This is a genomic window from Flavobacterium sp., assembly GCF_013822155.1.
In the GTDB taxonomy this organism is placed as follows: domain Bacteria; phylum Bacteroidota; class Bacteroidia; order Flavobacteriales; family Flavobacteriaceae; genus Flavobacterium.
Map to the genome: position 1 here is coordinate 1 of NZ_PNJW01000015.1, position 50,820 is coordinate 50,820.

At 35.0% G+C, this 50,820-nt stretch carries 44 protein-coding genes and 1 tRNA gene; 24 read left to right on the plus strand and 21 right to left on the minus strand.

Annotation, left to right across the window (positions count from 1 at the left end; translation table 11 throughout):
• Both C0512_RS05735 and C0512_RS05740 read left to right on the plus strand, forming a co-directional pair.
• On the plus strand, positions 1–1,265 hold a 1,265-nt coding region (locus C0512_RS05735; protein ID WP_290859639.1), incomplete at its 5' end, for a mechanosensitive ion channel domain-containing protein.
• 12 nt (positions 1,266–1,277) lie between these two features.
• Complete coding sequence (locus tag C0512_RS05740; RefSeq protein WP_290859641.1) at positions 1,278–1,904, plus strand: hypothetical protein; 627 nt, start codon at positions 1,278–1,280, stop codon at positions 1,902–1,904.
• A 45-nt stretch (positions 1,905–1,949) separates the two neighbouring features.
• Here the strand turns inward: C0512_RS05740 and C0512_RS05745 are convergent, their stop codons facing one another.
• The 3 genes from C0512_RS05745 to C0512_RS05755 form a co-directional block, all read right to left on the minus strand.
• Positions 1,950–2,579 carry a Crp/Fnr family transcriptional regulator gene (locus C0512_RS05745; RefSeq protein WP_290859643.1) on the minus strand — a complete coding sequence of 210 codons (630 nt, stop codon included), beginning with the start codon at positions 2,577–2,579 and terminating at the stop codon, positions 1,950–1,952.
• A gap of 108 nt (positions 2,580–2,687) precedes the next feature.
• A complete protein-coding gene (locus tag C0512_RS05750; RefSeq protein WP_290859644.1) occupies positions 2,688–3,950 on the minus strand; it encodes an FAD/NAD(P)-binding oxidoreductase in 1,263 nt (420 codons plus the stop codon).
• A gap of 144 nt (positions 3,951–4,094) precedes the next feature.
• The gene (locus C0512_RS05755; RefSeq protein WP_290859646.1) at positions 4,095–4,550 is read right to left on the minus strand and encodes a DUF1801 domain-containing protein; all 456 of its coding nucleotides are present in this window, start codon (positions 4,548–4,550) and stop codon (positions 4,095–4,097) included.
• Positions 4,551–4,644: 94 nt separating this feature from the next.
• Between C0512_RS05755 and C0512_RS05760 the strand changes: the two genes are divergently transcribed.
• The 3 genes from C0512_RS05760 (at position 4,645) to C0512_RS05770 (ending at position 9,169) form a co-directional block, all read left to right on the plus strand.
• Positions 4,645–5,403, plus strand: a complete 759-nt coding sequence (locus C0512_RS05760) for a dienelactone hydrolase family protein (RefSeq protein ID WP_290859647.1) — start codon at positions 4,645–4,647, stop codon at positions 5,401–5,403.
• A 38-nt stretch (positions 5,404–5,441) separates the two neighbouring features.
• Complete coding sequence (locus C0512_RS05765; protein ID WP_290859649.1) at positions 5,442–6,464, plus strand: M28 family metallopeptidase; 1,023 nt, start codon at positions 5,442–5,444, stop codon at positions 6,462–6,464.
• Positions 6,465–6,649: 185 nt separating this feature from the next.
• A complete protein-coding gene (locus C0512_RS05770; RefSeq protein ID WP_290859650.1) occupies positions 6,650–9,169 on the plus strand; it encodes a cation-translocating P-type ATPase in 2,520 nt (839 codons plus the stop codon).
• 17 nt (positions 9,170–9,186) lie between these two features.
• Here the strand turns inward: C0512_RS05770 and C0512_RS05775 are convergent, their stop codons facing one another.
• The 5 genes from C0512_RS05775 to C0512_RS05795 form a co-directional block, all read right to left on the minus strand.
• Positions 9,187–9,519: a YegP family protein gene (locus C0512_RS05775; RefSeq protein ID WP_290859652.1), complete on the minus strand. Its 333-nt coding sequence runs from the start codon at positions 9,517–9,519 to the stop codon at positions 9,187–9,189.
• Between the two features lie 133 nt (positions 9,520–9,652).
• Positions 9,653–9,728: transfer RNA gene (locus C0512_RS05780), tRNA-His, on the minus strand.
• Between the two features lie 95 nt (positions 9,729–9,823).
• A complete protein-coding gene (gene bshB1, locus C0512_RS05785) occupies positions 9,824–10,540 on the minus strand; it encodes a bacillithiol biosynthesis deacetylase BshB1 (RefSeq protein WP_290859703.1) in 717 nt (238 codons plus the stop codon).
• Between the two features lie 14 nt (positions 10,541–10,554).
• The gene (locus C0512_RS05790) at positions 10,555–11,580 is read right to left on the minus strand and encodes a chorismate-binding protein (protein ID WP_290859654.1); all 1,026 of its coding nucleotides are present in this window, start codon (positions 11,578–11,580) and stop codon (positions 10,555–10,557) included.
• A gap of 4 nt (positions 11,581–11,584) precedes the next feature.
• On the minus strand, positions 11,585–12,010 hold the full coding sequence (locus tag C0512_RS05795) for a PaaI family thioesterase (protein WP_290859656.1): 426 nt from the start codon (positions 12,008–12,010) through the stop codon (positions 11,585–11,587).
• A 136-nt stretch (positions 12,011–12,146) separates the two neighbouring features.
• Between C0512_RS05795 and C0512_RS05800 the strand changes: the two genes are divergently transcribed.
• The 6 genes from C0512_RS05800 to C0512_RS05825 all read left to right on the plus strand — a co-directional run bounded on the left by C0512_RS05800 (position 12,147) and on the right by C0512_RS05825 (position 22,484).
• A complete protein-coding gene (locus tag C0512_RS05800; protein ID WP_290859658.1) occupies positions 12,147–13,712 on the plus strand; it encodes a hypothetical protein in 1,566 nt (521 codons plus the stop codon).
• Between the two features lie 46 nt (positions 13,713–13,758).
• A complete protein-coding gene (locus tag C0512_RS05805; RefSeq protein WP_290859659.1) occupies positions 13,759–14,400 on the plus strand; it encodes a DUF1579 domain-containing protein in 642 nt (213 codons plus the stop codon).
• 135 nt (positions 14,401–14,535) lie between these two features.
• Entirely contained in the window at positions 14,536–18,189 is a 3,654-nt protein-coding gene (gene purL / locus C0512_RS05810; protein ID WP_290859660.1) for a phosphoribosylformylglycinamidine synthase, read from the plus strand.
• 340 nt (positions 18,190–18,529) lie between these two features.
• Entirely contained in the window at positions 18,530–20,197 is a 1,668-nt protein-coding gene (locus tag C0512_RS05815) for an LTA synthase family protein (protein WP_290859661.1), read from the plus strand.
• Positions 20,198–20,251: 54 nt separating this feature from the next.
• Positions 20,252–22,027: a long-chain fatty acid--CoA ligase gene (locus C0512_RS05820; protein WP_290859662.1), complete on the plus strand. Its 1,776-nt coding sequence runs from the start codon at positions 20,252–20,254 to the stop codon at positions 22,025–22,027.
• 73 nt (positions 22,028–22,100) lie between these two features.
• Positions 22,101–22,484 carry a hypothetical protein gene (locus C0512_RS05825; protein ID WP_290859664.1) on the plus strand — a complete coding sequence of 128 codons (384 nt, stop codon included), beginning with the start codon at positions 22,101–22,103 and terminating at the stop codon, positions 22,482–22,484.
• 128 nt (positions 22,485–22,612) lie between these two features.
• Here the strand turns inward: C0512_RS05825 and C0512_RS05830 are convergent, their stop codons facing one another.
• From C0512_RS05830 to C0512_RS05870, 9 genes are all read right to left on the minus strand, one after another.
• A complete protein-coding gene (locus tag C0512_RS05830; RefSeq protein WP_290859665.1) occupies positions 22,613–23,710 on the minus strand; it encodes an OmpA family protein in 1,098 nt (365 codons plus the stop codon).
• Positions 23,711–24,008: 298 nt separating this feature from the next.
• Positions 24,009–24,833: a hypothetical protein gene (locus C0512_RS05835; protein ID WP_290859666.1), complete on the minus strand. Its 825-nt coding sequence runs from the start codon at positions 24,831–24,833 to the stop codon at positions 24,009–24,011.
• An 18-nt stretch (positions 24,834–24,851) separates the two neighbouring features.
• On the minus strand, positions 24,852–25,313 hold the full coding sequence (locus C0512_RS05840; RefSeq protein ID WP_290859667.1) for a GNAT family N-acetyltransferase: 462 nt from the start codon (positions 25,311–25,313) through the stop codon (positions 24,852–24,854).
• A gap of 534 nt (positions 25,314–25,847) precedes the next feature.
• Positions 25,848–26,246, minus strand: a complete 399-nt coding sequence (locus tag C0512_RS05845; RefSeq protein ID WP_290859668.1) for a hypothetical protein — start codon at positions 26,244–26,246, stop codon at positions 25,848–25,850.
• Positions 26,247–26,403: 157 nt separating this feature from the next.
• Complete coding sequence (locus tag C0512_RS05850) at positions 26,404–27,351, minus strand: translocation protein TolB (protein ID WP_290859670.1); 948 nt, start codon at positions 27,349–27,351, stop codon at positions 26,404–26,406.
• 406 nt (positions 27,352–27,757) lie between these two features.
• Positions 27,758–29,242 (minus strand): T9SS type A sorting domain-containing protein, encoded by a 1,485-nt coding sequence (locus tag C0512_RS05855; RefSeq protein WP_290859671.1) that lies wholly within the window; start codon positions 29,240–29,242, stop codon positions 27,758–27,760.
• A gap of 80 nt (positions 29,243–29,322) precedes the next feature.
• The gene (locus tag C0512_RS05860; RefSeq protein ID WP_290859673.1) at positions 29,323–29,760 is read right to left on the minus strand and encodes a VOC family protein; all 438 of its coding nucleotides are present in this window, start codon (positions 29,758–29,760) and stop codon (positions 29,323–29,325) included.
• A 13-nt stretch (positions 29,761–29,773) separates the two neighbouring features.
• Positions 29,774–30,223 (minus strand): SRPBCC family protein, encoded by a 450-nt coding sequence (locus C0512_RS05865; RefSeq protein ID WP_290859675.1) that lies wholly within the window; start codon positions 30,221–30,223, stop codon positions 29,774–29,776.
• A gap of 162 nt (positions 30,224–30,385) precedes the next feature.
• Positions 30,386–31,417 (minus strand): serine hydrolase, encoded by a 1,032-nt coding sequence (locus tag C0512_RS05870; RefSeq protein ID WP_290859676.1) that lies wholly within the window; start codon positions 31,415–31,417, stop codon positions 30,386–30,388.
• A gap of 1,267 nt (positions 31,418–32,684) precedes the next feature.
• Between C0512_RS05870 and C0512_RS05875 the strand changes: the two genes are divergently transcribed.
• From C0512_RS05875 to C0512_RS05895, 5 genes are all read left to right on the plus strand, one after another.
• Complete coding sequence (locus tag C0512_RS05875; protein ID WP_290859678.1) at positions 32,685–33,956, plus strand: DUF2157 domain-containing protein; 1,272 nt, start codon at positions 32,685–32,687, stop codon at positions 33,954–33,956.
• Complete coding sequence (locus tag C0512_RS05880; RefSeq protein ID WP_290859680.1) at positions 33,946–34,521, plus strand: GDYXXLXY domain-containing protein; 576 nt, start codon at positions 33,946–33,948, stop codon at positions 34,519–34,521. The genes C0512_RS05875 and C0512_RS05880 overlap by 11 nt, the downstream gene beginning before the upstream one ends.
• A gap of 12 nt (positions 34,522–34,533) precedes the next feature.
• Positions 34,534–35,106, plus strand: a complete 573-nt coding sequence (locus tag C0512_RS05885; protein ID WP_290859682.1) for a non-canonical purine NTP diphosphatase — start codon at positions 34,534–34,536, stop codon at positions 35,104–35,106.
• A 163-nt stretch (positions 35,107–35,269) separates the two neighbouring features.
• Positions 35,270–37,162 (plus strand): DEAD/DEAH box helicase, encoded by a 1,893-nt coding sequence (locus C0512_RS05890; protein WP_290859684.1) that lies wholly within the window; start codon positions 35,270–35,272, stop codon positions 37,160–37,162.
• Between the two features lie 87 nt (positions 37,163–37,249).
• Complete coding sequence (locus C0512_RS05895) at positions 37,250–38,017, plus strand: carboxypeptidase-like regulatory domain-containing protein (RefSeq protein WP_290859686.1); 768 nt, start codon at positions 37,250–37,252, stop codon at positions 38,015–38,017.
• Between the two features lie 38 nt (positions 38,018–38,055).
• Here the strand turns inward: C0512_RS05895 and C0512_RS05900 are convergent, their stop codons facing one another.
• Positions 38,056–38,733 (minus strand): RNA methyltransferase, encoded by a 678-nt coding sequence (locus C0512_RS05900; RefSeq protein WP_290859687.1) that lies wholly within the window; start codon positions 38,731–38,733, stop codon positions 38,056–38,058.
• Between the two features lie 55 nt (positions 38,734–38,788).
• Here C0512_RS05900 and C0512_RS05905 point away from each other — a divergent pair, with 55 nt between their 5' ends.
• From C0512_RS05905 to C0512_RS05930, 6 genes are all read left to right on the plus strand, one after another.
• The gene (locus C0512_RS05905) at positions 38,789–39,322 is read left to right on the plus strand and encodes a sigma-70 family RNA polymerase sigma factor (protein WP_290859689.1); all 534 of its coding nucleotides are present in this window, start codon (positions 38,789–38,791) and stop codon (positions 39,320–39,322) included.
• Positions 39,319–40,113, plus strand: coding sequence for an anti-sigma factor (locus C0512_RS05910; protein ID WP_290859691.1), 795 nt, complete (start codon positions 39,319–39,321; stop codon positions 40,111–40,113). The genes C0512_RS05905 and C0512_RS05910 overlap by 4 nt, the downstream gene beginning before the upstream one ends.
• A gap of 11 nt (positions 40,114–40,124) precedes the next feature.
• Complete coding sequence (locus C0512_RS05915; RefSeq protein WP_290859693.1) at positions 40,125–40,814, plus strand: NAD-dependent deacylase; 690 nt, start codon at positions 40,125–40,127, stop codon at positions 40,812–40,814.
• A gap of 87 nt (positions 40,815–40,901) precedes the next feature.
• On the plus strand, positions 40,902–42,248 hold the full coding sequence (gene purB / locus C0512_RS05920) for an adenylosuccinate lyase (RefSeq protein WP_290859695.1): 1,347 nt from the start codon (positions 40,902–40,904) through the stop codon (positions 42,246–42,248).
• Positions 42,249–42,304: 56 nt separating this feature from the next.
• Positions 42,305–42,919 (plus strand): NAD(P)H-dependent oxidoreductase, encoded by a 615-nt coding sequence (locus C0512_RS05925; protein WP_290859697.1) that lies wholly within the window; start codon positions 42,305–42,307, stop codon positions 42,917–42,919.
• Positions 42,912–44,783, plus strand: a complete 1,872-nt coding sequence (locus C0512_RS05930; protein ID WP_290859699.1) for a monovalent cation:proton antiporter-2 (CPA2) family protein — start codon at positions 42,912–42,914, stop codon at positions 44,781–44,783. The genes C0512_RS05925 and C0512_RS05930 overlap by 8 nt, the downstream gene beginning before the upstream one ends.
• 51 nt (positions 44,784–44,834) lie before the next feature.
• On the opposite strand, the gene C0512_RS05935 is transcribed toward C0512_RS05930, so the two are convergent.
• Complete coding sequence (locus C0512_RS05935) at positions 44,835–45,524, minus strand: SIMPL domain-containing protein (RefSeq protein WP_290859700.1); 690 nt, start codon at positions 45,522–45,524, stop codon at positions 44,835–44,837.
• Between the two features lie 52 nt (positions 45,525–45,576).
• Positions 45,577–46,218 carry a rhomboid family intramembrane serine protease gene (locus C0512_RS05940; protein WP_290859704.1) on the minus strand — a complete coding sequence of 214 codons (642 nt, stop codon included), beginning with the start codon at positions 46,216–46,218 and terminating at the stop codon, positions 45,577–45,579.
• A gap of 104 nt (positions 46,219–46,322) precedes the next feature.
• Here C0512_RS05940 and C0512_RS05945 point away from each other — a divergent pair, with 104 nt between their 5' ends.
• Positions 46,323–47,213: a lysophospholipid acyltransferase family protein gene (locus C0512_RS05945; protein WP_290859701.1), complete on the plus strand. Its 891-nt coding sequence runs from the start codon at positions 46,323–46,325 to the stop codon at positions 47,211–47,213.
• 18 nt (positions 47,214–47,231) lie between these two features.
• Here C0512_RS05945 and C0512_RS05950 read toward each other — a convergent pair whose 3' ends face one another.
• Entirely contained in the window at positions 47,232–48,716 is a 1,485-nt protein-coding gene (locus C0512_RS05950; RefSeq protein WP_290859702.1) for an aminotransferase class V-fold PLP-dependent enzyme, read from the minus strand.
• A 1,383-nt stretch (positions 48,717–50,099) separates the two neighbouring features.
• Here C0512_RS05950 and cas9 point away from each other — a divergent pair.
• The coding region (gene cas9, locus C0512_RS05955; protein WP_367160597.1) for a type II CRISPR RNA-guided endonuclease Cas9 at positions 50,100–50,820 on the plus strand (721 nt) is incomplete at its 3' end.

The following is a 50,820-nucleotide window of genomic DNA, read 5'->3' on the forward strand; positions in this document are numbered from 1 at the left end:
CATGGTTTTTAGTATTTATCGCTTCAACTTCCATATTATTTGGACTATATACTCTTAAAAATCGTAAAAAATGGGATAGCGAACTAATGAATTGGATTGTTGTCCTGATGATAATTTTAGAAGTAATTGGAATTGTGTTTATGATTTTAGGCAATTATAATTTTGCAAAAGTCTTAATAACCATAGGACTTTACAATATCTTTATTGCCATTATGCTATTGAGCACTTTTCATTTAACAAAAGATATTGGTTTATACTCAGAATACCTGAAGGATTCCGATGAGGAAAAAAAATTAAATTTAAAAACAATTGAATACCACAAAATAAGCAAAAAATATGTCTTTTTATTTGTATTAGGATGGTTTATACTTGTTGCACGAAATACATATTGGTATCAAAAAATAATATCTCCTTTTGAATTAGAATTCTCTAAACCCAGAAACATAGGCGATTTTAATTACACCTACAACAGTGTCTTTATTTTCTTTATGGTACTTGTTATTTCGACATTCATTTCAAAAATTGTTTCTTTTTTAGCTTCAGATAAAAGACAAAGTTTAACGAACGGAAAAACAAATAAAATAGGAAGTTGGCTATTACTTATTAGAATTTTAATTATTTGTATTGGTATCATTATTGCCTTTTCTTCGGCTGGAATTCCAATGAATCAATTTACAATTATCATTAGTGCGTTGAGTGTTGGTATTGGTTTCGGTTTACAAACCTTGGTAAACAACCTTGTGAGTGGAATTATAATTGCTTTTGAAAAACCCGTAAATCTGGATGATATAATCGAAATTGGAGGGCAAACCGGTCAAATGAAATCGATTGGTCTACGAAGCAGTGTTGTGACCACTTATGACGGTGCAGATGTTATTATTCCAAATGGAGATTTACTCAATCAACACATGACGAATTGGACCATGGGAAGTGCCAAAAGACGTTATGAAATAAATATTGGGGTTGCTTATGGAACCGATTTAAAATTAACAAAATCACTTATTGAAAATGTGTTAAGCGAACATGCTTTAGTACTCAAAAATCCGGCTCCCATGGTATGGTTTACTATTTTTAATGATAGTTCAATCGATTTTACTATCAAATATTGGGTTCCTCATTTTAATTATGGTAATGATGTGAAAAGTGATTTAATTATTGCAATTGACGAAATCTTTAAAGCAAATAATATCGTAATTCCTTTTCCTCAACAAGATATACATATCCAAAATATGAAATTTAACGAATCCAATGAACCTGAAATTTAAATTACTATAAACATGAAAAAAACAGCATTTCTATTTTCATTTCTAATTTTAATTAGCTTGAATGCTTGTAAAAATAATTCGGAATCAACTAAAATCATCAACTCTTCAACAACAGAAAAGAAAATTGAAGTTATCGACCCTAATCCTTCTGATAGCATTCCTGCAGAACTTTATGGCATAAATTCTTCCAATGGTGAAACCGCACAATTAGTTCGCTTGACTTTACAAGAAATCTACAAAGAGGATTTGTCAAAAAATAGCATTGATGAAATTAGTAAAAAGTTTATTTTTTTTGAATTTGATTTGAATGAAGATGAAAAAAAAGAAATATTTGTTGGACTGATAGGTTCCTATTTTTGCGGCACTGGAGGATGCACACAATACATTTTAGACTATAATGGTATTGTTATTTCCAAATTTACAGTTTCAGATTATCCAATTGTGATTGACACTAATAAGTCAAATGGATGGAGAAATTTATTTATTCCAAGTGGAGGTAAAAACAGAATTTTAAAATTTAACGGTAAATCTTATCCTTCAAATCCATCTCTCGAACCGGAACTTAAAGAAATTCCGGGTGATGGATTACCAAGAGCTTTATTTTTTATGAATGAACCCTACCCTTGGTTTAATTTTTAATAATGGTTAAAAAAGATGTATACAGTAATTAAATTATTTTAATAGTTATTTCAATAGTTCTATAGAAGCTCGGTGTAATTTAATTTTATTGTCATTTTCCAACGCTTTCAATAATCGGGAAACAACGACCCTAGAAGTATGTAAATCATAAGCAATTTCTTGATGGGTTGCATGAATTTCTTTGGAATGATTAATTTTAGATTTGTCAAACAAATAATTCAATAATCTTTCATCCATTTTCATAAAAGCAAGATTATCAATTGCTGAAAGCATTTCTTTTAAACGGTTATTATAACTGTTAAAAACATAGTTTCTCCAGCTTTTATATTTACCCAGCCACTCTTCCATTTTGTGAACCGGAATCATAATTACTATTCCTTTTGTTTCAGCTACGGCACGTATTTCACTTTTGGTTTCCCCCATACAACAGGCCATAGTCATCGCACAAGTATCCCCTTTTTCTATAAAATAGAGTAACAATTCTCCTTCATCAAAATCTTCCCGCAATATTTTAATGGCTCCTTCGATTAGTAAAGGCATTTTTTTGATATAATCACCAAAGTCAATTAATATATCACCTTCACTAAAATCTCGCAATAAAGAAACTTCAGCAATTTCTTCAATTAACGCCTCCTCAAAAATAAAACCATAAGTTTGTTTCAGTAAGTCCTTCATTTGAATACAAAATTTTGTAACTGTAAAATTGAGAAAAATAAATCATATAAACATAAAAAAGACAAAACTGTGGTGGTTTTGTCTTTAGGATTTAGGATTAATTTAGTTTTAAACATTTTCACCTTTCATCATTTTATTCCAATACAAATAAGGTAACATATACTTTTTAAGCATCCATAATCGCCAATGCGGTTTGTTGCTAGAAAAAACTAACATTTGTTTCAACTTTGGGTCCGGTGTAAATTCGCTTTTATAATTAAACTCTGCTAAAATCATTTTTCCATATCCGACTACTAAAGGACAAGAAGAATATCCTAAATAATCTTTATTATCAGCTGTTTTATTTTTTAACACCTTCAAAATATTGTCTACTACCACCGGAACTTGTTTTCGAACTGCTGCTCCGGTTTTTGCAGTTGGTAATCCGGCCACATCACCTAATCCGAAAATAGTAGCATATTTTTTATGTTGCAAACTATTTAAATCGACATCTAACCAACCTGCATCGTTTACTAATACCGATTCTTTAACAAATTTAGGAGGAGATTGTGGTGGAGCTAAATGTAAAAAGTCAAATGGAATTTCCATTATTTCATTTCCGGTGTGTTTCTCTTTCAGAATATTGTTTTCATTGACAACACATTTATTTTCACCTGCACTAACCTCCTTAAAATAGACAACTTTATTTGCAACATCAATTTTAATTGGAGCGTAAAACGTTTTAAGATGAATATTATAATTACCTATAACCTGCATTAAAGCATCTGCGATAATTTTCACTCCAAAAATAACAGAACCCGGTGTGGCAAAAACAATATTTGTTTTATCTGAAAGTCCTTTTTTTCTAAAATAATCTGCGGCCATATAAGCGGCTTTTTGTGGAGCACCGCCACATTTAATTGGAGTTGTGGGTTGAGTAAACACGGCATTTCCACCTTTAAATGCTTTCAAAAGTTCCCATGTTTTTCTGGAATCAACATAATTACTACAAACAACACCTTTTTCTAATCCTTCTCTTAAACCTTCTATTCCATCCAAATCATTAACGAGTCCGGTAGCAACTACTAAAATATCATACGAAATCGTTCCGTTTTCTTTCGTTGAAACTGTTTTTGATTCCGGATTAAATTCTGTTGCAAAATCTTGAATCCAAGTTGCTTTTTTAGGAATTAAATCTTTTGTAAAACGAATTGTTTTTTCAAAATCATACGTACCCGCTCCTACCAAAGTGAAAGCCGGTTGATAATAATGTTTATCCGAAGGTTCTATAATTGCTATATCTAATGAAGAATCCTTTTTTAAAAGTTGAGCCGCTGTCATAATACCCGCAGTACCTCCTCCAATTATTAAAACTGTGTGATGTGAAGCCATTTTTATTTTTTTAGAACAGTAAAAATAATGGAGTGCATTTTATTTAAATGTAACAAAAGTTACAAAAATCAGATTTTACAAATAAATACAGTAAAAAAATAGAAATAGTATAATAAAAAGACAGAATAAATGAAAAATAAATAATTATGATCTAAATTTACTTTCATATATCGAAATCCACTCTAAGACGGAAATTTTGGTCAATAATTCACCTATTAGTTCAAAAGGAATATGTTCAGGTTTTTTAAACCGAATACAACTTTTTCCCATGTCTAATCTAGCCTTGCTGTGTTTAGGATACTCCGACACAAACCAATCATACAAGTCATTGTCCGCATATATTCCCATATGATAAATATTGATAGAATTTTTTTGAGACGCCATTCCAAAAAATGGCAATGGCTGTTTTGGGTCACAATGATAACCTTTTGGATAAATGGAATGTGGAACAGCATAGCCTAACATACCATAACCCATCATTTCCTCAAATCCTTCGGGTAAATTCATTTTTATAATTTGACGAAGTTTTAACATGGCTTCTTTTCGCTCTTCCGGAAGCTCTTGAAAATATTGGTCGGGGGTTTTTGCAGCTGATTGCATCGATTTAATTTTTTATAAAATTAGAAAAATCTATCGAAAAATAGAATAGTAATTCTTTTTATCTCGAAATTTGAATAAAATTAAAAATAAAATTATGAAAAAGCTATTCGTGTTTGCTATGTTGTTTCCAATAATTTCTTTTGCTCAATTGACTTCAAAAACCTATAAAGATGGTGAGCAAATTTTAAAAGGTTTTGCTGGTGTTCCTAAAAAATCCTCAAGTAACAAACCCGGCATTTTAATTTTACCCGCTTGGATGGGTATTGATGAACATTCTAAAGAAGTGGCTCAAAACCTAAACAACCTTGGATACTATTCATTTGTTGCCGATATTTATGGTGAAGGAAATTATCCTTCTACTACCAAAGAAGCCGGTCAACAGGCCGGTTATTACAAAAACAATGTTGCCGATTATCAACGACGTATTCAATTGGCATTAGACCAACTAATTGACGCGGGAGCCAACAAAGATAAAATTGTAGTGATTGGTTACTGTTTTGGTGGAACAGGTGCATTAGAGGCTGCTCGCGGAAAATTAAATGTAGTTGGAGTTGTATCTTTTCATGGAGGTTTAGGCAAAGCTGAAAATCGTATAACTGATGAAATTAAACCCAAAGTTTTGGTTTTACATGGAGCTGATGACCCTTTTGTTCCTGAAAAAGAAGTACTTGGTTTTCAAAAAGAAATGCAAGAAGCAAAGGCAGATTGGCAAATGATTTTCTATTCCGGTGCGGTACATTCCTTTTCACATAAAAATGCAGGAAATGATAATTCAAAAGGATCGGCTTATAATGAATTGGCTGATAAACGTTCTTTTACTCATTTTTTAACTTTCCTAAAAGAAATTTTATAAATACACATTTGTTATATTTGTCGCTCAAATAATTGAAAATGAAAAAAATACTGTTTAGCATTTTTATATTAGCCTTACTAATTTTAAGTTGCTCATCTAATAAAAATACAGCTAATGACTATAATCCGACCGATTATATGAATACCATCAAAGCTAAAAATTTAAGTAAACACCTCTATATTATTGCTTCTGATGAAATGGAAGGTAGAAATACCGGTGAACCGGGACAGAAAAAAGCCGGCGAATACCTTATCAATCATTACAAATCAATTGGAGTTAACTTTCCAAAAGGTGCTACAGAATATTATCAACGTATTCCTTCTGAATTTTTCAAAAAACAATTCAGTCCTAAATTAGGAGATTCTGAAAACATTTGGGCATTCATCGAAGGTTCTGAAAAACCAGAGGAAATTTTAGTTATCTCGGCTCATTATGACCATGTTGGCATGAAAAATGGTGAAGTGTATAATGGTGCAGATGATGATGGCTCCGGAACAGTCACTTTATTGGAATTAGCTGCCGCTTTTCAAAAAGCAAAAAAGGATGGAAAAGGTCCGAAACGTTCCATCTTATTTTTACATGTTACCGGTGAAGAACATGGTTTACATGGTTCTCGTTTTTATACTGAAAATCCGTTATTTCCGTTAGCCAATACCATTGCTGATATTAATATTGACATGGTTGGTCGACGTGGTTATGGTAAAGAAGCAAACGATAATTATATTTATGTAATTGGTTCTGATCGTTTAAGTTCCGACTTACACAATTTGTCGGAAGCGGCTAATTCCAAATATATTGGGATGCAATTAGATTATACTTATAATGATTTAAAAGACCCAAACCGATTCTATTATCGCTCTGATCATTACAATTTTGCTAAAAATGGAATTCCTTCTATTTTCTATTTTAACGGTGTGCATGATGATTACCACAAACCAACAGATACACCTGATAAAATTGATTATACCTTATTAGCCAAAAGAGCTCAATTAGCTTTTGTCGTAGCTTGGGAATTAGCCAATAATCCGGAAAGACCTAAAGTGGATAAAGACGGAAAATAAAATCGTAACAAATAAAATAAGTTTAAGTGTCTGATTAATTTCAGACACTTTTTTTATACAACTATATTAATAGTTTGCATTAATTCAATTGTACTTTAAAAGATAAATCAACATTCTAATCACTTAAAAAGTTGTAAATTTATAGAATCTTTTTTTCCTTATAAAAAGGTATTAATAGTATTATCATGCCTGAAAATAAGTTTATAACAACAGGATTAAATGACAACGAAGTCAAACAATCCAGATTAAGTCATGGCGAAAACAACCTAACTTATAAAAAAGAAAACACTTTTTTAGATGCAATAAAAAGTCTGGTAGGTGAACCAATGGTTTTGTTGTTATTGGCTACTTCACTCATTTACTTTTTAAGCGGTCAGGTTGGCGACGCTATTTTTTTAGCTGTTGCGATTGTTTTAGTTGCGACCATATCGTTGTACCAAAACTCCAGAAGCAAAAATGCCCTGGCAAAACTCAAAGAAATTACGCAACCTAAATGCAAAGTTATTCGCAATGGAAATACGATAGAAATTATCAATGAACAATTAGTTATCGGTGACCTTATCGTTTTAGAAGAAGGTTCTTCCATCAATGCCGATGCAGAAATCGTACAATCCAATGATTTTTCAGTCAACGAATCTATTTTAACGGGCGAATCGCTTGCCGTTTTTAAAGACATAACGCAAGAAGATTGTTTTGTATTTAGTGGAACCACCGTTGCCAGCGGAATGGCTCTAGCTAAAGTGACAGCTATTGGAAACAAAACTAAATTAGGAGAAATTGGCAACAGCTTGGAATCCATTGAAGAAGAAAAAACACCATTGGAAATTCAAATTACACGATTTGTCAAGCAAATGGTTTTGGTTGGAGCGATAATTTTTCTAATCGTATGGGGAATCAATTACTACCATACGGCAAATGTTTTAGACAGTTTATTAAAAGCATTGACATTAGCCATGAGTATTTTACCGGAAGAAATACCGGTAGCTTTTACAACTTTCATGGCGTTAGGAGCTTGGCGATTAATGAAAACGGGAATTATCGTAAAACAAATGAAGACCGTTGAAACCTTAGGAAGTGCCACTGTAATTTGTACCGATAAAACCGGAACTATCACAGAGAATAAAATGAGTTTGGTGCAACTTTATAATTTCTCCGAGAAAAAGATGGTTACCGCTGAAAATTTTACTGAAACTAATTCAAAAAAAGTAATTGAAACAGCCATGTGGGCAAGTGAACCCATTCCGTTTGATGCTATGGAATTAGCTATTCATGAAAGTTATCAAAACACACACCATGAAGATAATCGTCCAAACTATAAAATGATATTTGAGTATCCTTTGGATGGAAAGCCTCCTATGATGACACATATTCATAAACATTCAAATGGTAATCGCGTTATTGCTGCAAAAGGTGCTCCAGAGGCAATCTTATCAGTCTGTAAACTTTCTGAAATAGAAAAATCAGCCATTGAAAAGGCTGTTTTTTCGATGGCTTCTCAAGGATATCGTGTTTTAGGTGTGGCAAATTCTGATTTTAGTGGTGATGATTTTCCTAAAAAACAACAGGAAATTTCTTTTCATTTTATCGGTTTAGTAGCGTTTTATGATCCGCCAAAAAAAAATATTCAGCAAGTGTTTGAAAAATTTTATAAAGCAGGTGTTGCCGTCAAAATAATCACAGGGGATAATGCTATAACTACTCAAGCTATTGCCACACAAATTGGTTTTAAAGGAGCTGATAAAAGCATAACCGGCGATGAGCTAATGCAACTTTCTGATAAAGAACTTCAAAAAAGAGTCATGGAAATAAACATTTTTACACGAATGTTTCCAGAAGCAAAATTAAAAATTATTAATGCCTTAAAAAATGACCAACAAATTGTTGCTATGACAGGAGATGGCGTAAACGATGGTCCTGCATTAAAAGCAGCACATATCGGCATCGCTATGGGCAAAAAAGGGACAGAAATTGCAAAACAAGCCGCTTCTTTAATTTTAGTTGATGATGATTTATCTAAAATGATAGACGCCATTGCGATGGGACGAAAAATTTACACCAATTTAAAAAAAGCTATTCAATATATCATTTCTATTCACATACCAATTATATTAACAGTATTCATTCCGTTAGCTTTAGGCTGGATTTATCCAAGTATTTTCACACCACTTCATATTATTTTACTTGAATTAATAATGGGACCAACCTGCTCCATTATTTTTGAAAATGAGCCAATGGAAGAGAATACAATGATTCAAAAACCAAGATTTCTTTCAACCACTTTTTTTAATGTAAATGAGTTAACAATTAGTATCATACAAGGATTAGTCATCACTTTGGGAACATTATCCACTTATCAATTAGCTTTATATTTTGGGTATAGCGAAACTATTACACGAAGTATGGTTTTTACAGCTTTAATCAGTGCTAACATCTTTTTAACGCTTGTTAACCGATCTTTTTATTATTCCGTATTAACAACATTGAAATATAAAAACAACTTAGTTCTTTGGATTATTGGATTAACAATTACATTGACTGCTCTTTTAATTTACATCAAACCATTTGCTGTCTTTTTCGGATTTACAAAATTGCCCATTCAACAATTAGTTACCAGTATTGGAATTGGTTTTATATCAGTTATTTGGATAGAAGGAATCAAACTTTATAAACGAAAAAAAAGCCCTGATAATTCAGAGCTTCGTTAAAATATAGCATCGTAATACTATTCTAATTCTTCTTTCACATCAGCATCCGGAGCATTTTTAGCGACAGAAGCAATTCCATTTTCACGTGCTGCTACTGACTCATACATTTCACTGTTTCCAATAATTTGTCCGTTGGTTGCTTTTAAATTGAAATAAGGTTTCCCGTTTTTAGCTTCCAATCGATCAAAACGTGCATCCACTTGTGAATTTTTACGAACTGACTCAATCCCATTTTCACAAGCTGCTTTTGTTGAATAACCTTCACTACCTAAAATTATCTGTCCGTTACCGGCTTTTAGTACAAATTGAAATTCTCCATTTTTTCTTTTACTGATTACAAATGATCCCATAATGTATTGTTTTTTTAATTTATAAATTTATCCAACTACTAAATTAATAAGATTTTTTAACATTTCATAACTTTATGATTGAATTTTTTTACCACAAAAAAAGCCTCGAGTTTCCTCGAAGCTTTGCATTTCTGGGTGAAAGACGGGTCTCGAACCCGCGACCTTCGGAACCACAATCCGACGCTCTAACCAACTGAGCTACAATCACCATTTATTTTACGAACTGACCTTAATTGAATAAGGCTTCATTTGCGAGTGCAAATATAGTGCAATCCTTTAATTTTGCAAAGATTTTTTTTATTAATTAAATCAAATCACCTAAGCTACTGACAGCCAAATATCTTTCCACAGTAAAACCTTCCGCAAAATCGGTTCCAATTAATCTTCCTAAGTCTTGCGAGCGGTATTTAATACTTTCCAAAAAGTTTTTTGTTGCAATTGGCGTCACCGGTTCATCGGTATTCGGATTATAAAACTGAGAATCATAAGCCATAATCGCTTCCATTTTTTTGTCCATAAATCCAGTAATATCTACTACAAAATCAGGTTCAATAGATTTCCATTGAATATAATGATAAACTAATTTGGGTCGCCAAGCTGCTTGAATATTACCTTCTAACATTGTTTCCACTTTCTTTAAACCTGCTAAAAAACAAGAATCTGAAATCAACTTACTTCCTTTCGCATGATCAATATGGCGGTCATCAACGGCATTACACAAAACAATTTCCGGTCTGTACTTCCGAATCATTTCAATCACTTGCAGCTGATGTGCTTCGTCATTCACAAAAAATCCATCACGCATTTTAAGATTTTCTCTCACTGTAACGCCCAAAATTTGTGCTGCATTAGTTGCTTCCTGAAAACGGATTTCAGCAGATCCTCTAGTACCCAATTCTCCTTGCGTTAAATCAATTATTCCAACCGATTTTCCCAAAGAAACTTCTTTAGCTAATGTTCCGGCACAGCCCAATTCCACATCATCAGGATGAGCTCCAAAAGCAAGAATATCTAATTTCATCATTTTTTATTGCGTTAAAGTATTGTTCGCATCGTCATCGACTTATGCTCTGTTTCAAAAAATTCTTTTTCAGGATTACTGTCGGCTGTTATTCCACAACCTACATAAATAATCGCTTTTCCATCCTCTATTTTCATACACCGCAAATTTACAAAAAGATTTGCAGTGGAAGTGGTTGTATCCCAAAGGCCGAGATAACCGGTGTAGAACTCACGATTATAATTTTCATTTTTTAAAATAAATTCCAAGGCCGATTCTTTTGGAAATCCACAAACAGCCGGTGTTGGATTCAACTGATTAAGAATCGTTTTAATATTTTCATCGGAATACACATTTCCGGTAATCGTTGTTTTCAAATGAACTAATTCTCCCGCTTCAACCGTTGTTGGCTCAGCAACTTTTAACGTTAATACTTCTTCATGTAAACATTCTAAAATAAAATCCGTAACCACTTGTTGCTCATGTTTTTCTTTAGCTGACCAATCTATAAAATCAGCTTTTTTTTGCGTTCCTGCTAAGGCTACCGTTTCAAAATTGTGATTTGTAACTTTCAAAAGTTGTTCCGGTGAAGCACCCATCCAGCATCCAATTTTCGGATGATAATAAACATAACAAAATGCAGATGGATAGCGTTGCACCATTTTATAAAAGGAATCAACACAATCCACATCGGTTTCAACTACAATAGAACGAGACAAAACTACTTTTTCAAAAAAGCTTTCTTTGATTTGTTCAACTGCCAAAGTTACTATTCGTTCAAAATCTTGTTTTTCACTTTCAATAAACGAAATTTCAAAAGGTTCAGATTGAATCGCATTGCCTTTAAAATCTTCTTCTATAAAAACAGAGTTATCATTTGGAATTACCAGTACTTCCTTTGAATTAAAAGAAGCAATAATAAATCCATCTTGCTCTTTAAATTGGTAAACAGTATCGTTTGTTTGTAACAAAGCACAAACTTTTTTGCTATTAGGCAATGCATAAAGCACGAAAGGTAATTTATTGCTAAGTTGTGCATTTACTTTAGATAAAACACTCATAAATTTATACTTTTCTTGGTAAAATCATATTAGTCAATTTACAAAGTGAAATTAATTTATCCTCCTCATCTGTAATTTTAATTTCCCATAAATGAATACTTCTGCCTTGGTGAATTATCCGAGCTGTTCCATAAACTTCTCCTTCACGTTTACTTTTCAAATGATTTGCAGAAATTTCGATTCCTCTTACTTCTTGTTTTTCAGGATTTATATATAGGATGGAAGCAGCACTTCCTACACTTTCCGCTAAAGCAACAGAAGCTCCACCATGTAGCAATCCCATTGGTTGATGAACATTGGGGTTTACCGGCATTTTAGCTTTTAAAAAACCTTCCCCGGCATCTATAAATTCTATTTCGAGTGTTTCCATTAAGGTGTTTTTGCTCCATTCGTTGCACTTTTGCAACACTTTTTCTTTATCAAAAGCCATTTTTTACATTTTTGGTAAAATTACTAAAGAAATATAGAATTTAGTCGCTCCTGATAAACTAAAATCATTTTTTAATCGTTTAAAGAATAGTTTTGTCAATTCAATTTATTCGTTAATTTTACCAAAAATCAGGCTCATGCGTAATTCTCTTTTTCTACTATTTATTGTCTTTGCCATCTCTATTACTTCTTGTCGAAACGACTTTGAATTTGAACCAAGTACCGGTGGATTAGAATTTTCAAGAGACACTATTTATATGGATACGGTTTTTACTAATGTTAGTTCAAGTACGTATACCTTAAAAGTGTATAACAGATCGAACAAAGACATCAGCATTCCTCAAATTAAATTGGGAAAAGGATTAGAATCTAAATACCGAATGACAGTAGATGGCATGGTGGGAAATAACCGAATTTTTGAAAATGTGGAAATGCTTGCTAAAGACAGTATGTACATTTTTATTGAAACTACCGTTGATATTGCAGAAGCAAATCCTTCCGATTTTTTATATACCGATCAAATTGAATTTGGTTCCGGTTCAACACTGCAAAAAGTAGAATTAGTTACGTTAATTCAAGATGCTTATTTTCTTTATCCACAACGTTTTGATGATGGAACAACCGAAACATTACCCATTGGTGATGAGGAAGTTTATGGATTTTATTTAGACGAAAATGACCCAACAAATGGTAATGAATATGTTTGGAATAATTCAAAACCGTATGTAATTTATGGATATGCCGCAGTTCCGGCAAACAAAACATTAACCGTTCAGGCCGGTGCCCAAATTCATTTTCATGCCGATTCCGGATTAATTGTTGGCGAAAACGGTTCTATTAAAGTGAATGGTTTACCTTCAAATAATCCTGAAAATCTACTTGAAAATCATGTGATTTTCGAAGGTGATCGCTTAGAACCTTTATATGACGATGTTCCCGGTCAGTGGGGAACGATTTGGCTCACGCAAGGCAGTAAAAATAATGAATTTACCAATTGTCTTATTAAAAATGGAACAGTTGGAATACTAGTAACAGGCAACACAAACTTAGCTAATCCTGAAGCCGATGTTAAGTTGAAAAACGTGCAAATTTACGACCATTCTAACGTAGGTGTTTTAGCAAGAACCGGTTACATTACCGGAGAAAATGTCGTCATCAATAGTGCCGGTCAAGCGGCTTTAGCATGTTCTTATGGAGGAAAATACAACTTCAATCATTCAACCTTTAACAATAATTGGCCCAGTTCAAAACAAGTTTCTGTTTTACTGAATAATTATATCGAAGGGGCCGTTCCCGAAATTCAACCGATGGTAGAGGCAACTTTTACTAATTGTATTATCTACGGTTATAATCAAATTCAAATGATTATTGATAGTAAGGATGCTGAAGTTTTTAACTATAAATTTGACCACTGTTTGATTAAATTCAATAATGTAAACAATGTTTTTACAAACAATCCATTATATCAATTTTCTACAGATACAGAACATTATATTAATTGTTTAATTGCAACAAACTCAGCAGTATTCAATCCCGACTTTTTTGATATAAATTCAAATCAGTTAATTATTGGTGCTGATTCAGCTGCTATAGGTCAAGCTAACTTCAGTTTTTCTTCCGGCACATTTGATATCCTAGGAAAACCACGAATTTCACCTGCTGATTTAGGTGCTTATAATTTTGTTGTTTTTGAAGAAGATTAACTTTTATTTCATAATTTTACTAAACTAACCTTAAAATAATAAAATTATGAAACTTAAATTTTTATCAATTATTGCGATTATTTTGTTTGTTTCTTGTGGAAAAAAAGAAGAAACCAAACCTGAAACTACCACAGCTAAAGATACAACCGCAGTGGAAGAGATAGCCGTAACCGTTCCTGATTCAGCAACGATAGCAAAAGCATGGGAAGATTATATGACTCCCGCAGAACAACATAAAATGCTTGCTCTTGAAAATGGTACTTGGAACGAAGAAATGACTATGTGGATGGAACCGGGAGCTGAACCGATGAAAAACACCATGACAGCTGTTTCAAAAATGATTTATGGTGATCGTTATCAAGAAACTGTTCACAAAGGCGATTTTATGGGAATGCCTTTCGAAGGAAAAAGTACGTTGGCATTCAACAAAGCTTCACAAGAATATACTTCTACTTGGATTGACAACATGAGTACCGGAATTATGGTTATCAGCGGAAAATATGATGAAGCTACTAAAACCATAAATTTCTCCGGTACAACGGTAGATCCGGTTACTAAAAAGGAAAAAACAGTTCGTGAAACATATACCATTGTGGATGAAAACACCCGTAAAATGGAAATGTTTGATGTTGATTACAGCGGTAAAGAATACAAAAGCATGGAAATCATGATGACTAGAAAAAAATAGTTTAACTAATTTTTTTAATACAAAAAAGACTGTCTTCACAGTCTTTTTTTTGTTTACAACTCTTGCATAAATATACTTTGAAACTATCAATTTTAGATGTAAATTTGCATCTACAACAACACAAATAATTTTACTATGATTCATTTCTTCGGAAACGAAAGTGCTACTGTTTTTGCCGTTCAATCGCAAAACGAACTTTCGGCTCAGGACATCTCAAAATTAAACTGGCTTTTTGGCAATACAAATAAAATAGAAAAATCCGTCCTTACGGATTTTTTTGTTGGACCACGTGCCGCAATGGTCACCCCTTGGAGTACCAATGCTGTAGAAATCACTCAAAATATGGGGATTTCCGGAATCATTCGTATGGAAGAATTTCATAAAGCTGAAAGTAACGATACTGATTTCGATCCGATGTTATTTCAAAAATACAGCGAATTACATCAGGAAATTTTTACCATTAATATCCAACCGGAATCCATCAAAGAAATTGATGACATAGCCGCTTACAACAAAAAAGAAGGTTTATCTTTAAGTGAAGAAGAAGTCAATTATTTGAATACGCTAGCCATAAAACTAAAACGGAATCTAACAGATTCTGAAGTTTTTGGTTTTTCTCAAGTAAATTCAGAACATTGCCGTCATAAAATTTTCAACGGAACATTTGTGATTGATGGTGAAGAAAAACCTTCTTCCCTATTCAAATTAATCAAAAAAACAGCTGCCGAAAATCATAACGATATTGTTTCAGCATACAAAGATAATGTTGCGTTTATCAAAGGACCAACTGTAGAACAATTTGCTCCTAAAAGTGCCGATAAAGCTGATTTTTATCAAACCAAAACATACGATTCGGTTATTTCTATTAAAGCTGAAACGCATAATTTTCCTACAACGGTTGAACCTTTCAATGGTGCCGCTACCGGTTCAGGTGGAGAAATCAGAGACAGACTTGCCGGTGGACAAGGTTCACTTCCATTAGCTGGAACTGCGGTTTACATGACTTCTTATTCTCGCTTGGAAGAAACCCGCCCGTGGGAAAATGCCATGAATGAACGCAAATGGTTGTATCAAACACCTATGGATATTTTAATCAAAGCATCCAATGGAGCTTCTGATTTTGGAAATAAATTCGGTCAGCCTTTAATTACAGGGTCAGTTTTGACTTTTGAACACGAAGAAGAAGCAAGAAAACTTGGTTTTGATAAAGTAATCATGTTAGCAGGTGGTATTGGCTACGGAAAAGCCGAACAAGCCCAAAAACACGAACCAAAAATTGGCGATAAAATCGTAATTTTGGGTGGCGAAAATTATCGAATCGGAATGGGTGGAGCAGCCGTTTCCTCCGCTGATACCGGAGCTTTTGGTTCAGGAATCGAACTAAATGCCATCCAACGTTCTAATCCGGAAATGCAAAAAAGAGCAGCCAATGCTATTCGAGGCTTGGTAGAAAGTGATGAAAACCCAATTGTTTCCATTCACGATCACGGTGCAGGCGGACACTTAAATTGTTTATCAGAATTAGTAGAAGCGACAGGTGGATTAATCGATTTAGACAAATTGCCTGTTGGCGACCCTACCCTTTCTGCCAAAGAAATTATTGGTAATGAAAGTCAGGAACGCATGGGATTGGTAATTGGACAAAAAGAGGTTGACATACTACATCGAATTGCTGATAGAGAACGTTCCCCGATGTATGAAGTAGGAGATGTTACCGGAGACCATCGTTTCACGTTTAAATCAAAATCAACCGGAGCTAAACCGATGGATTTTGAATTGGATGATATGTTTGGAAGTTCCCCCAAAGTAATAATGAATGACACTACGGTAGATAGAAATTACACCGAAATTAACTATCAAGAATCTGAATTTACTACCTATTTAGAACAAATCCTTCAACTTGAAGCTGTTGCTTGTAAAGATTGGTTAACTAATAAAGTTGATCGTTGCGTAGGAGGAAAAGTGGCCAAACAACAATGTGCAGGACCGCTACAATTACCCTTAAACAATGTCGGTGTAATGGCATTGGATTACAAAGGAAAAGAAGGAATTGCCACTACCATTGGGCACTCCCCAATCTCGGCCTTAATCGATCCGAGAGCAGGAAGTAGAAACGCCATTGGAGAAGCTCTTTCCAACATCGTTTTTGCTCCCTTGAAAGACGGCTTAAAAAGTGTTTCGTTATCAGCAAACTGGATGTGGGCTTGCAAAAACGAAGGTGAAGATGCTCGTTTATATGAAGCCGTAGAAGCTTGTTCGGATTTTGCAATCGAATTAGGAATCAACATTCCAACCGGAAAAGATTCGCTTTCCATGAAGCAAAAATATGCCGATATGGAAGTAATTGCTCCGGGAACGGTCATTATTTCTGCTGCCGGAAATTGCAACGATATTACTAAAGTAGTGGAACCGGTTTTACAAAAAGATGAAGGTTCAATTTACTATATTAATTTATCTCAAGACGAATTTAAATTAGGTGGTTCTTCGTTTGCTCAAGTGAGAAATGCCATCGGGAAAGAAACACCAACCATCAAAAATGCTGCATTCTTCAAAAAAGCATTTAATGTAATTCAGGAATTAATTAAAAATGATGAAATTGCTGCCGGTCATGATATTGGTAGTGGCGGATTAATTACCACTTTATTAGAAATGTGTTTTGCCGATAATCAACTGGGGGCTAAACTTGATTTTACAGTTTTCAGTCAAAAAGATATATTGAAAATACTTTTTGCAGAAAATATTGGAATAGTTCTTCAAGCAAAAGATGATGTCATTTTTGAATCCTTTTTAAAGGAAGAAAATATTGAGTTTTTCAAGTTAGGCAACGTCGTTGAGAATAATTGGTTAGAAATAGGAAACTGGAAATTAGACATTTCTAAATACAGAGACGATTGGTTCAAAACATCCTATTTATTAGACCAAAAACAAACCAAAAACGGAAAAGCAGCAGCAAGATTTGCAAATTATAAAATGCAACCTTTAGCGTATTCATTTCCCACTCATTTCACAGGTCAAAAACCAAGTATTGACGATTCAAAACCTCGCCCAAAAGCCGCTATTATTCGTGAAAAAGGAAGTAATTCTGAACGTGAAATGGCTAACGCCATGTTTATGGCCGGTTTTGATGTGAAAGATGTACACATGACCGACTTAATTTCCGGGCGGGAAAACTTAGAAGAAATCCAATTTATTGGAGCAGTAGGTGGGTTTTCAAATTCAGATGTTTTGGGTTCTGCCAAAGGTTGGGCGGGAGCCTTTTTATACAACGAAAAAGCAAAAACAGCGTTAGATAATTTCTTCAAACGAGAAGACACTCTTTCAGTCGGAATTTGTAATGGTTGCCAATTGTTTATGGAATTAGAAGTCATTAATCCGGAACATGAAATTCACGGAAAAATGCATCATAACGATAGCCACAAACATGAAAGCATTTTTACTTCCGTAAAAGTTCAGGAAAATAATTCCGTGATGCTTAAAACATTAGCCGGTACAACATTAGGAGTTTGGGTTTCGCATGGTGAAGGAAAATTCAAATTGCCCTACGAAGAAAGTCAATACAACATTGTGGCCAAATACGGTTACGAAAATTATCCTGCAAATCCAAATGGCTCCGATTTTAATACTGCCATGCTGTGCGACAAAACCGGTCGTCATTTAGTGATGATGCCACACATTGAACGTTCCACTTTCCCTTGGAATTGGGCTCATTATCCAAAAGACAGAAACGATGAAGTTTCACCTTGGCTAGAAGCGTTTGTGAATGCTCGTTTGTGGATTGAAAAACATTAAGTAAATATAAATTTTTTCTAAATTTTTGTACAATATTTTAAAAGCTATATTTGCTTCATAAAATAGAAAAATGAAAAAATTTGTATATCTTAAACCTATCCTATCCTTTTTCTGCTTGGGGTTAATTTTTACAACTCTAAGCAGATTTTTTTTATTTTTTATTTTTAATGAAAGAATAATCGAAACCGAAAATTATTGGTATATATTTCCAATCGGATTGCGTTTTGATATCATTTTATTGAGTTATATTTCCTTTTTACCCTTATTAGTAATAAGTTTTATTACAGAAAAAAATATAAAATATATACAAAAACCATTAAACTTTTATTTCATATTTTTTTTGTTTTTAATTCTGGTTACAGAATTAACTACGGCTAATTTCATAAGCCAGTATGATACACGACCAAATCGAATCTTTTTAGATTATTTAATTTATCCCAAAGAAGTTTTTGGTACTTTATTAAAAAGTTATTTACCCTCTCTTATAATTATTGGAATTTTACTTATTGTTGGAATTTATTTTGGTGTTAAAAAAAGTAAGACATTATTCCTCATCAAAGTGGTTTCATTCAAAACAAGGTTATTATTATTTCCTGCCATTTTATTTCTGTTATTTTTAGGAGCACGGTCGAGTTTAACATCTAAAAGACCTATCAATGCCAGTAATGCCGTTTTTTCAACAGACCAAATGACAAATTCATTAGGATTAAATTCTCTATATACTGTTGGATTTGCAGCTTATTCCATAAAGAATGAAGAAAACGTCATGAAAATGTATGGAACAATGGAAATCAATGAATCATATCAACGTGTAAAAAAATACATGACAACAGATACAAATAGTTTCACCTTTGACAGTATTCCGTTATTACATAGTAACAAATCAGATACTATTTCAACTAAAAAATATAATGTGGTCATCTTTTTACAAGAAAGTTTAGGAGCCGAATTTGTAGGCTCTCTGGGAGGACTTCCTTTAACTCCTGAATTTGATAAACTAACAAAAGAAGGTTTACTTTATACAAATTTATATTGTACCGGAACAAGAAGTGTTCGAGGTATTGAAGCTGTAGTAGCCGGATTCCCTCCCACTCCTTCTGAAAGCGTGGTAAAATTAAGCAATTCTCAAAAGGACTTTTTTACACTGGCTACTGCTTATGGAAATGAAGGATTTAACACCAGTTTCATTTATGGAGGAATGGCTAACTTTGATAATATGGCCTCTTTTTTCAATGGTAATGGTTTCAAAAACATTATCGATGAAACTGATTTTGATTCAGATAAAAACAAGTATGCTCTCAAAGGAACTTGGGGTTATTCAGACGAAGATTTAGCTACAAAAGCAAATCAATATTTTAAATCATTAGGAGATAAACCTTTCTTTTCCATGATGTTTTCAACATCAAACCATGAACCTTTTGAATTTCCTGATGGTAGAATTCAATTGTATGACAAAAAGAAACAAACAGTTAATAACGCTATCAAATATGCTGATTTCAGTATCGGTAAATTTATAGAATTAGCCAAAAAGGAAGCCTATTTTAAAAATACCATTTTTGTAATTATTGCCGACCATAATACCAGAACCTATGGAAAAAACTTAATACCAATAAAAAAATTCAGAATTCCTGCCTTAATCATTGGTCCAAATGTACCAAAAGGAGAAATAGTTGATTTACAATCCAGTCAAATTGATATTCCGCCAACAATTTTAAGTTTTAGCGGATTAAAAACTGAAACACCGATGATAGGACGAAGTCTATTTGAAATAACAAAAAATTCTAAAGGTAGAAGCATGATGCAGTTTCATGATAATTTTGGTTTTAGAGTGCAAAATGAAATTGTAATTTTACAACCAAAATCTAAGCCGGTTCAATTTAAAGTGATAAATGACAGCATATTAATACCCTCTAAATTGGATACAGAATTGGCCAAAGATGCTTTAGCCCACCTAATTGTTGCTGAAAATCTATATAAAACAAAAACCTATAGACTAAAAAATAAATAATTAAATATGATTATTAAATTAAGTTACTTATTTTAGTATCAAAATTATTTAATAATGATTACTATCACCCGTCTTTTCGACTTTCCATACTATCAACTTGAAAAAAACAACATTCCTGATTGCTTTGTTACTAAATATAATGGTGAATGGGTAAAAACCTCAACCCAAGAATACATAGATAAATCAAATACTATCTCGAGGGCTTTATTGCGTTTAGGTGTCAATAAAAATGATAAAATTGCCATCATCACTTCAGCCAACAGAACCGAATGGAACATCATGGATATTGGTTCTCTTCAAGTAGGTGCACAAACTGTTCCTATCTATCCAACTATCGCTCCGGAAGATTACCAATACATTCTAAATCATTCTGAATCAAAGTATTGTTTTGTCTCAGATAAAGTTGTTTTTGATAAATTAAACAGCATAAAACAGAACGTTCCCTCATTACAGAAAGTCTTTTCTTTCGATGAAATCGAAGGATGTAATAACTGGAAAGAACTGTTGGAATTAGGTGCCGATACAACTAACCAAGATGTTGTAGAAGACCGAAAAAACAATGTAAAACCAGAAGAATTAGCCACCATTATTTATACCTCAGGAACGACAGGAAGACCAAAAGGAGTAATGCTTTCTCACAATAACATCGTTTCAAATGTGTTGGACAGTGCTCCCCGAATTCCGTTTAAAGAAGGCACCAGTAAAGCATTGAGTTTTCTACCCATTTGCCATATTTTCGAGCGGGTTATCTTATACATCTATCAATATTATTCTGTTTCGGTTTATTTTGCAGAAAGCATTGATAAATTAACAGTTAACCTCAAAGAAGTGCATCCCAATGTAATGACTGTTGTTCCTCGACTTTTAGAAAAAGTTTACGACAGCATCCATGCAAAAGGAACCGATTTAAAAGGAATTAAAAAGCTACTGTTTCTCTGGGCAGTTACCCTCGGATTAAAATATAAACCCTACGGCGAAAATGGTTGGTTCTACGAAAAACAACTTGCCATTGCCCGAAAACTAATTTTCAGTAAATGGAAAGAAGGATTAGGCGGTAATTTAGAAGTCATGGTTTGTGGTAGTGCGGCCTTACAACACCGTTTATCCCGCATTTTTGCAGCTGCCAATATTCCGGTTATGGAAGGATACGGACTAACCGAAACATCGCCGGTGATCAGTGTAAATGATATGCGAAACGGACTATTCCGTGTGGGAACCGTTGGAAAACTCATTAAAAATGTAGAAGTAAAAATTGCCGAAGATGGTGAAATCCTTTGCAAAGGACCTAACGTTATGATGGGTTACTACAAAGATGAAACCTTAACGAATGAAGTTATTAAAGAAGGCTATTTTCACACCGGTGATATTGGTGAATTTGACGCCGATGGGTTCCTTAAAATTACCGACCGGAAAAAAGAAATGTTTAAAACTTCCGGTGGTAAATATATTGCTCCACAACTTATTGAAAACCGCATGAAACAATCCTTTTTTATGGAGCAGGTGATGGTCATTGGTGATGGCGAAAAAATGCCGGCTGCCTTTATTCAACCTAATTTTGGCTTCGTACGTGAATGGGCTCATCGTCATGGTTTCGAAATTACGGGAACAAATGAAGAACTTATTGCAAATCCAAAAGTAATTGAGCGGTTCCAACAAGAAGTTGACCATGCCAATGAAAAATTTGGGAATTGGGAAAAAGTAAAACGCTTTGAACTCACTCCCGATGTTTGGTCCATTGAAGCCGGACATCTTACGCCAACCTTAAAACTTCGTCGTAAGATTGTGAAAGAAAAGTACCAACATTTATACGATAAAATATATAATTCTTAATTTTTTATCCTTTTATTTAACAGTTGTTCAATCTTTTTTATAAATTTATAGTTCTAACCAAAAACATTTATTTATGAAAATGAAAAACTTTTTAGTAGCCGGAATTGTTGGCGGAATTGTCGACTTCCTTTTAGGATGGGTATTCTATGGCATGTTATTCAGCGATCTTTACCCGGAAGGAGAAAACATGAACTTGATGTTCATTGCCTTGGGTTGCCTTACGTATGGACTCTTCATGGCTTATATTTTTACGAAATGGGCAGGAATTAAACATGCTTCTACCGGAGCAAAAGCAGGAGCAGTTATTGGATTTTTCTATGCGTTATCCATGAATTTCTATATGTATTCCTCTAGGGAAGTAAACTATCAAAATATTGTAATTGATGTTGCCATTACTATCGTCATGAGTGCTGCTGTTGGAGCAGTTATTGCTATGGTGAATGACAAATTAAAATAATCAAACACTACCTTTTTTAATTAAAAACTCCCTTAGCGGGAGTTTTTTTTATGCTTTAAAATACACCTACTATCTTTTGTTCAGATGAATGTATAACTATACTGAACATTATTGTTTTTATAAAGAAATTAAAGTTTAATAAATTCAACCCGTCTATTTTTTGCTTTGTTAAGTCCGGTATCGTTTGGAGCTAAGGCTTGACTTTCTCCTTTACCATCCGTTTCCATTCGGGATGAATCAATTCCAAATGATTTAGTAAGTTCTGTTTTAACTGAAATTGCTCTGCGTTTAGACAAGTTTAGGTTGCTGTTGTCATCTCCATCACTGTCTGTATGACCGATGATTTTAATTTTAACGGTTGGATTATCTTTTAACACCTGAGCAATCTCTTTGATTGTAGCATAAGATTCCGGTTTAATTTTATCTGAATTAACATCAAATTGAATACCATAACTCACTAATTTACCTTCTGTGATTAATTTGTTTCTCATATCCGGTAAACCTGCTGCGATACGGAAGTTTGAAATCAATGGATTAATTTCATCTGAGGTTTGTATTCTGAATATATTATAAACGTATCCTTCTATTAAACCTCTGGGCAAATCCAATACTTTTTTATCATTGGCATACATTCGAATCCGTTGTTTTTGAATCCAAAAAGCAACATGATATTTTTCTCCCGTCATGAACATAAAACTGGAATTACCATTGTCTTTATATCCTTCATTACTTTCTGACCAATTCGTCCAATTAATATTTTCATAATCTGCAGTCATGCTGGTTCCTGCTTTCCCGGGGATAGCTCCTCCTTCGTTCGGGTTATTTAACGTTCCGGAAACAAAAAGAAATTGCATATTGAATAAATAATTTACACCTTCAATAGTAGTAGAGGGAATTAAATCAAACTCTACCGTAAAATTATCTGTAAACTTCTCTTTAGCTTCCGGAATATAATATCCTCCACCTATAAACTGAAACCATCTACCTGGAAAATTATTAACTGTCACAATTTCACCACTGCTATTGGTATTCCATTGCACCGGAAAATCGCCAACATTCTCATTGGTGAAATCATCATAAAAAACAACCTTTTCGCCAGGAATAAAATCAAATTTTGAAGTAATAACATTGGCACTCGATTTAGTTTCTTGTGCAAAAAGCAACGGGGCAAAAAATAACCCAAACAAAAGGTTATGTAAAACGGATTTAACAATTGTTTTTTTCATGTTTTTATAGTTATAAATGAATATGCACAGCTAGTCAGTATACAACCCAATGAATTGAAAGTTTGTTGAATTCCGGAAAGTTTATTGAAATAATCGGTTTTCATCAACCTGAGCAACCCATTTCAATCCAACTTTTTTCATCCCAATTTTTTCAAGAAGATGGAAAAAATTGCACCCTTAAATTTACGACATTTTGATGAATTCTAGGTAATTTATAACTTGTTTTTTTTGAAAAAAGAATGCTATTTCTCCTCTAGGTCAGGAGATTATACTAAAAATCGGAAGTGGTTTATTTTCCTTATTTTGCTGCTGCTGCCCTATCCCAATCCTTTCGGGTCATGGTGTAAAGGGTTTCGGTGTCCAGCATAAAAACAGTTACCTGTTTATCACTCAGTACAATGTGTTTTTTCCATTCTACAAAATCTTTGTAAAGCAAGAGTGAACAAATATCTGTGGCATCAATGAAGTCACTGATTACGTTGGTGTGTGTCGTTTCAATCAGCTTGTTCTTTCTGTTACCTGATTTTGCTTGTAAGCGAATTAAGGAATGATGAAACTTCTCTTCAGAGACAAACTTATTGTTGTTGTTGTAATGTAAAAGGTAATCATTACCTAAGGTGATCTCCCCTTTCTTTTTTGAGGCCGTTATCACATACACTTTTCGTTCATTTTTACTGAACACGGGTATGTAACTCATAGCCGTTTCATCATAAAACTTATAAAAACCGCTAATGTTTGCTTTTACCCTTTTCTTTGCATTCTGACGCATTTCTATTAATATTTTCTCCAAAGGTTCTGTGGTTCTGTTGCGGGTGTCAATGTGCAAGGGCTTTTTTGTTGGCAAATTTTCAAACTCATAGCGAACCAATATCTGAGACGTATCACGTCCGTAAAAGATGGTAATCACATTGCCTTGGTCATTGAAATAAGACAAGTATCCGGCTAAACTATCCTGCTTTGATTTGAATCGTTCTAGAAAGTCATCAACGCCATACCACGCGGCTTTCTCCAAACGGTATAGTTTCTTTCCTTCTTCTAACACCTTATCCGTTTCATTATTTTGGGAAAACCCCAGTAAGGTTAACATTAAAACAAACGGTAATATTCTTTTTTTAAACTTCATAGCCTATTAAATAAAACGTTAAGGGGTCAATAATTTATTAAAACAAATGCTATTTTCTACTCCAACATACTGTCCATAATTTGGTATGATATGGTAACCATTCCGTTTATAAAGTGCGATGGCTTCCGGTTGCTTGAATCCTGTTTCTAACACACATTCTTTGTAACCCAACTCTTTACACCAGGCTTCCAACTCAACTAATATCTGCGAAGCGATTCCTTTTCCACGTTGAGATAAAGGAACAAACATCCGCTTTACTTCCATGGTCTCTGCATTGTATTCTTTAACGGCACCGCAACCCACGGGCAATTGGTTTATATAACCAACTACTACATGATTTATTGTATCTATTCCGTTAAACTGAGCATAAAACGAATGCTCTTCACCATCTCTGATTTTCAAATCTTTGTCTAACTCAACCACCAAGGCTTTAAAGTCCGGGTCGTTTGAAGTAGTTCGTTTTAATACTAGTGTGGACATAACTAATTTACTCTTTAATAAACTTGGTGTTGAAACCGCCAAAGGATTTCTGCCATTGAATGCCCGGTGCTTGAGCAAAACAAGACACGGAAAACAAACTAATTAACATCACAATCTTTTTCATACTGCAAAGGAAGGTAACTTATTTTAATTATTTTCACTTTTAGTGGTGGTTGTATTCCCCTTAAATAGTAGAAATGAGCACCCCTTGTGAGAGCAAATATAAAATAAGATTTAAGGTAAACATCATTCTTTTTGGTAGAAATAACAATTTAATGATTTAAAATCAAAACGGTTGGGTTCAATTTTGAGCTAAAAAAGTAGTGCAGTTTGCAAATAATGTACAACTTGTTTTATAACACTCCTATAACACCAGTATAACTTAGGTATAACTTAGGTATAACTTAGGTATAACTTAGGTATAACTTTGTAATACACTTCTAGTACACTAGTAATTTATGATTAGTACATAGAAAGAACAATAAAAGAAAATTCATAACCTCATCAAACACAAACAATTGAATCATCCAATTTTTAATACGGTTCACAGATTACTTTAGTAACCCCATTCGGGCTTTCAAACACTAAATTTAATCCATCCTTGTACACTTTCTGTATATTTCCTTGTTCGTTACTATAACCAAATCGGTAATTACCATTGCCTAAATTTTCCCAAACTACGCCTAAATCAAACATTAACAAATTACATTCTTCCGGAAAATCATTCGAAAAAATCTTACCGCCACTAACCGAGTTATCCGCTTTGTATTCCGTATAAATATGGGGCAAACACGTAGGCATATCAACAAGTTGATTCGATTCATATTGCTCTATTGCTCTCCATTTTCCAATAATTATATCCGCAGAATCATCACTGCTTGAACAAGACGAAAGAATCAAAATTCCAATTAAAAAAACATAAAATAATTTCATTTTTTTCATGCGTAAAGTGTTTCTTTATTTATTTGTAAAAGTAATTTTTATAATTATTTAGCTAAAATACCATAACCAAATCAAGTTTACAACTAATTAGCCCTTACAGATTAAAATTTTTAGTAAACAAACTTGTTTTTACTTTATTGCTTTCATACTATTTCATTGATAAAGTTGGCTTCCAAACCGGTGTTTCATTTCGTTTTGGTTCTGTAGTTAAACGAATTTTCTTTCTAGTCTCAACATTAATTAACCACACATCATATTGTGCCGAAGTTCCACTTGAATAGGCAATCCATTTTCCGTCCGGTGACCAAGAAGGTGAGTAATCCTCCAATATGTCATTTGTCAAATTAATAATATTACTACCGTCAGAATTCATCAAAAATAGTTCGAAGTTTTTGTCATCCGTAGGGCCATAGAATGCTATTTTCTTTCCGTCAGGTGAAAATTTTGCTCCTGAATCATATCCTTTTTTAAAGGTTAATTGCTGTTCGTTCTTTCCGTCGATATCAATAATGAAAATTTCTCCATTGGCTGCATGCGAGGTGTCATCCGGTTCTTTAATTTGCCGTGTAAAAAGTATCTTGCTTCCATCTATTGACCAAGTTGGGACTTCTTCAAAAAATTCATTGGTTGTAATTCTGATAACGTTGGTACCATCAACGTTCATAATATAAATTTCCCTGCTTTTATGGTCTCTGTCTGACGTAAAAGCAATCTTTTTACCATCGGGTGACCATGCCGGTAAATAATCGTTAGAGGAATGATTGGAAATATTAATTTGATTTTTTCCGTCGGCATCCATTCTATAAATTTCATTATTCCCGTCGCGGTTGGAATAAAATAAAATATATTTTCCGTCCGGTGACCATGATGACCAAAAGTCCAAAGCCGGGTTATTTGTCAGGTTTTTTACATTTTTACCATCAGCAGTCATTGAATATATTTCAAAATTACCGTCTCTTGTCGTTAAAAAAGTTAAAACCCCAACCGGTATTGTGTCATTTTTGGTTGATAAATTATCCTCCGACAAAGAAAAAAAGCCAGGTTTACAAAAGACAATTAACCCCAAAAATAAAATTGAAATAAAAGATTTAATCATAACTTTTTAAATTGTTAAAATTAGTATTTTAGTTCCTTAATAAAATCATTGCTAACTAGCGGCATTTTCACGAAGTTCATAGTTTTTGCTTTATCTCCACAGCTTCTCTAAGTCCCAAATGGTTGCAAAACAAAATACCATTTTCCATTATCTTTAATGTAAGTCTCTGCTCTAATGACTTTAAAATGTAAATCGCCTTCAGTTACCCTTTCTGGCAACTTTCAACACAATCTAAACAAATATAACCAAAATTTTAATTCACCTAAGAAACTAACTGTTTGCCTGTTATCGTAAATGACTTCAAAGGAGTTCCTCAACTGATACAAAATACATAAAATACCATTAAACAAAATAGGTTGCCTGAAATTATTTAGGCAACCTATTTTCTTAAAAAGAAATCCGTTATTTACTCCACAATAATAGCTTTTGTCGCTTTTCCTTTATTTGTTATGACTTCAAAAAAATAGGTTCCTTTTGATAATTGACGAACATCAATACTAGAATTCTTTTCTGATTTTATAAATTGTCCGAGTGAATTGTAAATGTTGATTGATTTTAATTCTAAATCGTTTTGCAAACTAATGGTTACTAGTTCTGAAACCGGATTGGGATAGATTAAAAATTTCGATAAAACAAAACCATCTGAACTCAAAACAGGAGAGATATCAAACACACGAACATGACCGGAATCTGAACCATTAGCGTCATTGTTAGTTGCTCCTATTGCCACTGTGCTGCCATCACCGGATAAAGAAAGACTAATACCGAAATTATCATCAACTCCTTCCCCGTCCATATCTAAACCTATATGCGTCCAAGCTCCTGAAATATTTTGATACACTCGCACAAGACCGGCATTTGATCCATTTCCATCATTCAATGGGGCACCTACAACCAATACATTTCCATCATTGGATAAAGAAACACTATGACCAAAATAATCACCATTTCCTTCACCATAAATATCAAGACCCACTTGTGTCCAAACATTGGATAGATTTTTATAAACACGAACATGACCGGATCCCGGCGAATTTGTAGCACCTCCATTATAATAGGCTCCAATAGCCACTGTAGAACCATCTCCGGATAAAGAAACGCTATAGCCACTAAAGTTATTTGCAGCTTCCCCATCAATATCAGAGCCTTGTTGAATCCAATTATTTGCTATGTTTTGATATACTCGAACATGACCGGAATCTGTTCCGTTTACTCCATCATTGTTGTAGGCACCGATGGCTAAAATCGAACCATCATTAGAGAGTGAAATACTTGCACCACTAAAATCAAGAGCTGCTTCTCCATTAATACTATTTCCAATTTGTGTCCAAACATTTGAAATATTTTTAAAAACCCTTACATTTCCTGAGGCGGAACCATTTGCATCATTACTTAAAGCACCTATTGCAATAATTGATCCGTCATCTGACAAAGAAACACTACAACCGCTTAAGTCACTTATAAATTCACCATCAATGTCACTTCCTATTTGTGTCCATACTCCTGCAAGATTTTGAAAAACCCGAACATGACCGGTATTTGGAAAATTTCCATTATCTCCATCATTTGCATAGCTACCAATTGCTACAATGTTTCCATCACTTGATAACGAAACACTATAACCACTAGCATCATTTGCGGCTTCACCATCAATATCAGCTCCTATTTGTGTCCAAACCCCAGAATTATTGCTATATACTCGTACATGACCGGAACTAGTTCCATTTCCATCATTGTATATTCCGCCAATTGCTAAGACATTCCCATCAGAGGATAACGAAACACTATAACCACTAATGTCATCAGCCGCTTCTCCATCAATATCAGTCCCAATTTGCGTTTGACTGTAACTTGCTACTGTACAAAGTAGTAAAAAGTAAATTTTTCTCATATAATTCATTTTTCAAAAGGTAAACTTACTATTTCCTTTTTATATTTAAACCCTTATATATTGGACAAATGTTACCCCAATTAAATTTTCACCTGATCTCTCGGATCAAAATCAACCATCCACTCAATACCATATTTATCTCTAAACATCCCAAAATAAGAACCCCAAGGGCTTTCGTCAAGTGGAACTTCTATTTGCCCGCCTGCTGAAAGTCCCTCAAATAACTGAGTAGCTTCCGCTTTGCTTTCTGCACTAATGGATATTTTTGACCTGTTTTCATTTTCACTCACAACCCCCATACACTCAGGAACATCATTACCAATCAAAACATTACTGCCAATAGGAAAGGCAATGTGCATCAGCTTATCTGCCTCTTTATCAGAAATCGGAAATTCAGAAATAGGCATATCTTTATACCGAATAACCCGGGCAAACGCACCGCCAAAAACTGATTTATAAAAATTGAAAGCTTCCTCGGCATTGCCGTTGAAGTTAATAGAAGGATTAATTTGTGCCATACTTTTATTTTATTTAAGCGTCCGGAATAACAGGTTCTACTAAGCGTTTTAATTTATCTAACGATTCTTGCCATCCCAAATAACACATCTCTAAAGGAATTTCCGCAGGTATTCCTTCCTGTGTTACAAAAAGTTCCGTGCCACACAAAACCGCTTTAAATTTTATGGTCGTCATCATCAGTCCCGGCAAAGTAGGGTCATCAAATTGGTCGGTATACCGCAGCAATTCATTCGGCAGAATTTCTAAATAGCTACCCCCAAAAGAATGTCCGCTACCGGTAGTAAAATTAGTAAACGTCATTTTATAAGACCCCCCAACCCTAAAGTCCAAACTATGCACTTTACAAACAAACCCATAAGGCGGAAACCACGAAGCCATGGCATCAGCATCCGTAAAGGCTTTAAATACTTTTTCCACCGGTGCAGCTAAAACGCGGTGCAAGGTAACTGTGTTATTCGTCATAAAACTACTTTTTTACTATAATCAAATTTAAAATTTATTTTTTAATAGTCAGTCAGTCACCCACTTTTAACACAGTATATAAACCACTTCACTAACTGATTGCAATTATTTCAAAAGTAAATATAGTAGTTTTTTAAAAAGGTTGTGCAAAAGCTACTACTGTTAGCGATAGTTTTTTATTTCGTTTCTTATGATTTTCAAAATTTCAGTGTGATAATAAAAAGTTTTCTTCAAATCGTCAGTCTCATAGGCAACATTTTCAAATACAATTACGCTTGTCTTTGTTTTTGGAAAATAAAAATTCATTGAAACAAAACCCGGGGCAAAACCGGTTTGTCCAAACTGCAAAATAGTATCTTTTGCATCAATAGTTATTCCGTAACCATATTCCGTAATCCCAAAAATTGGGTGATTTCGAACTGCTCCTTTTTGTTTTGTTTTTAACAGCTTCATTGTCTTCCCTTTCAATAGTTTTCCATTATAAAACAAGCTATTCCATCTATTTAAATCGTTAACTGTCGAAATGAAAGAACCCGCAGCAACATAGTTTTGAAATGATTCTGTTTCAAATTCTATTTTACCATTTTCAATTTCAGTGTAACCTTTAACTAAACGATTATATTTTTTAATATCAGGATGAAAAGTGTTTTTCATTCCACACTCTTCAAATAAATTCTCTGAAAGTTCTGCAAAAGATTTTTTAGAAGTTTTTTCTACTATTTTAGCTAGCAAATCATAACCAATTTGCGAATAAGAATATTGAGTTCCAACTTTAAAAGTTGTTGGTTTGTCTAATTGAGAAATACCGTGCATATGCGTTAACAAATGATGTACGGTTACAGTATCAGCCCAGCTTTGAGTCAATTCAGGCAAATATTCACGAATGGGTATATGTAAATCAATGTTTCCTTTGTCAAATTCCCGAAGTACTAAAACTGCTGTAAACTGTTTACTGATGGAGCCGATTACAAATTGATCATTTAGTTTTAAAGGCTCTTTTATCTCAAGGTCCGAATAGCCATATAATTTTGAATAGTTAGCTTTTCCTTTTTGAGAAATAAGAATTATTCCATTAAAAGGTCTTGTTGTTTTAACTGATAGTAAACTATCTATTTGTTGCTCAATACTATTTTGTTGTCCAAAAGTTACAATGGTTGCTTTTAAAAAAACGAGTAAAAATAATATGTATTTCATTGTTGTCTTTTCGGTTTCTGTTCCCTTTATAACTTCTCCAAATTAACTCCTATTAATCTTAAAGTAAATATAGTAGTTTTCAGAATACTAAAAAACAAACCTCACTTAGATAGCACTAAACGAGGTTGTTTTTATAATTATTTTAAAAATTTAGTTCTTTAATGAAGTTATGCAATAGCTACGCAACTGGGGATTAAGAATTTATTCTTAACTTTTACTGGATGCTAAATTTGTATTCCTATTTTGATATACAATCTTGAGTTAAGTATATTTTTTGCCCTTTGTAATAATAAGAATGATTACTTTGAGCATTCAATAAAAATGCTCTTATAATAAAGAATAATAATGATAAGTATATTCCTTTCATAAGCTTTTTTATAAAATAAATTAATTAATTTTAATCACGTTAAATAATAAACATTAACAAATATATACAACTTATTCACACTTTTAATAAACTAATCATGATAATTCTTATAATAAAATTTAAAAAATTATAAAAACTAAAAAACTAAAAAAACTAAAAGAACTAAAAAAACCAAAAACTCTCCACCCCCAAAGGAAATCCGTTCAAATCCATTTATCGCGAAGCGATATCCGTAAAAAATCCTTTTAATCCGCGTCATTTGCGTCATCCGCGTTCAATCCCATAACCAAAAGATGTCATGCTGAGCCTGCCGAAGTAAAAAAAACTAAAAGAACTAAAAAAACCCATACCATTCATAACCCTTCAAATCGAAAACCCTCCCCAAAAAAACAACGAGATTATCTGATTCCGACACGAGATTATCCGATTCCGACACGAGATTTATCGAAACACGCACAAGGTTTATCGAAACACGAACAAGATTTATCGAAACACATACAAGATTTACCGAAACACGCACAAGATTTACCGAAACACGCACAAGGTTTATCGAAAAACGTACAAGGTTTATCGAAACACGCACAAGATTTACCGAAACACGTACAAGGTTTATCGAAACACGCACAAGGTTTACCGAAACACGCACAAGATTATTCGAAAACGGAACGAGATTATCCGAAAACGATACGAGATTATTCGAAAACGGAACGAGATTATTCAAAAACGATACGAGATTATCCGAAAACGCAACGAGATTATTCGAAAACGCTACGAGATTATTCGAAAACGCTACGAGATTATTCAAAAACGCTACGAGATTTTAAAAAAAAAACAAACCCTAATGTAAAACAAAAAGAATACATACTTAAATTTACACCAACACCGCAACACAAAAACAGCATGCAAAAACAACAACTCGACGAGCTGCTCCACCACAACATCATCACCCCCGAAGTAGCCACAGCCATAACAAACTACTACCAAAACAAACAAACAACCGCCTCTAAATTACCCATCATTTTCGGCATCTTCGGAGCACTCCTCGGAGGCCTCGGCATCATCCTCCTCATCGGCCACAACTGGGATGATTTCAGCACCACAACTCAATCCATCCTCGCCTTCCTTCCGCTTCTATTAGGTCAAATCGCCTCCGGATACACCATCCTAAAAAAACCGGAATCAATCGCATGGCGTGAAAGCAGCGGAGCATTCCTCTTCTGTGGAGTTGGAGCCTCCATAGCACTAATATCTCAAATCTACCACATTCCCGGCAACTTCAACGCCTTCATCCTCACCTGGATGCTCGTCAGTTTGCCAATGGTATATCTCCTTAAATCATCACTAACGTCCCTCCTCTTCCTCATCGGAATCACCGTATACAACGTCAACATTCGCTACATCGATTACCCCTACGCAGAAAACTATTGGTATTGGTTACTGCTAGTCGGCATCGCACCACACTACTATACCCTACTAAAAAAACAACCCACCGGAAACTTCACCATCTTCCACCATTGGTTCATCGCCCTCACCCTACTAATAAACCTCGGAACAATTTCAAAAAACAGCAACGAACTACTCTTTATCACCTACGGTTTTCTCATCGCCCTCTTCTACCTCATCGGAAAAACAACAACCTTTAATCAACTCAAAACCATAGCAAACAGCTACCTCACCATCGGAAAACTTGGCGGATTATACATCCTCTACATGGCAAGCTTCCGTTTCATCTGGAAACATTTAACCCTCAAAAACATCGAATCCGATTCACTCGCCATAACCCTTACCGTTTCACTGTTTCTTGCCGCCGCAATACTCCTTTATCAACTAAGCAAAAAACAGAAACAAACACCAACAACACTATTTCACTTTAACTTTCTAGCCATAGCCCTACTCTTTATAACCGCACAAATAAGTATAATCGCCACTGTTGTCATCGCAAACTGTTACATCCTTCTCCTCGGCCTCCAGGAAATACAAAAAGGAAACAAAACAAACAGCATAGCACGACTCAATTTCGGAATACTCATCATAGCCATCCTCACCGGATGCCGCTTCTTTGACGAAAACATGACCTTCATTGTTCGCGGAGTCATGTTCATAATTGTCGGTTTCGGGTTCTTTGCTTTAAACTATTTTCTACTCAAAAAAAGAAAACAACATGAAAACTAAAGCCCTCCTTTTCGGACTGTTTCTACTCGTTGCGGCAGTTCAACTCTATATTCCCGCAGAAATGATTTCACACAACGAAAACATCATCAGCACCGGAACAGTTTTAAAATTCAAATGCGAACCCGTAGACCCTTATGATCCCTTCCGTGGAAAGTACATTTATTTACGTTTCGCCAACAGAACCGTAGTTGTAAACAAAGCAGACAACTACCAATTCAATCAAAAGATATACGCCACCTTCAAACAAGACAAAGAAGGATTTGCAGTAATGGATAAAATTTACTCCAAACAACCAACACAACGCACCGATTTCCTTGAAATAAAGATTGATTACACAAACAATTACGATTCCATCGAAAAAATCTCTGTTGAATATCCCTTCGACCGCTACTACATGAACGAATTCAAAGCTCCCCAAGCTGAACAAACGTATGCAGAAAGTGTAAGCGACATCAAGAAATCAGTCTACGCTGAAGTAGCCATTAAAAACGGAACCGGAGTTATTAAGAAGGTCATGATTGATAACCAAGCTATTGAAGACTACGTTAAAAAACAGCCAAAATAAACCAACGAAACCATGCAATTAGTATTCGCTTCAAACAACCCAAACAAAATAAAAGAAATACAATTACTGCTTCCAAACACCCTACAAATCTTAAGTTTAGAAGACGTCGGTTGCTTGGAAGAAATACCCGAAACAGCCCCCACCATTGAAGGCAATGCCATTCAAAAAGCAAACTACATCACTGAAAAATATGGCTACCCCTGCTTTGCTGATGATACCGGTTTAGAAGTGGAAGCTTTAAACGGCGAACCCGGTGTTTATTCGGCCCGTTATGCCGGTGAACAAAAAAACGCTGATGATAACATGGCAAAACTACTCCACAATCTTTCCAATAAAACAAATCGAAAAGCCCAATTTAAAACGGTAATCTGTTTAAATCTAAATGGCAATCAGCACTTATTTGAAGGAATTATAAAAGGAGAAATCATCCCTGAAAAAAGAGGTTCAGCAGGTTTTGGTTATGACCCAATTTTCGTTCCAACCGGTTATGATAAAACCTTTGCAGAAATGCCAATTGGCGAGAAATCAAAAATCAGTCATCGGGGTTTAGCAGTGGAAAAATTGATTGCTTTTCTAACACATTAAAAGAAACATTTTTCCTCCTTTTTTCACTAAGATTGAACCTATAACCCATTACCGTTTACCTTTCACCCTTTTCAAAACTTCCAACTAATTAAAAATCAATAACTAACAGTATTAGTTTATATGGTTTTTTAACTGTACCTTTGCACCCAATTTAAAATACTATATGAATAAATTTGAACAATTAGGATTGAGTGAATCGCTACAGCGTGCGATTATCGATCTAGGATTTGAAAATCCGACCGAAGTACAGGAAAAAGCGATTCCCCTCTTATTGGAACAAGAAACAGACTTAGTTGCGTTGGCTCAAACAGGGACAGGGAAAACGGCAGCTTTTGGTTTCCCGCTAATCCAAAAAATTGATGCGAACAATAGAAATACGCAGGCTTTAATTTTATCTCCAACCCGTGAACTTTGTTTACAGATTACAAATGAAATTAAATTGTACTCCAAGTACGAAAAAGGAATTAATGTGGTGGCTGTTTACGGAGGTGCAAGCATCTCAGAACAAGCCAGAGAAGTAAAAAGAGGAGCTCAAATTATTGTAGCCACTCCTGGTAGAATGCAAGATATGATTAATAGAGGTTTGGTAAACATTACACAAATCAACTATTGTATTCTTGACGAAGCCGATGAAATGTTGAACATGGGATTCTATGAAGACATTGTAAGCATTTTATCTACTACACCTGATGAGAAAAACACTTGGTTATTCTCAGCAACCATGCCGGCAGAAGTGTCGCGTATTGCCAAAAAATTCATGCACGAACCGGTAGAAATTACCGTAGGAACAAAAAACTCAGGATCTGCAACAGTATCTCATGAGTTTTATTTAATCAATGCCCGTGACCGTTATGAAGCTCTTAAACGTTTAGCAGATGCAAACCCTGATATCTTCTCTGTTGTTTTCTGTCGTACCAAAAGAGATACACAAGCCGTTGCCGAAAAACTAATTGAAGACGGATATAATGCTGCTGCTTTGCATGGTGATTTATCACAAGCACAACGCGATAGTGTAATGAAGTCGTTCAGAGGAAGACAAATCCAAATGTTAGTGGCAACCGATGTAGCTGCCCGTGGAATTGACGTGGATAACATTACACACGTAGTAAACTACCAATTGCCGGATGAAATTGAAACCTATAACCACCGTTCAGGCCGAACTGGTCGTGCCGGTAAATTAGGAACATCCATTGTAATTGTTACTAAAAGTGAATTGCGAAAAATCTCTGCTATTGAGCGTATCATTAAACAGAAATTTGAAGAGAAAACAATCCCATCCGGTATTGAAATCTGTGAAATTCAATTATTGCACTTAGCCACTAAAATAAAAGATACCGAAGTTGATCATGAAATTGACAACTACTTACCGGCTATCAACGAAGTTTTAAACGGATTAAGCAAAGAAGAATTAATCAAGAAAATGGTATCGGTAGAATTCAACCGATTCATTAATTATTATAAAAAGAACAGAGACATCTCTAATCAATCATCCGGTTCAGAAAGACGCGAACGTGATGACAGAGAACCAAGAGAAAACAACAGTGGAGCAACCCGTTTCTTTGTAAACATTGGTTCACGTGACAATTTCGATTGGATGCAACTGAAAGACTTTTTACGCGATACGTTAGAATTAGGTCGTGAAGATGTGTATAAAGTGGATGTAAAAGAAGGCTTCTCTTTCTTTAATACTGATGCGGAACACGCTGATAAAGTAATGGATGTGTTAAACGGAATGTTATTGGAAGGTCGTAAAATCAACGTAGAAATTTCTAAAAATGATGGTGGCGGAAGACGTGACCACAATGGAAGAAGTTCAGGCGGTGGCGGAGGATTCAGAGGAGAAAGAAGTTCAGGTCCCCGTTCAGGTGGTTTCGGTCCAAGAACAGAACGTAGTGCCGCTCCAAGAGGAGATCGCAAAGAAGGCGGATTCAGACCAAGAACTGAAGGTACTTCATCAGAAAGACCAGCCAGACGTTCAGAAGGTGGAGAACGCAACGAACGTCCTGCAAGCCGCTCTTTTGAAGCTGCAAAGACAAGAAGACCTAGAAGAAGTTAACTAACTTTTGTTAATTTTCTTATAATTATACTGAAACTACAAAATATCTAAAAGTGATTTATTACTTTTAAACCGTTAAAACCGTTTATGAGATATTTTGTAGTTTTTTTATTGTTTTTATCCCTTTCTTCAGTCACAGCACAAATTGCAGAGCGAACTCAGAGAGTTAGCGGTACTGTGTTAGATGACACTAAATCAAAACCGTTACCAAACGTAAACATCATCAATTTAAATTCTGTTCGGGGAACGATTACAGATGATAAAGGTGTGTTTGAAATTAATGTGCAGGTTAACGATACACTACATATTTCATTAATTGGTTTTCAATCCATTCGGGTTCGTGTAACTAATGACTGGATTAAGACAAAAACAACCCAAATCAGTTTGACTGAAAAAGCCATCGCTTTAGAAGAGGTTGTACTTACTCCTTATAATCTTACCGGTTATCTTCAGGTTGATGCTAAATTAATTCCGGTGAAAGAAAACTATCGGTATGGCATTTCGGGATTGCCTTATGGTTATGAAGCCGGCGAATATTCACCCAATGCATTTAATCGGGTGTTGGGTTCTATCTTTAATCCGACCGACATGCTTTATAATTTCTTCGGGAACAAACCCAAGGAACTCCGCAAGTTAAAAGAAATGAATAAAGACGATACCGTTCGTAACTTACTTGCTTCAAAATTTGACCGGGAAACCATTGCAATCATGCTTGGGGTTAACAAAAAAGATATCGCCGAGATATTAGAACGCTGCAATTATTCTGAACAATTTATTAAAACAGCCAATGATCTTCAAGTGTTGGATGCCATCAACGATTGTTACGAAGAATATAAGATTTTGAAAAGAAAGTAGAATTAATTACGAATTATAAATTACGAATGGCGATTTCGTCATTTATTGCCTAATGCCTCCAAATATCGTTCTTCAACTCTATCGCAGTCTTTAATTGTTTTTTTAGCCCAATCAATTCGTTTTAAAAAGATTTCCTCCTCCGATAATTGCCAGTTTATGGTAGAATTTCTAAGTCGTTGCGTAACGCTTTGAAGAATGATGGAAGCCGCAACCGAAATATTTAAGCTTTCCGTAAAACCAACCATCGGGATTTTCAAAAAACCGTCAGCTTGTTGCATAACTTCCTCTGAAAGGCCATCCTTTTCTGTTCCAAAAAAGAAAGCAGCCTTTTTAGAGATATCAAAATCTTCTAACAAACAGGAATCCGTGTGCGGAGTAGTTGCAATAATTTGATATCCTTTCTCCCGTAAACCCGAAATACAATTTTGAATGGAGGGATATTGCTTTATATCAACCCATTTTTGAGCTCCCATAGCAATTTCAGTATCTATTTTCTTTCCATATTTCTGTTCTACCACATGTACTTCCTGCACACCAAAAACTTCACAACTACGCATCACGGCACTGGTATTATGCATTTGAAATACATCTTCAATAGCTACAGTAAAGTGTTGTGTTCGAAGTTGAAGAATTTCTAAAAATTTAGACTTTCTGTTTTCAGTTAGAAATCCTTCTAAAAAAGTAAGGTATTCAATTGTTTTTAACATTTCATTCATTCAAAATTGTTTTTTAAACACTAAGTTATTACCTTAGTCAATAAAATAAAAAGGTATGACTCAGGAAGAATTATTGCCCCTAATTTACAAAAAAGATAACAAGGCGTTTACTCTTTTGTATGATATGTATGCTAAAAGTCTTTTTGGGATAATAGCAACACTACTGAAAAACCCCGAAGACGCACAAGATGTCTTACAGGAAGCCTTTATAAAAATATGGAAAAACATCGATACTTATGATGAAAACAAAGGGCGATTATACTCCTGGATGGCAACCATTGCACGCAATTGTGCCCTTGATAAATTACGTTCAAAAGGATTTAGTACCAGTTTAAAAAACATTTCCGTTGATAATTTTGTGCATTTATTAGATGACCAAACCCGAATGAACGGTAAAATTGACACCATTGGCATTCAGGAATTTGTAAAAAAATTAAAGCCAAGATGTATAAAACTAATCGATTTATTATTTTTTAAAGGATTTACACAACAAGAAGCTTCAGATGAATTGGAAATGCCTTTAGGATCCGTCAAAACACACAACAGAAATTGCATTAGCGAATTAAGAAACTTATTACACGTATCATGAGTACACAAGAATATATCGAATCAGGCATTCTGGAACTGTATGTTTACGGTAAATTAAATGAACTGGAAACGGAAGAAGTTCATAAAATGGCACAACAACATTTAGAAATCAGGGAAGAAATAGTTGCTATTGAAAAAACGATGATTTTGTTATCCGGAAGTGTTGCACCGCATTTATCAGGTCAGCATTATGAAGCTATCAAGCAGCAAATTTTCGAGAATAAACCCAACGTTGTCGAATTAAAAAAGGAACCCAAGAAATCCAATATCAGTCAATATTTAAGTTGGGCTGCGGCAATTTTATTGCTGTTAGGCGGTGCTTATTTATACCAACAATTGGATATAACTAAGAAAGAAGTTCTATCGCTTAAATCTGATAAAAAGAAAATGAAAGAAGAATATACTGTGTTGGTTTCAAAAAATAAGGTAAACGAAGATATGCTTTCCTTGGTTCGAGATACAAAAAATACAATAATAGCTTTGGGCGGACAAGAAGTTTCCCCTGAGGCATATGCAAAAGTATATTGGAATCAAGAAACACATACTGTTTATGTAGATGCCGCCGGATTACCTGAACCTCCGGAAGGAATGGTTTATCAGGTTTGGGCTTTAAAATTAAATCCCTTAACACCGTTGAGTATTGGATTGTTAGATAATTTCAAAGGAAAAAGCATGTTGATTTTTCCGGTTGATAATGTTATTGAGGCCGAGGCTTTTGGAATTACTTTAGAACCTGATGGTGGTAGTACTACGCCAACATTAGAAAATTTGTATACATTGGGAAAGGTGTAATAAAGTAAAAAATGAAAAAACTAGTTGTTTTAACCGGTGCCGGAATTAGTGCTGAAAGTGGCATCAAAACGTTCAGAGATGCGGATGGTCTTTGGGAAGGTCACGACATTATGGAAGTTGCTTCTCCCATTGGATGGAAAAAAAATCCGGAACTGGTTTTAGATTTTTATAATAAAAGAAGAAAACAATTACTGGAGGTAAATCCAAATCAAGGTCATTTTATATTAGCCGAATTAGCCTCGCATTTTGACGTGCATATTATCACCCAAAATGTTGACAATTTACACGAAAAGGCCGGCAGTAAAAACGTGTTGCATCTACATGGTGAATTGCTTAAAGTAAGAAGTACAAAAGACGAAAAATATATCTTAGATTGGCAGGATGATTTACTGTCAAATCACACCGACCCAAACGGTTTTCCGCTACGGCCCCACATTGTATGGTTTGGTGAAGATGTTCCCGCCATAGAAGAAGCGATTGATTTAGCCGAACAAGCAGACTTTTTTGTGGTAGTAGGCACTTCACTTCAAGTTTATCCTGCTGCCGGGATTATGCATTATACAAAACCCGAAACTCCTGTTTTTTACATTGACCCAAATCCGGCTTCTGTATTGGAATTGGCTAATCCGTTAGAAATAATTCCGATGAGTGGCTCAGAAGGAATGGCCATTTTAAAACAACGACTTTTAGACTTAAAATAAAGATAATTTATTTGAAGTAGCGATTTTTTCATTTCCAATTCTGCCTTATAAAACTTATCTTTGCACTTCAAACCAACACCACAACACATGAATGCATTAAACGAATTAAACGCCATTTCACCAATTGATGGAAGATATAGAAATAAAACAGTTTCTCTTGCTGCTTATTTTTCTGAGGAAGCCTTAATTCGTTTCCGCGTGTTGGTTGAAATCGAGTATTTTATTGCATTATGCGAACTGCCATTACCGCAGTTAAGTACTGTAAATCCTTCCGTATTTGAAAAATTAAGAAATTTATATCGAAACTTTTCTACACAAGATGCTTTAGCCATCAAAGAAATTGAAAAAACAACTAATCATGATGTGAAAGCGGTTGAATACTTCATAAAAAATGGTTTTGATGGGTTAGGATTGGAAAGTTATAAAGAGTTCATTCACTTCGGATTAACTTCTCAAGATATCAATAATACCGCTATTCCACTTTCGACAAAAGAAAGTTTTGAAAAAGTATATTTACCACTTTTAATCAATGTGATTTCCAAATTAAAAGACATGAGTCAGGAATGGAAAGACGTTCCTATGTTAGCCAGAACACATGGTCAACCTGCCTCTCCTACCCGATTAGGAAAAGAATTAGGTGTATTTGTAGAACGATTGGAAGAACAAATGCGTCAATTATTTAATATCCCCTTTGCGGCTAAATTTGGTGGAGCAACCGGTAATTATAATGCCCATCATGTAGCTTATCCTCAAATTGACTGGAAAAAGTTTGGAACCAATTTTGTTGAAGAAACTTTAGGACTACATCATTCTTTCCCTACGACTCAAATTGAACACTATGATCATATTGCAGCCTATTTTGACTGCTTGAAACGTATCAATACTATACTCATTGATTTAGACAGAGACATTTGGACGTATGTTTCGATGGATTATTTTAAACAGAAAATCAAAGCGGGCGAAATTGGTTCTTCAGCTATGCCACATAAAGTGAATCCCATTGATTTTGAAAATTCAGAAGGAAATTTAGGAATGGCTAATGCTATCTTTGAACACCTTTCTGCTAAATTACCACTCTCCCGTTTGCAACGCGATTTGACAGACAGCACCGTTTTACGAAACATCGGTGTGCCGATTGGACATACCTTAATCGGTTTTGAAGCTACCTTAAAAGGATTAAATAAATTATTGCTCAACCGTTCAAAATTGGAAGAAGATTTAGAACGCAATTGGGCCGTGGTGGCGGAAGCTATTCAAACCATCTTACGCAGAGAAGGCTATCCAAATCCGTATGAAGCATTGAAAGGTTTAACTCGCACGAACGAAGTCATGAATCAAAAAACGATACATGAATTTATTCATTCTTTAGCCGTTTCAGAAGCTATCAAAGCGGAATTACTACAAATAACACCATCCAATTATTTAGGAATATAATTTGATTTGTAGCCAATTCACTTCTTTTTCTGAATAAAAAGACGTATTTTTAAACCATGGCTCAAAACAAAATATTAATTCTATTTGCTCATCCGTTATTTGAAAAGTCTTTTGTCAATCAGGCTTTAGTTCGGCATATTCCAAAGTCGAAAAACATCACCTTTCATGATTTGTATGAAGAATATCCTGAATTTGACATTGATGTTAAAAGAGAACAAGCTTTACTTCAAAAACATGATATTATTATTTGGCATCATCCGCTGTATTGGTATAGTTGTCCTCCCCTATTAAAACAGTGGATAGACATGGTGTTGGAATATAATTGGGCTTACGGTAAAAACGGAATCGCTCTTCAAAATAAACTAATCTTTCAAGCCATTACTACCGGTGGGAAAAAAGAAAACTATTGTGAGGCAGGCCGAGACCGGTATTCTATTCCTGAATTATTAGAACCCTTTAACCAAACAGCAAAAGTTTGTAACATGCACTATCTGCCTCCCTTTGTTATTCATGGGACACATCAAATGAATGAATCAGAGGCTGACAATTATGGCAAAATTTATGCTGATTTATTGCTTTATTTAAAATCAAATGAATTGGACATAAAAGAAATGAATACCCATTTTTACTTAAATGAATGGTTTAATTCTAAAATACAAACTAATGGATAACGGATTTTTTATACAAGCGATCATTTATTTGACGTCGGCTGTGGTTTGTGTTCCCATTGCAAAAAAACTGGGTTTAAGTTCTATTTTAGGCTATTTGTTTGCCGGAATAGTTATTGGCCCTTTTGTTTTAGGCTTTATCGGATCTGAAGGAGAAGACATCATGCACTTTGCAGAATTTGGAGTAGTGATGATGTTGTTCTTAATTGGATTGGAACTTGACCCTTATAAATTCTGGAAAATGCGAAAGTTCATTTTAGGAATGGGTTCAATGCAATTAATTGGGACCGGTGTTTCCATTTTTATTTTGTGTCAATTGTTTTTAGATTGGAATTGGCAAACTACAGTTGTGATTGCTTTAGCACTATCACTTTCGTCAACTGCCATTGTGTTGCAAACCCTAAAAGAAAAAGGATTATCGCAAACTTCTATGGGCCGAGCGTCTTTTTCGGTTTTGTTATTTCAGGATATTGCGGTGATTCCAATCTTGGCTATTATACCGTTGATGATGTCGGGACAAGCTATTCCTGATGATGATTTAAAAAGTTCTTTAATCATAGACTTGCCCGGATGGATTCAAACCCTAATCGTTTTAGCAGCTATCATTGCCGTTTATTTTGCAGGGAAATATATAGTTGTTCCGTTGTTGCACATTGTTGCAAAAACACGGTTACAGGAATTGTTTACTGCTTCTGCTTTACTTTTAGTAATGGCCGTTTCTTACTTAATGCAATTAGTGGGGTTGAGTCCTGCGTTAGGAGCTTTTATGGCCGGAGTCGTATTAGCTAACTCCGAATTTAGGCATGAATTGGAAGGAGACATTGCTCCGTTTAAAGGATTGCTTTTAGGGTTGTTCTTTATCGGTGTGGGGGCTTCTATTAATTTTAAATTGATTATTGATGATCCTGCTTATATTTTAATCTTTGGAGCTATTCTGACAGCCATTAAGTTCTTTGTTCTTTTTGGCATTGGTAAATTTTATAAAAAAAGTAACGATCAAAATTTGTTATTTTCCTTCGGGTTGAGTCAAGCGGGAGAATTTGGATTTGTTATTTTAAGTTTCTCCACGCAATTGAATATATTACCAAACATATTGGCTAATCAAATGATGGCCATTATTGCTTTGAGTATGGTATCCACTCCTTTTTTATTGTTGATTAATGAAAAGTGGATTGACCCGTTCTTTGGCGTAAAAGAAAAAGTGAAAAAACCACACGATATCATTGATGAAAACAATGAAGTTATCATTGCCGGATTTGGTCACTTTGGAAGTACAATTGGTCGGTTGTTAAAAGCTAACGGCGTTCAAGCAACTATCTTGGATCACGATTCAGACCGAGTAGATTTGTTACGTAAAATGGGGTTTAAAGTTTATTATGGAGATGCTACCCGATTAGAATTATTGAAAGCTGCCGGAGCAGAGAATGCTAAGATCTTTATTGCCGCCATTGACAATCCGGAAGTTAATTTAAGTGTCGTGGAATTATTGAGAAAGCACTTCCCTCACTTAAACATCCTTACAAGGGCAAGAAACCGGGTGGATGCTTATGAGTTGATTGATCATGGAGTGGATAAAATCTACAGAGAAACACTCTATACGGCCGTTCATTTAGGAGTTGATGCTCTAACACAATTGGGTCATCGGAAATACTCTGCCACGAGACAAGGTCAACGCTTTATTAAATATGATGAGGCAGCGATAAGAAAGTTAGCTTCTAAGCGACATGATAAAATGGCTTATTTGGCTACCGTTAAAGACGAATTAGAAATGCAGGAGCAATTGCTTAAAAACGACTTACACATTAATTTTTCTGCGTCGGATCATGCTTGGGACAGTGAGCATTTGAAAAAGCAAATTACTGAATAAAAAAACCACGAATTATCTCATTCGTGGTTTTTGAATAGCTTATTATATCAATTATTCCAACACAAAACTAACACTTACATTGGTGATGATTTCCAATTCACCAATGGCTAGTGTTTCTCTGGCTGCACCTGAATCCGTTGCCATCTCTGCATAGGCCATGTTTTTATACATGGGTGGATAATAAGGTTGTGAATTGTCTGTTATTAAAATAGCTTTGCCTACTTTTTGATTTAGTACAGAAACATAATCCTCTGCTTTTTTCTTGGCATCAAGAATGGCTAGCTTTCGGGCTTCTGTTTTGTGTTCTTCCATTTTTGAGGACTTGAACTCTACATTGCTGATGTTGTTTATTCCTGTGTCAACCAAACCTATCATTAATTCATCATACTTTGTGATGTCTTTTAAGGTGATGGTAATGGATTGCGACGCTTGGTAAGTATGTTTCTTTTTCTCGTAATCGTATATTTTTTGTAAACTTACATTCGTGGTTTGAAAATCAGTTGTTGGGATACCGAATTTCTTGATGAATTTAATTACTTTATCGACTGTTTCATCGTTTAGTTTCTTTACTTCGGTGGCGTCTTTGCCAACGTTGTCTACTCCGAAATTAACGATAACTCTATCGGGAGTTACTTTTATTTTTCCTTCTCCGGAAACTGATATTTGAGGAACTAATTTATTTTCCTGAGCATTCATAGTTGTCATTGCAACTGCAAACAGAATAATTATTGATTTTTTCATGGTAAATGTGTTTTATCTAAATTCCTTTATTCAATTTGTGTGCCAAAGCTTTTTAAATCTTGCCCATTTTTGCCATTACAAACAAAATAACAATTGGAATGGCTAATAAAATTACCATCAATGTATTCTCGGTTAGCATTTGAGGCTCTTTGATTAGGGTAATTACGTATCCGCCGATTGCTCCTCCGAAGTGGGCCGTGTGACCGATGTTGTCGTTTCGGGATTTCATGCCATAGATGGAATATAATAAATAACCGATACCGAAGATGTAAGCAGGAATGGGCAATGGAATGAAAAAGAAATACAAATCCATGTCAGGTCTTAGGAGGATTGCGGCATAGAGTATTCCTGTGACGGCTCCGGAGGCACCGACAGCCCGGTAGTTGTATTCGTTTTTATGGAATTGCAAGGTGAGAAGGCTTCCGCATAATAAACTTCCGAAATAAACAATGAGGAAAGAGGGAATGCCTAAGTAACTTGAGACAACGGGAGCGAAAAAATAGAGCGTAATCATGTTGAAAGCCAAATGAGCAATATCAACGTGAAGGAATGCTGAGGAAAACATGCGAATGTGTTCTCCGGCACGGATGCTTCCGATGTGGAATTCGTATCTTCGGAAGAAGAACTGGTCTTCGAATGCTTTGAAACTGATTAGGACATTGGCTGCGATGAGCACAATTAGAGCTATATTCATGGCTTTGAATTTAAGATGGGTAAAAATAGTAATTGTTTCTTTAGCTTTTGTTAATTGAACATTCATAAAATAGAAATTGCTGTATCTTTGTGAAAATTTTTAAGATGCAGCTTGTTGTTTTCATCCTGGTTTATCCCATTCTTTGGTTGATTTCCATTCTTCCTTATCGGTTGTTTTATCTTTTTTCTGATTTTATCTGTTTTTTTGTTTATCGCGTTATCGGTTATCGAAAAGGAACCGTGCGGGAGAATCTGTTGATTGCTTTTCCTGAAAAGACGGCGGAAGAAAGACGAACAATTGAACGAAAGTTTTATCATCATATGTGTGATTTGTTTTTAGAAATAATTAAAACGTTAACCATTACGGAAGAAGAAATGAATAAACGTTTTACTATTTCTAACCTGGAAGTTTTAAAGGAAATGGAAAACAAAGGAAAGAGCATTGCTTTGATGACGGGACATTATGCCAGTTATGAATGGTCTGTTTCGGTGAATAAAAAACTGTCAGTGAAGGGCTATGCGATTTATAAAAAGATTGCTAATCGACACTTTGATAAGTTAGTTCGGGATATTCGAACAAAATTTGGGGCAAATTTAATTACGACGAAAGAAACCATTCCAACTATTGAAGCAAACCATATTGCAGGGGTTCAAAGTATTTATGGTTTTGCGAGTGATCAATCGCCGAAGGCTTCGCGGGCGATTAATTGGGGTCCGTTTTTTGGAGTTGAGACTCCGTTGCAAACCGGAGCGGAAATGCTTGCAAAGAAGTTTGACATGAACGTGATGTTTATGCGAATTCGAAAGGTGAAACGGGGTTATTATGAAAGTAGCTTTGAAGTAATTTCGAATGATGCGAAAAGCGTTCCTGATTTTGAGTTGACGCATTTGTTTATGCGTAAAGTGGAGGAGCAAATTCTTGAGGCTCCTGAATATTATTTGTGGACGCACAAGCGATGGAAACATCACAGAACGTCGGAAACGGGGTTGAGCTAAGTTACTTTTAGCTACTCTTTAGAGAAACCAATTCCTTACCATTTCTTTTTCGGGTATTGCATCGTCTTTGTGGCGGAAATTGTTTGTTTTTGCATCGTAAAGGTAATCCTTGCTCCATGTTTTGTGGTTTTTGGCTACTTGTTTGATGCTTTCGCAAACGTATATTATTTCTTCAGTGGTGGTGGTGGGGTGAATGGACATTCTTATCCATCCCGGTTTTTTGATTAGGTCGCCGGCGGATATTTGGCAAACTAAGTCTTCTGAGGTTTGTTGGTCTACATGCAGCAAGTAGTGACTGTATGTTCCGGCACAACTGCATCCGCCACGGGTTTGAATACCAAAGCGGTCGTTTAGCATTTTAACGCCGAGGTTGAAGTGTAAATCAGTGATGTAAAAGGAGATTACCCCTAGCCTATCTTGGTGTTCACCGGCGAGAATGTTGATGTTTTCGATGTTTCCGAGTTGTTCAAAAACGAGTTCGACAATTTCGTGTTCGCGGTTGAGGATGTTGTTGATTCCCATTTGCTCTTTTAGCTGAATGGCTAAGGCTGTTTTGATGACTTGAAGGAATCCGGGGGTTCCGCCGTCTTCACGGTCTTCGATGTTGTCGATGTATTTGTGTTCGCCCCATGGGTTTGTCCAGGAAACGGTTCCTCCGCCGGGACAATCAGGGACATTGTTTTTATAGAGGTTTTGGTTGAAGATTAAGACTCCGCATGTGCCGGGCCCACCCAGGAATTTGTGTGGTGAGAAGAAGATGGCATCGAGGTAACTCTCGGGGTCTTGTGGATGCATGTTTATTTCGACATAAGGACCTGAGCAAGCAAAATCAACAAAGCATACGCCGTTGTTTTGGTGCATTAGTTTGGCAACGTCATGATAGGGTGTTTTAATTCCGGTTACGTTTGAACAGGAAGTTATGGAGGCTATCTTGAAGACTCTGTCGTTGTATTTGTTTAAGAGTGTTTTTAGGTTTTCGATGCAGAAGAGTCCTTGTTCGTTAGCGGGGATTACTTCGACGTCGGCGATGGTTTCAAGCCAAGAGGTTTGGTTTGAATGGTGCTCCATGTGTGAAATGAAGACGATTGGTTTGAGTTCGTTTGGGATGGTTGTGAATTCTTTGAGGTTTTCGGGAATTCGCAAGCCGAGTATGCGTTGAAACTTGTTTACTACGCCTGTCATTCCGGTTCCGTCTGTGATTAGGACGTCGAATTGTTTAGCATTGACGTGGTTTTTGATGATTGTTCGAGCTTGGTGGTAGGCCATTGTCATGGCGGTTCCTGATATGGTTGTTTCGGTGTGGGTGTTTGCAACGAAAGGACCGAATTGATTGATTAGTTTTTCTTCTATGGGGCGGTATAGTCTGCCGCTGGCAGTCCAGTCGGTGTAGATTATTTTTTGTTGTCCGAACGGGGATTGAAATGCTTGGTTTATTCCGATGATGTTGTTGCGGAATTGGGTGAAATAGTGTTCGAGTTGTGTTTCGGTTTGCTTGGTATTCATTGTGGGTAATGTTTGAGCAAATATACATTTTTTTGTTTAGTTTTTTTGGGGGGCGGAATGATCAAGGGGATGGAATAGTTTGCGGGGCTTCGACAGGCTCAGCCTGACAAGGTGCATCATTATAGTTTTCGGTGTTAAGGATGAAGTTGATTGTGGAGATTGCTTCGCCAGTTCGCTATCGCTCGTGTCCTCCTGCGTTGGAATGACAAAGTTAGCGGAGAAAGGGGACGGAATGGGATTGCGGAAGTAGTTTGTGGGGCTTCGACAGGCTCAGCCTGACAGGGTGCATCATTTTCGCTATCGCTCGTGTTCTGCTGCGTTGGAATGACAAAGTTAGCGGAGAAAGGGGACGGAATGGGATTGCGGAAGTAGTTTGCGGGGCTTCGACAGGCTCAGCCTGACAGGGTGCATCATTATAGTTTTCGGTGTTAAGGATGAAGTTGATTGTGGAGATTGCTTCGCCAGTTCGCTATCGCTCGTGTCCTCCTGCGTTGGAATGACAAAGAGAGTGGATAATCTCGTGCGTGTTTCGATAAACCTTGTGCGTGTTTCGATAAACCTTGTGCGTGTTTCGGTAAACCTTGTGCGTGTTTCGATAAACCTTGTGCGTGTTTCGATAAACCTTGTGCGTGTTTCGATAAACCTTGTGCGTGTTTCGATAAACCTTGTGCGTGTTTCGGTAAACCTTGTGCGTGTTTCGATAAACCTTGTGCGTGTTTCGATAAACCTTGTGCGTGTTTCGGTGAATCTTGTAGGTGTTTTGAAGAAACTTGGTTTCTTTTTGGTTTTTTTGGTGGGATTATAGGGGATTGTTTTTTAGTTTTTTTGATTTTTTTGGTTCTTTAATTATGAAATTGGAACGCGGATGACGCAAATGACGCGGATTAAAAAGATTTTTTACGGATATCGCTTCGCGATAAAGGGATTTTCACGGATTTATTCGGTTTATTAATTTTTTTAGTTCTTTTGGTTCTTTTAGTTTTTTTAGTTTTTGATTTTTTTTCTTTTAGTTTTTTTAGTTTTTTGATTTTTTTGATTTTTTTGTTTTCGTCATTGTTTTCTTAAGTTTATTTCAATAGATTTGAGATTCCAAAAATAATTTTTTCCTTTTTAGATTTTTGTGGGGTTTGCTGTTTTGTAGCGAGTTGTTTTGCTGTGGAGTTTTGTGCGACTGTAAATGTTCTAACTGAGCACTTTTTTGACAAAAAAAAAAGCGACCCTTGTGAGGCCGCTTTGAATGTTTTCACAACGGAATAATCCTTATTGTGAATTGCTTCAAAATTGTACTGCAAGTATACACATAATTATTTAATATTAGTTTACGGATTTCCGTAAAAAACATAATTTTCTTTATTATAACTTTCGAGATTAAAAATTTTTTATATGAAAAAAATATTGGGTTTGGATTTGGGGACTACCTCTATTGGATGGGCTTTTATAAATGAAGCGGAACTTGAAAATGAAAAAACTTCAATTACAAATTTAGGAGTACGTATTGTTCCTTTAACAACGGATGAAGAATCTGATTTTAAAAAAGGAAACACAATTTCTATTAATGCTGACAGAACTTTAAAACGTGGTGCAAGAAGAGGTTTGCAACGATTTAAACAAAGAAGAGATGCTTTAATAAATACTTTTACTTCTGTAAAATTTATTTCAAATAATTTTAAATATGCAGAAACAGGAAAAGATACTACTTTTTCATCATATAAATTAAGAGCTAAAGCAGCAGATGAAGCAATTACTAAAGAAGAGTTAGTTCAGGTGTTGTTAATGCTGAATAAAAAGCGAGGATATAAAAGTAGTAGAAAAGCAAAAACAGCGGAAGAAGGACAGGCTATTGATGGCATGAAAATAGCGAAAGAAATTTTTGAAAACAATTTAACTCCAGGTCAATGGGTATATAATTCATTAATTAATGGTGGAAAATATATTCCTGATTTTTATCGTTCAGATTTACAGAAAGAATTAGAAAAGATAATAATTTTTCAAACTCAATTTAATTCTACTATTATAAACTATAAATTATTAGAAGATATTAAAGGAAAAAACCGAACACAAACGTCTCAATATTTTACTAAAATTCTAAGTATTGAACTGGCAG

Excerpts from the sequence above, each read along its gene's own strand:
- C0512_RS05905 (WP_290859689.1), top strand. The coding sequence starts at position 38,789 with ATGACTCAGGAAGAATTATTGCCCCTAATTTACAAAAAAGATAACAAG.
- C0512_RS05795 (WP_290859656.1), bottom strand. The coding sequence starts at position 12,010 with ATGGCTTTTGATAAAGAAAAAGTGTTGCAAAAGTGCAACGAATGGAGC.
- C0512_RS05875 (WP_290859678.1), top strand. The coding sequence starts at position 32,685 with ATGCAAAAACAACAACTCGACGAGCTGCTCCACCACAACATCATCACC.
- C0512_RS05870 (WP_290859676.1), bottom strand. The coding sequence starts at position 31,417 with ATGAAATACATATTATTTTTACTCGTTTTTTTAAAAGCAACCATTGTA.
- C0512_RS05800 (WP_290859658.1), top strand. The coding sequence starts at position 12,147 with ATGCGTAATTCTCTTTTTCTACTATTTATTGTCTTTGCCATCTCTATT.
- C0512_RS05835 (WP_290859666.1), bottom strand. The coding sequence starts at position 24,833 with ATGAAGTTTAAAAAAAGAATATTACCGTTTGTTTTAATGTTAACCTTA.
- C0512_RS05790 (WP_290859654.1), bottom strand. The coding sequence starts at position 11,580 with ATGAGTGTTTTATCTAAAGTAAATGCACAACTTAGCAATAAATTACCT.
- C0512_RS05935 (WP_290859700.1), bottom strand. The coding sequence starts at position 45,524 with ATGAAAAAATCAATAATTATTCTGTTTGCAGTTGCAATGACAACTATG.
- C0512_RS05825 (WP_290859664.1), top strand. The coding sequence starts at position 22,101 with ATGAAAATGAAAAACTTTTTAGTAGCCGGAATTGTTGGCGGAATTGTC.
- C0512_RS05900 (WP_290859687.1), bottom strand. The coding sequence starts at position 38,733 with ATGAATGAAATGTTAAAAACAATTGAATACCTTACTTTTTTAGAAGGA.
- C0512_RS05750 (WP_290859644.1), bottom strand. The coding sequence starts at position 3,950 with ATGGCTTCACATCACACAGTTTTAATAATTGGAGGAGGTACTGCGGGT.
- C0512_RS05755 (WP_290859646.1), bottom strand. The coding sequence starts at position 4,550 with ATGCAATCAGCTGCAAAAACCCCCGACCAATATTTTCAAGAGCTTCCG.
- C0512_RS05885 (WP_290859682.1), top strand. The coding sequence starts at position 34,534 with ATGCAATTAGTATTCGCTTCAAACAACCCAAACAAAATAAAAGAAATA.
- C0512_RS05740 (WP_290859641.1), top strand. The coding sequence starts at position 1,278 with ATGAAAAAAACAGCATTTCTATTTTCATTTCTAATTTTAATTAGCTTG.
- C0512_RS05895 (WP_290859686.1), top strand. The coding sequence starts at position 37,250 with ATGAGATATTTTGTAGTTTTTTTATTGTTTTTATCCCTTTCTTCAGTC.
- bshB1 (WP_290859703.1), bottom strand. The coding sequence starts at position 10,540 with ATGAAATTAGATATTCTTGCTTTTGGAGCTCATCCTGATGATGTGGAA.
- C0512_RS05850 (WP_290859670.1), bottom strand. The coding sequence starts at position 27,351 with ATGATTAAATCTTTTATTTCAATTTTATTTTTGGGGTTAATTGTCTTT.
- C0512_RS05930 (WP_290859699.1), top strand. The coding sequence starts at position 42,912 with ATGGATAACGGATTTTTTATACAAGCGATCATTTATTTGACGTCGGCT.
- C0512_RS05845 (WP_290859668.1), bottom strand. The coding sequence starts at position 26,246 with ATGAAATTATTTTATGTTTTTTTAATTGGAATTTTGATTCTTTCGTCT.
- C0512_RS05910 (WP_290859691.1), top strand. The coding sequence starts at position 39,319 with ATGAGTACACAAGAATATATCGAATCAGGCATTCTGGAACTGTATGTT.
- C0512_RS05805 (WP_290859659.1), top strand. The coding sequence starts at position 13,759 with ATGAAACTTAAATTTTTATCAATTATTGCGATTATTTTGTTTGTTTCT.
- C0512_RS05745 (WP_290859643.1), bottom strand. The coding sequence starts at position 2,579 with ATGAAGGACTTACTGAAACAAACTTATGGTTTTATTTTTGAGGAGGCG.
- C0512_RS05950 (WP_290859702.1), bottom strand. The coding sequence starts at position 48,716 with ATGAATACCAAGCAAACCGAAACACAACTCGAACACTATTTCACCCAA.
- C0512_RS05925 (WP_290859697.1), top strand. The coding sequence starts at position 42,305 with ATGGCTCAAAACAAAATATTAATTCTATTTGCTCATCCGTTATTTGAA.
- C0512_RS05830 (WP_290859665.1), bottom strand. The coding sequence starts at position 23,710 with ATGAAAAAAACAATTGTTAAATCCGTTTTACATAACCTTTTGTTTGGG.
- C0512_RS05890 (WP_290859684.1), top strand. The coding sequence starts at position 35,270 with ATGAATAAATTTGAACAATTAGGATTGAGTGAATCGCTACAGCGTGCG.
- C0512_RS05945 (WP_290859701.1), top strand. The coding sequence starts at position 46,323 with ATGCAGCTTGTTGTTTTCATCCTGGTTTATCCCATTCTTTGGTTGATT.
- C0512_RS05820 (WP_290859662.1), top strand. The coding sequence starts at position 20,252 with ATGATTACTATCACCCGTCTTTTCGACTTTCCATACTATCAACTTGAA.
- C0512_RS05940 (WP_290859704.1), bottom strand. The coding sequence starts at position 46,218 with ATGAATATAGCTCTAATTGTGCTCATCGCAGCCAATGTCCTAATCAGT.
- C0512_RS05840 (WP_290859667.1), bottom strand. The coding sequence starts at position 25,313 with ATGTCCACACTAGTATTAAAACGAACTACTTCAAACGACCCGGACTTT.
- C0512_RS05775 (WP_290859652.1), bottom strand. The coding sequence starts at position 9,519 with ATGGGATCATTTGTAATCAGTAAAAGAAAAAATGGAGAATTTCAATTT.
- purB (WP_290859695.1), top strand. The coding sequence starts at position 40,902 with ATGAATGCATTAAACGAATTAAACGCCATTTCACCAATTGATGGAAGA.
- C0512_RS05855 (WP_290859671.1), bottom strand. The coding sequence starts at position 29,242 with ATGAGAAAAATTTACTTTTTACTACTTTGTACAGTAGCAAGTTACAGT.
- C0512_RS05765 (WP_290859649.1), top strand. The coding sequence starts at position 5,442 with ATGAAAAAAATACTGTTTAGCATTTTTATATTAGCCTTACTAATTTTA.
- C0512_RS05865 (WP_290859675.1), bottom strand. The coding sequence starts at position 30,223 with ATGACGAATAACACAGTTACCTTGCACCGCGTTTTAGCTGCACCGGTG.
- C0512_RS05770 (WP_290859650.1), top strand. The coding sequence starts at position 6,650 with ATGCCTGAAAATAAGTTTATAACAACAGGATTAAATGACAACGAAGTC.
- C0512_RS05760 (WP_290859647.1), top strand. The coding sequence starts at position 4,645 with ATGAAAAAGCTATTCGTGTTTGCTATGTTGTTTCCAATAATTTCTTTT.
- purL (WP_290859660.1), top strand. The coding sequence starts at position 14,536 with ATGATTCATTTCTTCGGAAACGAAAGTGCTACTGTTTTTGCCGTTCAA.
- C0512_RS05880 (WP_290859680.1), top strand. The coding sequence starts at position 33,946 with ATGAAAACTAAAGCCCTCCTTTTCGGACTGTTTCTACTCGTTGCGGCA.
- C0512_RS05860 (WP_290859673.1), bottom strand. The coding sequence starts at position 29,760 with ATGGCACAAATTAATCCTTCTATTAACTTCAACGGCAATGCCGAGGAA.
- C0512_RS05915 (WP_290859693.1), top strand. The coding sequence starts at position 40,125 with ATGAAAAAACTAGTTGTTTTAACCGGTGCCGGAATTAGTGCTGAAAGT.